Annotated in this window: 39 protein-coding genes and 1 riboswitch (2 of these 40 cut by a window edge); of the genes, 10 read left to right on the top strand and 29 right to left on the bottom strand. The window is 62.9% G+C overall.

What is annotated here, in order from left to right; genetic code table 11:
* From metE to KTAU_RS19830, 8 genes are all read right to left on the bottom strand, one after another.
* Nucleotides 1-1,600: the 5' portion of a 5-methyltetrahydropteroyltriglutamate--homocysteine S-methyltransferase gene (metE, locus tag KTAU_RS19865; RefSeq protein WP_371875124.1), read on the bottom strand. It extends 749 nt beyond the left edge of the window; only the first 1,600 of its 2,349 coding nucleotides appear in the window; the start codon lies at nucleotides 1,598-1,600; the stop codon falls past the left edge of the window.
* A gap of 71 nt (nucleotides 1,601-1,671) precedes the next feature.
* Nucleotides 1,672-2,706: a ribonucleotide-diphosphate reductase subunit beta gene (locus KTAU_RS19860; RefSeq protein WP_151730003.1), complete on the bottom strand. Its 1,035-nt coding sequence runs from the start codon at nucleotides 2,704-2,706 to the stop codon at nucleotides 1,672-1,674.
* Between the two features lie 267 nt (nucleotides 2,707-2,973).
* Nucleotides 2,974-5,505 (bottom strand): ribonucleoside-diphosphate reductase subunit alpha, encoded by a 2,532-nt coding sequence (locus KTAU_RS19855; protein ID WP_151730002.1) that lies wholly within the window; start codon nucleotides 5,503-5,505, stop codon nucleotides 2,974-2,976.
* Between the two features lie 115 nt (nucleotides 5,506-5,620).
* A riboswitch (cobalamin riboswitch) is annotated at nucleotides 5,621-5,853 on the bottom strand.
* A gap of 120 nt (nucleotides 5,854-5,973) precedes the next feature.
* Nucleotides 5,974-6,762, bottom strand: a complete 789-nt coding sequence (locus KTAU_RS19850) for an ABC transporter permease (RefSeq protein WP_151730001.1) — start codon at nucleotides 6,760-6,762, stop codon at nucleotides 5,974-5,976.
* Nucleotides 6,763-6,769: 7 nt separating this feature from the next.
* Nucleotides 6,770-7,573: an ABC transporter permease gene (locus KTAU_RS19845; protein WP_151730000.1), complete on the bottom strand. Its 804-nt coding sequence runs from the start codon at nucleotides 7,571-7,573 to the stop codon at nucleotides 6,770-6,772.
* Between the two features lie 4 nt (nucleotides 7,574-7,577).
* Entirely contained in the window at nucleotides 7,578-8,561 is a 984-nt protein-coding gene (locus tag KTAU_RS19840) for an ABC transporter ATP-binding protein (protein WP_151729999.1), read from the bottom strand.
* 90 nt (nucleotides 8,562-8,651) lie between these two features.
* Nucleotides 8,652-10,163, bottom strand: coding sequence for a pyridoxal phosphate-dependent decarboxylase family protein (locus KTAU_RS19835; RefSeq protein ID WP_151729998.1), 1,512 nt, complete (start codon nucleotides 10,161-10,163; stop codon nucleotides 8,652-8,654).
* Between the two features lie 161 nt (nucleotides 10,164-10,324).
* Entirely contained in the window at nucleotides 10,325-11,689 is a 1,365-nt protein-coding gene (locus KTAU_RS19830; RefSeq protein WP_151729997.1) for an MFS transporter, read from the bottom strand.
* Nucleotides 11,690-12,182: 493 nt separating this feature from the next.
* On the opposite strand from KTAU_RS19830, the gene KTAU_RS19825 reads away from it, so the two are divergent.
* Together KTAU_RS19825 and KTAU_RS19820 are read left to right on the top strand one after the other, a co-directional pair.
* Complete coding sequence (locus KTAU_RS19825; RefSeq protein WP_151729996.1) at nucleotides 12,183-13,214, top strand: DNA methyltransferase; 1,032 nt, start codon at nucleotides 12,183-12,185, stop codon at nucleotides 13,212-13,214.
* 180 nt (nucleotides 13,215-13,394) lie between these two features.
* Nucleotides 13,395-13,901, top strand: a complete 507-nt coding sequence (locus tag KTAU_RS19820) for a hypothetical protein (RefSeq protein ID WP_151729995.1) — start codon at nucleotides 13,395-13,397, stop codon at nucleotides 13,899-13,901.
* 52 nt (nucleotides 13,902-13,953) lie between these two features.
* On the opposite strand, the gene KTAU_RS21725 is transcribed toward KTAU_RS19820, so the two are convergent.
* The 7 genes from KTAU_RS21725 to KTAU_RS19775 all read right to left on the bottom strand — a co-directional run bounded on the left by KTAU_RS21725 (nucleotide 13,954) and on the right by KTAU_RS19775 (nucleotide 25,728).
* Complete coding sequence (locus tag KTAU_RS21725; protein WP_170293453.1) at nucleotides 13,954-14,388, bottom strand: thiol-disulfide oxidoreductase DCC family protein; 435 nt, start codon at nucleotides 14,386-14,388, stop codon at nucleotides 13,954-13,956.
* A gap of 250 nt (nucleotides 14,389-14,638) precedes the next feature.
* On the bottom strand, nucleotides 14,639-15,550 hold the full coding sequence (locus tag KTAU_RS19810; RefSeq protein WP_151729993.1) for a R2-like ligand-binding oxidase: 912 nt from the start codon (nucleotides 15,548-15,550) through the stop codon (nucleotides 14,639-14,641).
* 154 nt (nucleotides 15,551-15,704) lie between these two features.
* Nucleotides 15,705-18,188, bottom strand: a complete 2,484-nt coding sequence (locus tag KTAU_RS19805; protein ID WP_151729992.1) for a serine/threonine-protein kinase — start codon at nucleotides 18,186-18,188, stop codon at nucleotides 15,705-15,707.
* Between the two features lie 253 nt (nucleotides 18,189-18,441).
* Complete coding sequence (locus KTAU_RS19800; protein ID WP_151729991.1) at nucleotides 18,442-20,913, bottom strand: serine/threonine-protein kinase; 2,472 nt, start codon at nucleotides 20,911-20,913, stop codon at nucleotides 18,442-18,444.
* A gap of 155 nt (nucleotides 20,914-21,068) precedes the next feature.
* Nucleotides 21,069-23,636: a baseplate J/gp47 family protein gene (locus tag KTAU_RS21720; RefSeq protein WP_170293452.1), complete on the bottom strand. Its 2,568-nt coding sequence runs from the start codon at nucleotides 23,634-23,636 to the stop codon at nucleotides 21,069-21,071.
* A 254-nt stretch (nucleotides 23,637-23,890) separates the two neighbouring features.
* Nucleotides 23,891-24,466: a hypothetical protein gene (locus KTAU_RS19780; RefSeq protein ID WP_151729988.1), complete on the bottom strand. Its 576-nt coding sequence runs from the start codon at nucleotides 24,464-24,466 to the stop codon at nucleotides 23,891-23,893.
* Nucleotides 24,467-25,041: 575 nt separating this feature from the next.
* Nucleotides 25,042-25,728: a hypothetical protein gene (locus tag KTAU_RS19775; RefSeq protein ID WP_151729987.1), complete on the bottom strand. Its 687-nt coding sequence runs from the start codon at nucleotides 25,726-25,728 to the stop codon at nucleotides 25,042-25,044.
* A 145-nt stretch (nucleotides 25,729-25,873) separates the two neighbouring features.
* Here KTAU_RS19775 and KTAU_RS19770 point away from each other — a divergent pair, with 145 nt between their 5' ends.
* The 5 genes from KTAU_RS19770 (at nucleotide 25,874) to KTAU_RS19755 (ending at nucleotide 28,435) form a co-directional block, all read left to right on the top strand.
* Nucleotides 25,874-26,107 carry a helix-turn-helix domain-containing protein gene (locus KTAU_RS19770; protein WP_151729986.1) on the top strand — a complete coding sequence of 78 codons (234 nt, stop codon included), beginning with the start codon at nucleotides 25,874-25,876 and terminating at the stop codon, nucleotides 26,105-26,107.
* A 553-nt stretch (nucleotides 26,108-26,660) separates the two neighbouring features.
* Nucleotides 26,661-26,903, top strand: coding sequence for a hypothetical protein (locus KTAU_RS21715; RefSeq protein ID WP_170293451.1), 243 nt, complete (start codon nucleotides 26,661-26,663; stop codon nucleotides 26,901-26,903).
* The gene (locus tag KTAU_RS19765; RefSeq protein WP_170293450.1) at nucleotides 26,872-27,162 is read left to right on the top strand and encodes a helix-turn-helix domain-containing protein; all 291 of its coding nucleotides are present in this window, start codon (nucleotides 26,872-26,874) and stop codon (nucleotides 27,160-27,162) included. Before KTAU_RS21715 ends, KTAU_RS19765 begins: the two co-directional genes overlap by 32 nt.
* A 293-nt stretch (nucleotides 27,163-27,455) precedes the next feature.
* Nucleotides 27,456-27,692 (top strand): helix-turn-helix domain-containing protein, encoded by a 237-nt coding sequence (locus KTAU_RS21710; RefSeq protein ID WP_170293449.1) that lies wholly within the window; start codon nucleotides 27,456-27,458, stop codon nucleotides 27,690-27,692.
* Nucleotides 27,693-27,901: 209 nt separating this feature from the next.
* Nucleotides 27,902-28,435: a hypothetical protein gene (locus KTAU_RS19755; protein ID WP_151729983.1), complete on the top strand. Its 534-nt coding sequence runs from the start codon at nucleotides 27,902-27,904 to the stop codon at nucleotides 28,433-28,435.
* A 147-nt stretch (nucleotides 28,436-28,582) separates the two neighbouring features.
* Here KTAU_RS19755 and KTAU_RS19750 read toward each other — a convergent pair whose 3' ends face one another.
* Entirely contained in the window at nucleotides 28,583-31,246 is a 2,664-nt protein-coding gene (locus KTAU_RS19750) for a protein kinase domain-containing protein (protein ID WP_170293448.1), read from the bottom strand.
* Between the two features lie 1,469 nt (nucleotides 31,247-32,715).
* Here KTAU_RS19750 and KTAU_RS19745 point away from each other — a divergent pair.
* Together KTAU_RS19745 and KTAU_RS19740 are read left to right on the top strand one after the other, a co-directional pair.
* Nucleotides 32,716-33,027, top strand: coding sequence for a bifunctional DNA primase/polymerase (locus KTAU_RS19745; RefSeq protein WP_151729981.1), 312 nt, complete (start codon nucleotides 32,716-32,718; stop codon nucleotides 33,025-33,027).
* Nucleotides 33,028-33,512: 485 nt separating this feature from the next.
* Entirely contained in the window at nucleotides 33,513-35,453 is a 1,941-nt protein-coding gene (locus KTAU_RS19740) for a MutS family DNA mismatch repair protein (RefSeq protein WP_151729980.1), read from the top strand.
* Nucleotides 35,454-35,497: 44 nt separating this feature from the next.
* On the opposite strand, the gene KTAU_RS19735 is transcribed toward KTAU_RS19740, so the two are convergent.
* The 10 genes from KTAU_RS19735 to KTAU_RS19690 all read right to left on the bottom strand — a co-directional run bounded on the left by KTAU_RS19735 (nucleotide 35,498) and on the right by KTAU_RS19690 (nucleotide 51,828).
* On the bottom strand, nucleotides 35,498-37,909 hold the full coding sequence (locus KTAU_RS19735; protein ID WP_151729979.1) for a tetratricopeptide repeat protein: 2,412 nt from the start codon (nucleotides 37,907-37,909) through the stop codon (nucleotides 35,498-35,500).
* A gap of 123 nt (nucleotides 37,910-38,032) precedes the next feature.
* A complete protein-coding gene (locus KTAU_RS19730; RefSeq protein WP_228026555.1) occupies nucleotides 38,033-38,854 on the bottom strand; it encodes an endonuclease III domain-containing protein in 822 nt (273 codons plus the stop codon).
* Between the two features lie 163 nt (nucleotides 38,855-39,017).
* Nucleotides 39,018-41,072: a 3'-5' exonuclease gene (locus tag KTAU_RS19725; protein WP_228026554.1), complete on the bottom strand. Its 2,055-nt coding sequence runs from the start codon at nucleotides 41,070-41,072 to the stop codon at nucleotides 39,018-39,020.
* A gap of 501 nt (nucleotides 41,073-41,573) precedes the next feature.
* On the bottom strand, nucleotides 41,574-42,974 hold the full coding sequence (locus tag KTAU_RS19720) for a GH1 family beta-glucosidase (protein ID WP_151729977.1): 1,401 nt from the start codon (nucleotides 42,972-42,974) through the stop codon (nucleotides 41,574-41,576).
* Between the two features lie 160 nt (nucleotides 42,975-43,134).
* Nucleotides 43,135-44,217, bottom strand: coding sequence for an ABC transporter permease (locus KTAU_RS19715; protein WP_228026553.1), 1,083 nt, complete (start codon nucleotides 44,215-44,217; stop codon nucleotides 43,135-43,137).
* Nucleotides 44,218-44,368: 151 nt separating this feature from the next.
* A complete protein-coding gene (locus tag KTAU_RS19710; RefSeq protein WP_151729976.1) occupies nucleotides 44,369-45,340 on the bottom strand; it encodes an ABC transporter permease in 972 nt (323 codons plus the stop codon).
* A gap of 478 nt (nucleotides 45,341-45,818) precedes the next feature.
* Nucleotides 45,819-47,528 (bottom strand): ABC transporter substrate-binding protein, encoded by a 1,710-nt coding sequence (locus KTAU_RS19705; protein ID WP_151729975.1) that lies wholly within the window; start codon nucleotides 47,526-47,528, stop codon nucleotides 45,819-45,821.
* 301 nt (nucleotides 47,529-47,829) lie between these two features.
* Nucleotides 47,830-49,443 (bottom strand): glycoside hydrolase family 16 protein, encoded by a 1,614-nt coding sequence (locus KTAU_RS19700; protein WP_151729974.1) that lies wholly within the window; start codon nucleotides 49,441-49,443, stop codon nucleotides 47,830-47,832.
* A 550-nt stretch (nucleotides 49,444-49,993) separates the two neighbouring features.
* Nucleotides 49,994-51,196 carry a LacI family DNA-binding transcriptional regulator gene (locus KTAU_RS19695; RefSeq protein WP_170293447.1) on the bottom strand — a complete coding sequence of 401 codons (1,203 nt, stop codon included), beginning with the start codon at nucleotides 51,194-51,196 and terminating at the stop codon, nucleotides 49,994-49,996.
* Between the two features lie 335 nt (nucleotides 51,197-51,531).
* Nucleotides 51,532-51,828, bottom strand: a complete 297-nt coding sequence (locus tag KTAU_RS19690) for a cellulose binding domain-containing protein (RefSeq protein ID WP_228026552.1) — start codon at nucleotides 51,826-51,828, stop codon at nucleotides 51,532-51,534.
* 282 nt (nucleotides 51,829-52,110) lie between these two features.
* Between KTAU_RS19690 and KTAU_RS19685 the strand changes: the two genes are divergently transcribed.
* Nucleotides 52,111-54,462 (top strand): xanthine dehydrogenase family protein molybdopterin-binding subunit, encoded by a 2,352-nt coding sequence (locus KTAU_RS19685; protein WP_151729972.1) that lies wholly within the window; start codon nucleotides 52,111-52,113, stop codon nucleotides 54,460-54,462.
* An 86-nt stretch (nucleotides 54,463-54,548) separates the two neighbouring features.
* On the opposite strand, the gene KTAU_RS19680 is transcribed toward KTAU_RS19685, so the two are convergent.
* The 3 genes from KTAU_RS19680 to iolG all read right to left on the bottom strand — a co-directional run.
* Nucleotides 54,549-55,475, bottom strand: a complete 927-nt coding sequence (locus KTAU_RS19680) for a DUF929 family protein (protein WP_170293446.1) — start codon at nucleotides 55,473-55,475, stop codon at nucleotides 54,549-54,551.
* 683 nt (nucleotides 55,476-56,158) lie between these two features.
* Nucleotides 56,159-57,193: a tagatose 1,6-diphosphate aldolase gene (locus KTAU_RS19675; protein ID WP_228026551.1), complete on the bottom strand. Its 1,035-nt coding sequence runs from the start codon at nucleotides 57,191-57,193 to the stop codon at nucleotides 56,159-56,161.
* Between the two features lie 81 nt (nucleotides 57,194-57,274).
* Nucleotides 57,275-57,671: the 3' end of an inositol 2-dehydrogenase gene (iolG, locus tag KTAU_RS19670; protein WP_151729970.1), read on the bottom strand. It continues 623 nt past the right edge of the window; the window shows 397 of its 1,020 coding nt (coding positions 624-1,020); its start codon lies beyond the right edge, outside the window; it ends in the stop codon at nucleotides 57,275-57,277.

Here is a 57,671-nt window from a genome sequence, read left to right as displayed (position 1 = left end):
GGCGCACGCAGCGCGAGCCATAGCTCTGGACCCAGCCATTGCGCGTGAAGAGGAAGCCATCAAGCTGCTCAGCGAAGTACTCGACCATGTCGCTGCGCTCGAATTCGCCATGCACCAGCACGTCGAGGCCGATCTCCTCCTGGAAACGAATAGTGCGCTCGATCTCGCCCCGGATAAAGGCCTCGTACCCGGCGGCGTCCAGGCGCCCATTCTTGAAAGCGGCCCGCGCGGCGCGCACCTCCGCGGTCTGTGGGAAGGAGCCAATGGTCGTGGTTGGCAAGAGCGGGAGTTGCAGCTGGGCACGCTGTCGCTGGCGGCGCACAGCGTAAGGACTCTGTCGACGTGCATGTTGGGCCCGCACCTGGCGCACGCGCTGATCGATCTCCTCGTTGTGGATGCGCGGCGAGGTGCGGCGGCGCTCGACGGCCTGCCGATTGCGCTCCAGCTCATCGGCAATCGCCTGCCGTCCCTCGTTGGCCGCCCGTGTCAAGAGGACGATTTCCTGCAGTTTCTGGTTGGCGAAGGCCAGCCATTGCTTCAGTTCGGCATCCAGCTCGCTTTCCAGCTCCAGATCGACGGGCACGTGCAAGAGCGAGCAAGAGGGAGCCAGGAGAATGCGCTCGGAGCCGAGGCGTTCAACAGCTCGTTCGACGAGGGCAAGGGCCTGCTCGAAATCGGTGCGCCAGACATTGCGCCCGTCGACAATCCCCAAAGAGAGCAGCAGAGAAGAGGGAGCTGCGGCCAGCGCGCGCTCCAGCTGCTGGGGGGCTCGCACCAGGTCGAGATGCACGGCGGCAACCGGGAGGTGCAAGACCGTTGAGAGGGCTGGGCCCAGGTCGCCAAAGTAGGTCGCCAGCAACAGGCGCAGCGAGGGCGCAGCCTGGCTGAGCCGGATGTAGCTCTGCTCGATAGCCCGCAGAGCAGCAGGCTCAAGGTCCAGCACCAGGCATGGCTCATCGAGCTGCACCCAGTCGGCGCCCGCCGCGGCCAGGCGCTGGAGCAGCTCCTCGTAGACTGGCAGCAACTGCTCTAGCAGCCCCAGCGGCGAGAGGCCCTCTCGGTGCGCCTTGCCGAGGAGCAGAAACGAGACCGGCCCCAGCAGGACCGGGCGGGTGTGGATACCCAGGCTCCTGGCTTCGTTGAACTCATCCAGTGGTTTCGTTGAGGTGAGGTGAAAAGAGAGATCTTCCTCAAACTCGGGCACGATATAATGATAATTCGTGTCGAACCATTTGGTCATCTCCATCGGCGGCACTGCCTCACCCGCAGGGCCGGCTTCAACGCCGCGGGCCATTGCGAAATAGGTTGACAGGTCCAGCTCCAGCGCCCCATTGTCGCCGGCGCGGCGATAGCGCCGCGGAACCGCCCCCACTACCAGCGCCATATCCAGCACGTGGTCGTAGAGTGAAAAGTCGTTGGCCGGGATCTGGTTCAGCCCCAGGCGCTGCTGGAGCTGCCAGTGTTCCCGACGCAGTGCAGCGGCCTGCTCGCGCAGTCCTTGCTCGTCCAGCTTCCCTGCCCAGAACTGCTCAAGCGCCCGCTTTAGCTCGCGCTTCGCGCCAATACGCGGGTAGCCGAGATTGGTAGCCTGCACCATAATCCTCCCTCTTCCTTTCCTCGCGTCTGGTCCGGTCCGACTCAGCAGCGATCAGCAGAGCACGCTCGTCGCCACTAATCCCATTCGAGCGTCGCCGCCGACCGATACTCCGTGACCCGCGTCTCAAAGAAATTCTTCTCCTTGCTCAGGTCAATGGTCTCGCTCAGCCAGGGGAAGGGATGCGGCTCGTGATAGACCGCCGGCAGGCCGATGCGCTCCAGGCGTCGATCGGCGATATGACGTACATAGCGCGCAAAGGCCGGGGCGTGCAGGCCCGCGATCCCCTCAGGCAGGCAGTCGTAAGCGTAGGCGATCTCTAGCTCCACCGCCTCCTCAATCAATTCCATAATATGCCGCTCAAACTCGGGTGTCCAGAGGCCAGGGTTCTCAACTTTGATCCCGTTGATCAGGTCAATGCCAAAGTTCAGATGGATGGTCTCGTCGCGCAGAATATACTGGAACTGCTGGCCAATGCCCGTCATGAGATTACGGCGGTGGAAGGAGAGGATCATGGCGAAGCCGCTGTAGAAGAAGATGCCCTCCATGATCACGTAGTAGCCAATGAGGTTGTCCAGGAACTGCTGGGCCTGTTCTGGCTCGGCAGTCGAGAAAGCGGGATCGAGGAGCGCATAGGTCAGCTTCATCTCAAAGGCATCCTTGCGCTGGATGGCGGGGATGCGGTGGTACATGGTGAAGACCTCGCGCTCGTCCAGGCCCAGGCTCTCGACGATATAGAGGAAGGCGTGGGTATGGACCGCTTCCTCAAAGGCTTGCCGGAGCAGGTACTGGCGACATTCGGCGTTGGTGATGTGCTTGAAGATGGCCAGGACCAGGTTGTTGCCAACCAGGCTCTCAGCGGTGGCAAAGAAGCCCAGGTTGCGCATGATGACCAGGCGCTCGGCCTCGGAGAGGCGATTGCTCCGCCAGAGTTCGATGTCGCCGGCCATCGGGACCTCATTGGGCATCCAGTGGTTGGCACAGCCGTTGAGATAGTGCTCCCAGGCCCAGCGATATTTGAGCGGCATGAGCTGGTTAACGCTGACAGCTGGCCCATTGATGAGGCGTTTCTCTTCAAGAATGTCCTTCTGACTGAAGGCGTTTGTCGCCATGAGTCTTGGTTCTCCTTCTAGGGTGCCCGTGTGTTGCGCGGTGTGGCCTGGCACCAGGGCCAACAGGGAGCGATTGGTTCACCCTCCCCCAGAGCGGCCCGACGGTGGGGCGAAGGATCAGCAAAGGATCAGCAGGTGAGTCAGTTCGGCATCTGCGCCCACCGCCTTCTCGGCAGCCGCGGGGGGGACGGGCCGGCCTTCCTCATCCCTCATCTGCTCTGTCTGCCGGGTGACTCGTCTCCTGCGGCTGCAGTGCAGGCAGTCCCATTACTGGCAAGCTTCGCAGTCGTCGTCGAGCGAGCAAACTGCAGCGGGACTGGCAGGGGACGGCAGGGTCAGCGGAGCCGGCTCCGTTTGGCTCTCGTGGCTGCCAGCGAGCGGGGCCCGGCTGGCCTCTTTGAAGGCTCCGCGCCTGATCTGGACAGCACTGGAAGGGCTGACATTCTTCATCCAGCGTGGCTGGATTCCCCAACGGTTGATGTCGACCGTCGACTTCTCAACCTGGGTTGCGGCCAGCGTGCGCAGGTAGTAAGTCGTTTTGAGTCCCTTTTTCCAGGCGCGCATATAGATCTCGTGCAGTTGCTTGCCGCTGGGTGAGGCCAGGTAGAGGTTGAGCGACTGCCCCATGTCGATCCACTTCTGACGCCGGCTGGCACACTCGATCAGCCAGCGAGGGTCGATCTCGAAGGCCGTCAGGTAGCGCTGCTTCAGCTCCTCAGGCACCATCGGTAGCTCTTGCAAGGAGCCATCGTAGTACTTGAGGGCCTCCAACATGTCGGCATTCCAGAGACCGGCAGCCTTCAGGTCGTTGACCAGGAAGGTGTTGACCGTGGTGAACTCGCCCGACAGGGTGCTCTTGACATAGAGGTTCTTGTAGATTGGCTCGATCGATGGGCTGACGCCGATGATCAGCGAGATGGTGGCCGTGGGAGCAATGGCCAGGACATTGCTATTACGCATGCCATGCTGGCGGATGTGAGTACGCACTGCTTCCCAGTCGAGGGTGGTGCGGCGGTCCATCTCCAGGGGTTCGCCGCGCTCCTGCTCCAGTAAGGCGATGGTATCGATAGGCAGCAGGCCACGGTCCCACTTGGAGCCGCGGTAGCTGGGATAGGGGCCGCGTTCGGCAGCCAGCTCACTGGAGGCCAGAATGGCATAGTAGGAGATCGCCTCCATGCTGCGATCGGCGAACTCGACCGCTTCCTGGGAGGCGTAGCTGAGGCCGAGCAGGAAGAGGGCGTCCTGGAAGCCCATGACGCCAAGCCCGACAGGGCGATGGCGCAGGTTGGCCGTGCGCGCCTCCGGGGTGGGATAGTAGTTGATGTCGATGACGTTGTCGAGCATACGCATGGCCGTTTGAATGGTTGACCGTAACTTTTTGTGGTCGAGCTGACCATTGACAATGTGGGCCACCAGGTTGAGCGAGCCGAGGTTACAGACCGCCGTCTCCTCTTCAGAGGTATTGAGCAAGATCTCCGTGCAGAGATTGCTGCTGTGGATGACGCCGGCGTGGTCCTGGGGCGAACGCACATTGGCTGGATCTTTCCAGGTCAGCCAGGGGTGGCCGGTCTCGAAGAGGCGGGTGAGCATCTTGCGCCAGAGTTCGACCGCTGGCAGGCGCTTGAAGAGGCGGATCTTGCCCTCATCGGCCAGGCGCTCGTACTCGCGGTAGCGCTCGGCGAAGGCGTGGCCGTAGAGTTCATGCAGGTCGGGTACCTCATCCGGGCTGAAGAGGGTCCACTGCTCTCCGCGCTCGACGCGGCGCATAAACTCGTCGGAGATCCAGCAGGCCGTATGCAGATCGTGAGTACGGCGGCGTTCATCGCCGGTGTTGCGCCGCAGGTCCAGAAAGTCCTCGATGTCCAGATGCCAGTTTTCCAGATAGGCGCAGACGGCGCCCTTGCGCTTGCCGCCCTGGTTGACGGCCACAGCGGTATCGTTGACGACCTTAAGGAAGGGAATGACCCCCTGGCTACGGCCATTGGTGCCCCGAATGTGCGCGCCCAGGGCCCGGACACGGGTCCAGTCGTTGCCCAGGCCGCCGGCCCACTTGGAGAGCAGGGCATTGTCCTGAATGGACTTGAAGATGTGCCAGAGGTCGTCTTTGACAGTGGTCAGGTAGCACGACGAGAGTTGCGGGTGGGAGGTGCCAGCATTGAAGAGCGTGGGTGTGGCCGGGGTGAAATAGAACTGCGAGAGCACTGCGTAGAATTCGGCGACGCGCTCCTCCTTGTGTACTTCGTTGAGAGCCAGGCCCATAGCCACGCGTAGCCAGAGCAGCTGCGGCAATTCGAAGCGCTGCCCCTCGTACTGGAGCAGATAGCGATCGTAGAGCGTCTGCAGACCGGGATAGGTAAAGAGCAGGTCGCGCTCGGGATGAATCAGGGCCGCGATGCGTTCCAGGTCGAAGGTGGCCAGGCGGGGATCAAGCAGCCCGGTGTCGATGCCACGCTGGATGTAGCGCAGCAGATAGCGCCGATAGGCGTTTTCCATTTCGGCGAAGCTGCAGGGGAGGTGCTCGTCTGGGCTGAGCGCCTCTCGATAGAGCGACAGGAGCAGGATGCGAGCAGTGATGGAGCTGAAGGCCGGTTCTTGCTCGATATGGGCACGCGCTACCAGCAGCAGGGCTTGCCACAGCTCTGCTTCGGAGAGGCCAGCACTGAGGGTGGCCTGGACCTCCTCCAGGAGCTGGGCGCGGTCGACACGATCCTCAAAGCCGTGGCAGACCTCGGCAAGGACCTGCTCGGGGTCGATGGCCGCAGGGGTGGCCGGGCGCGTCTGGTTCGCTGGGAATGACATGCCGTTTTCCCTCCTTGAGATGAAAAAAGCCTGTTCCCTCGACGGAAACAGGCTGACACGCACAGACAGCCTCGTGAATGAGCTGTCGGCTGGTCTACCCTTTCACGCGAAGGGATCGAGCCAGATCCCACAGGTGGGCATTCGGGCTTAGCGCCTCCGTCCGCTGGCTGGCTTTCTCATGCCAGCGAGTACTGGTGATCTCTCCTCCGCACTTCGGATCTTTGTCGGCGGCGGGGATCGATCGGGACGGGGCAGCTTACCGCTGCGCGACAGCGCCGGATTCTCACCGGACTTCCCCCATGTTTCAGCGATGCCACGACAGCATCGCCCTGTGGGTGTCTTTCTCTCTTCGGTTGCCAATGAGCACAAGATATAGGCAGGTACGGGCGGTAAGATACCATATGTTGTAGTGGAAGTCAAGGAGGAGAGACTGGCTCTCCCCTGGTACTTCTTTCCTGTTTTTGGGACTCAGGCCGAGGCGCCGCTGTAATAGCGAATGGCAAAGCGCCAGAAGAGGCGCGAGGCCAGCAGCGCCAGGGCAGCCAGTAGCAGGGTGCCCGCCAGGACCAGCCAGGTCAGGCGGGCGGTCAGGGCTTCGGCGGGTACGGTCACAGCGAAGGCGACCGGGACAACGAAGGTCAGGATGGCGCGTAGCCAGCCGGGATAGATGTCGACCGGCCAGCGCCCGGCCTCGTACATGCTCTCGAAGATGACCAGGATATTCTCCATGCGCACATACCAGAAGGAGAGGGTGGCCAGGAAGAGCACAAAGCTATAGATGATGACAGCGCCAGCCAGCAAGGTCAGAGCGAAGGCCAGCAGCTGGAAGGGTCCGGGCAGGCCGCCGTGCCAGAGCATGGCCCCTACGAGCAAGGCCATCCCCAGCACGACGTCGAGGAGCTTCCACACGTCGATCTGCTGGATGCTGACGAGCAGCTGGGCGTCCGCGGGTCTGGTGAGTACGTAGTCGAGGGTGCCCTGGCGCACCTGCTCAATGAGGCGGTTCATGCCGGGCATGATGATCATGTTGATGGTGCCCCCGATGAGGAAGTAGACGCCGATGAGGGTGAGCAGTTCGTCAGCACTCCAGCCATTGAGGGCCCGGGTAGAGGAGAAGACAACGCTGACGAAGGCCAGGGCCGTTCCCAAGTCAATCAGTGACTCGGCGATCTGCAGCCAGAAGCTGGCCCGATAGGCCAGCTCGCCCAGGATACTGATGCGGAAGAAGGTCCACAGGAGACGCAGATAGGTACGCATAGCAGACTTACCCTCCAACTGCCGTGTAGCGTTTGAGGCCGCGTCGCCAGGTGAGGTTGAGCAGGCCGAGGCCGAGAAGCAGCCAGAGGAGCTGAGCGAGGAAGCCAGTGACCACGGCCTGGGAGCTGAGACCAGTGCTGAGCAACTGGGCCGGGAAGGCGACCATCCATTGAAAGGGGAGCCAGGCGGTGATCGCCTGCAGCGGGGCCGGCAAGAAGGATAGGGGGAGCAGTTGCCCCGAGAGGAAGAGGACGACGACCACATAGAGCTGGTTGATAACGTTGACCTGAGTCAGCCAGAAGGCCAGGAGGGCCAGGGTCCACTCCAGGGTGAAGCGCAGGGCGAAGGCCAGGAGCAGCGCCGGTAGAAAGGTAGCCAGGCTGGCAGGGCTGGGAGTGAAGCCAGCATGGAAGGCCAGCCAGAGGAGCAGCGTGACCAGTCCGATGACTGGTAGCATGAGGATCTTGTAGGCCAGGTGCTGAGCAATGTCGGCGTGGATGGGGTGGACAGGTCGCAGCAGCAAAGGCGAGAATTCACCTTCGCGCACACGCCGGCTGAATTCCCAGAAGACCCAGGTCTGGGTGGCGTAGTTCACCAGCATGGTGGCGATGAAGTAGGCGGCGAAGCCAGAGGGGTTGTAGCCATTCACTTCCCCGCCTTCGTTGCGGGCCACGGTCGACCAGACGCTGATAGAGACCGCTGGTCCCAGCGCCACCTCGATGAGCCAGATGACAAGGGCAGCGCGGTATTGGAGCTGTTCGGCAATGGCCGTCTTGAGCTGCTGGCGATAGACGGCGATGAGGTGAGTCATGCGCTTAGACGACCTCCTCCTGGGTAAAGATTTGTTCGATAACGGCCTCAATGGGCGGGTCCTCGACGCTCAGGTCGAGGACTGGCAGGTCCGTCAGCAGGCGAGCGGTGATGCGGGCGACCGCGCTTTTGGGCACACGCAGGCTGACCTGATCCTCGTTCTGGCTGAGGACTTCGCCGTAGGGACGCAGGTCAGCTGGCTCTTGCAGACGCACAATGATGGTCTTGTAAGGTGAGAAGCGCTCGACCAGGCGGGTGAGATCGCCGTCGAAGAGCATGGTGCCGTGGTGGATGAGGATGACGCGCCGACAGAGGGCTTCGACGTCGGCCATATAGTGACTTGTCAGCAGCACAGTCGCTCCTGTGCGATGGTTATATTCGCGGATAAAGTCGCGAATGCGGCGCTGCATGACGATGTCCAGGCCGATGGTTGGCTCGTCGAGGAAGAGGACCTGGGGGCGATGGAGCAGAGAGCCAGCGATCTCGCATTTCATGCGCTCTCCCAGGGAGAGGTTGCGCACAGGCTTGTGCAGTAGGGGCGCCAGGTCCAGGAGATCGGCCAGTTCATCCAGCATGTGACGGTACTGAGCCGGGGGAATGCGATAGATGGCCCGGTTCAGCTCAAAGGAGTCGATGACGGGGATGTCCCAGATGAGTTGCTGGCGCTGGCCCATGACCAGGGCGATCTGGCGCAGGAAGGCACGCTCGCGTCGCCAGGGGACGTAGCCCAGGACGCGTACATCGCCGGCGCTGGGGTAGAGGAGTCCAGCCAGCATCTTGAGGGTGGTGGTTTTGCCGGCCCCGTTGGGGCCGAGGAAGCCAATGATTTCGCCCGCTTCTATGGTAAAGGTCAGATTGTCGACGCCAACGATTTCCTGCATCTGGCGTCGAAAGAGAGCGCGTAAGGCGGCGCCCAGGCCGGCCTCGCGCTCATAGACGCGGTAGACTTTGCGCAGGTGCGTAACGTTGACAGCCGTAGCGGCAGTCATGATGTTCGATGGCTCCTTCGTGTGGGGAGGTTTCTCCCCTCTGGCGTTTTTCTTTCTTGCTTGAGTATAGCGGGTCCTGGTGGGAGGGCGTCAATGCGGGTCGGCGTCGGGGTCAGGTTGACGAGCCTGCTGCGGTCTGGCTTGCCGGCGCTCCTGGGTGATGAGGCGCTCCAGCCCTGTGCGTAGCCGTTCGATGAGGGCCTCATTGGTGGCGGGATGAAGCAGGACGGCGCGCAGCCAGCGCTGGCCCTGGTAGAGGGGCAGGGAGAGAAAGATGCGCTCCTGCTCCAGCAGTGCAGCCTGCACCCGGGCGTTCAGGGCGTCGTGAGCTGCGGGGGGCAGCCAGGCTGGCTCGAGGCGGAAGCAGAGGAGATTGGTCTCGGGAGCGTGGGCGAAGCGCAGCTCAGGCAGGGTGCGCAGGCGCTCGTAGGCCAGGTTGGTCAGGCGACAGGCTTCCTCGACCAGCTGAGCGTAGCCGCGCCGCCCCAGGTGCTGGAGCGAGAGCCAGAGCTTGAGGATGTCGCTGTGGCGTGTGCCTTGCAGGCCGATCTCGCCCAGATTGGGCGGGGCATCGGGGTCATCCTCCTCCGGGTGCTGGCCCATGTAGGGCGCCGGGATGTGGAAGGCGCGCGTGAACAGTTCCTTGTCGCGCAATAGAAGCATGGCGCAGGTTTTGGCCACGTAGAGCCATTTCTGCGGGTTGAAGGTCAGGGAATCGGCCTGCTCGATGCCAGCGAGCCGTTGACGCAGCTGTCTGGAGAAGATGAGGGCGCCACCGTAGGCCGCGTCGACGTGGAACCAGAGGCCATAGCGCTGGGCCACGTCGGCAATGGCGGCCAGGGGGTCGATCAGTCCAGCCACGGTGGTGCCGGCGGTTGCGACGACGCAGAAGGGGCGTTCGCCGCGTGCCTGGGCCTGCTCGATCAGTGTGGGGAGCCGATGGACGTCGAGATGGCCGGTCTCATCGATTGGCACAGGGATGACGGCCTGACTGCCCAGCCCGAGGAGCATGGCGGCCTTCTGGAGTGAGGTATGGGCGGCCTCGGAGGCGAAGAGCACGGGGCGGGTCCCGAGCGAGGTGAGTGCGCCGTCGCGCACTCCGAGGACGTGGTTACGGGCAATGGCCAGGGCCTCCAGGTTGGCCAGGCTGCCGCCGCTGAGCAGGAGGCCGCCGGCCCGCGCTCCCAGCCCGAAGAGCCGGGCCAGTTCGCGCAGGGTGGCCCATTCGAGGCGCGAGAAGGCGGGCGACATCTCGACGCTGAGCATATTGTTATTGAGTGCGGCGCTCAACAGGTCTCCCACCAGCGACATTGTCGTCGGCAGCGAATCCATGTGACCGATGTAGCCGGGGTGGGCTGCGTGCATGGAGGCAGTGACAAGCGTGCGCAGATGCACCAGCAGCTCTGGCGCGGGCAGACCCTGCTCCGGCAGTGAGGGTGCCGGCAGAGGGGGCGGCCCGTCTGGCAACGGCGGAAGGTCGCTGGCGTGGCTCGTGTAGTCCAGGGCCAGCTGCAGGGCCTCCTCCAGCAGCGGTGCCACGGCCTGGCGATTGCTGCCGTCGGGGGCGATGAAGGCTGAGATCGGGAGGTTCCTGAGATCCATAGTGGGTAGTGGATTCACTCCTCTCCTAGAGAAAAGAGTATGGCCAGCAGAGAAGGCTGAGGGAGGGAGGTACGATGACCGTTCCCTCAGCCTTCTATTTTGCCCCTGGCCAGTCCGAGTGGCAAGGTCCAATGATGGGCAGGCAGGGCGGGTGGGCCAGGCTAGCGAGCGATGATCTCCAGGGTGCGCCCGGTGCTGCGGGGGCCGAGCAGGGCGACATCCAGGCAGAGAAGGACGAGCAAGACGGCCTCTCCGGCGAAGACCGCGACTGGCCCCAGCGATTTGAGCACGGGCAGGGCGGCAAAGGGCAGGATGGCGCTGACCAGGCGGCTCAGGCTGTAGGCAATGCCGACCGCGGTGCCGCGCATGCGGGTGGGGAAGATCTCAGCCTGGTAGATGTGGAAGGCGTTGGAGAAGATGTTACTGACGGTGGTGAGGAGGAAGCCCGAGATGACCAGGACGATGGCGGAGGTGGCGAAGCCGAAGCTGAGGCCGAAGAGGGCAATCAGGAGGGCCGAGACGACGATCAGCCATTTGCGCTCGACGCGCTCGACGAGGAAGATGGAGATGAAGGAGCCGAGGGGATAGCCCAGGAAGCTGAGGGCTGTGTAGCCTAGTGAGGTGACGACGCTGAAGCCCTTGGCGGTGAGGACGACGGGGGCCAGGGAGCCGAAGCCGTAGTAGCCAACAGTCTGGAGGATCTGGAAGATCCAGAGCATGATGGTGCGTTTGGCATAGACGCCGCTGAAGATTTCAGCGATGGTGGCCCGTGTCTGCGGCTCGACGACGACCGGCTGCGGCTCTGGTAGCTCTTTGAGACCATGCTCGCGCATGATTTGCTCTTCCATACTGGCGAGGGCGGCATTGGCGGCCGCTTCGTCCTGACGGATTTCGTGCCAGCGCGGCGATTCGGGCAGGTTGCGGCGCAGGAGCCAGACGATCAAGGCACCGAGCGAGCCGACGATGAGGAGCCAGCGCCAGCCGTCCAGGCCGAGGAAGCTGCCTTTGACGACGAAGCGCCCGACGAAGCCGGCCAGGGGGACGCCAAAGAAGCCCAGGGTGTAGCACCAGGCGGTGTAGCGTCCGCGGGCATGGCGCGGAATCATTTCGCCCATGTAGATGTCGGTGAGGGGTGGCTCGGCTCCCAGGCCGATGCCGGCCAGGAAGCGAAAGATGACGACCCAGATGAAGTTTGGGGCGAAGGCGGCGATGAGCGAGAAGAGGGAGTAGATCAGCAGGTCAATCATGTACATGCTGCGCCGCCCGATGTAGTCGGAGACGACGCCCAGGACGATGGCACCAACGAACATGCCGAAGAAGCCGGAGCCGATGATGAGGGCGGTCTCGAAGGTGGAGAGGTGGAAGAGGGGAGTGAGCACAGCTCCCAGCAGGCCGCCTAGAAAAATATCGTAGAGGTCAAAGAAGGTGCCGATGCCTAGCACGAAGCTGAGCCAGCGGTGCAGCGAGGAGAGGGGCAGGCGATCGATGCGTGAGGCCACGGTGATGCGACGTTCTGCTGCTTCCATGAGCGCTTTGCCTCCATTGCAGTGATGGTGAAAGTGCGCGTACTCAGCGCACTGCAGGCTACTCGGGGCGCTCGCGGCCAGGAGTAGCGCCGGGTTCCGCCCGCCAGTGGGCGCAGGCACAATGGCGATACACTCTTTGCTTGATACGATGTGGCGTTCTTAGAGCCGTGACGCTTGAAAGGGGTTCACCTCCTTCTGCTTCGTTGCTTGGGCTTCCGCCATTCCTCACGCTCCCACACTTTTTCATTGTACCTTCTCCGATCTCATATGTCCATATGGAGATAGGTCTCTGGGGAGGAGAGTGCTGTGACCATCGCGTTTTGGCGGGCACGCCTGTACTTGCGGTAGAGCTTTCCTGTGCTATAGTAATGGGTTGTGCTCACTGGGAGGGTATGGGCACACAGCTACCATCGGTCAGGCCTGGCACGTCTGCCCGGCTGGCGCTGTGGGGCTGGAGGAGACTTCCCCGGAGGGAGGAATCAGTTCAGCAGTGGTGGCAGAGCTGATCTGGCAGCAGAAGCACAATCCCTACGCGGCGGGGCTGCCGCCGGCACCGCGTCTGCAGATCTGTGAGCGCGTTCCGGCGCTGGCAGGCCCTGACTCTGGCTGTGAGGCTGAGGGCGAGGCTGCGGCAGGCTGGGAGAATCGCTTGATCCACGGAGATAAGAGCCTGGTGTTGCCGGCCTTGCTGGCGGAATTTGCCGGGACCGTCGATCTGATCTATATCGATCCTCCGTTTATGAGCGAGCGAACCTATCGTAGTGGCCGCGGTCTCGCCTATCACGATCGCTGGCAGGGCAATCTCGATGGATACCTGCAGTGGCTCTATGAGACGTTTTTGCTGCTCTATCGTCTGTTGGCCCCTCGTGGGAGCCTCTACGTCCATCTGGACTGGCGTGCCGTCCACTTCGCTCGCCTGCTGCTGGATGAGGTGTTTCGGGAGGCGGCGCCGGCGGGTGGCGGTTTCCAGAACGAGATTATCTGGCATTATCATTCCGGCGGGCGTCCGCGACGTTCCCGCGGCTTTGCGCGCAAGCACGATACGCTGCTCCTCTATACCCGCTCGCGCCAGTATTGTTTTCATGGGGAGCGCATTGGTCCACTGCGTGGGCGGGAGCGGCGCAATCATATGCGGCGCCAGGTGGAAGCCGATGGGCGGGTCTGCTGGACGATCCGCGCGGGGGGCCGTCTCTATCGCTACTACGAGGATGAGCCGATGACGCCCGCTGATGTCTGGTGCGATATCAGCCATCTGCATCAGCGTGATCCCGAGCGCAACGGCTATGCGACCCAGAAGCCAGCGGCGCTGCTGGAGCGTATTCTGCTGGCTTCCAGTGAGGAGAATGATCTGGTGCTCGACTGCTTCTGTGGGAGCGGTGTGACGCCGGCGGTGGCCGAGCGTCTGGGCCGGCGCTGGATCGCCTGCGATGGCAGCCCGCTGGCGATCGAGGTGACGCGCGAGCGCCTGCTGCGCTTGGCTCCCCGTCGTCCTTTCTGTGTGCAGCGTCCCCTTTCCCAGCCGTAGGCAGATTGGCTGCCGCTGATGGTCGAGGCTTGCCGCGCGTGTGCAGCTGTGCTATCCTGTAAATGAGCTGCCGTATGAATTAGTTCCTTCTCTCTTTTGTGAAATATTCTCGTTTTGTATGGGAATGTGGTAATTGGCTTCAGTGATTGTGGAGGTCAAGTGGAAAGAGGTGTGTGGCGTATGCAGATGAAGAAGACAGCAATTCCTTCGACTCCCCGTTATGAGAAAAGCCTCGTGGGGCGCCCGCTGCGCTTGCCGACGCATAACTATGGCTGGACGGGGACCTACCTGGTGACGTTGCAGGCGGAGCCGTATGCGCCGAGCTTTGAGGACCCGGCACTGCGCCGGATTCTAGAGGAGACCTGGCAGGCTCTGCCTCGCCCTTTCCCTGGGCTGGCGCTGGATACGTTTGTGATCGGGCCGCAGCAGGTGCGGTTTATTCTTTCCTTTGAGGGCAATACCAATCGGACGATGACGCTGGGGCGGGTGGTGGAGTCCTTTAAGTCACTGGTGGCGGTGGCCTGGCTGGCTCATCTGGAGCAGGTGCGCGCGCCTGGTCCAACGCCGCCGTTGCGCATCTGGCAGCGCTCCTATAGCGAGCGCTATCTTCACGACGAGCGTGAGGTGGAAGAGGTGCGCCAGGCGCTGCGCAGCGGTACCCTGCCGGCGGAGCCGGAGGAGTCCTGAAGATTCTGGCCGGTGGCTGGGACGGTGGGACGACAGACAGGGCGGGCCTGGCTTAGCGCTGCGGCGGCTCAGGGTGGCTGGCACCGCAGGGGGCGCCGGGGCGCTGGCAGAAGGGTCTGATGCCCGGCAGATACTGGCGGTGGGCGGCCACCCAACGGTAGAGGTGCTCAGTGAGCGGCCCCAGGCCGGGCAGGCGGTAGAGGCGCTGCCAGAGGGGGAAGCCGATCAGCAGGTCCAGGGTACAGGCAAGGGCCTGGGCACCGCGGTAGCGCCGTCCGTCCGGGAGAATGGTCCAGACGCTCTCTTCGCAGGCTCTGACGCTGAGTCCGTAGCGCTCGGGCAGGCCAGGGATCTGGAAGGGAAGACAGGTCACTCTCCGGCCCCGGTCCAGGCGGCGCAGGAGTTCGGCGGTGGCGGTGCAGAAGTCGCAACTGCCGTCGAAGATGACGATGGCTTTGACGGGATGGCGATAGGCTTGATCGGACATGGCGAGACTGGCCCCGGCCCTCGCTGTTGTCTCTGGTGGTGGGGCGAGCTGGGACCGTTTGGGCTTGCCCTCCTTTCTTTTCTTTTGCTGGCTGTTTTTACTATAGCATATTGCGGTTCCGGTCGAGGGCGGGATCATCCGCCAGGGGGGAGTGGTTGTCAGCCCTGGCCCCCTGAGCCTTTGCTGACTCAGGGGGCCAGGTGAGTGGTGACCATACATAGTGATAAGAAGGAGACGCTGCAACAGAAGGCTATGCCGGTTCGTCTGTCTCGCTTGATTGGTAGATTTCTTCCAGGCTTTGCCGACGCGCGCGTCCGATGCGGTCGAGGCGTTTCTGGAATTGGGCAGTCGCGTAGGAGAGGTATTCGTCGATCTGAAGGTCGAAGGCGGGCGATTCCTGCGTTTCACGAGCTTCGAATAGCTCGTTGATGACGCCCAGGGCGTAGGTGAGTAGCTCGCTCATGTAGGTCTGGATGACGTCCCAGAGACGCGGTTCCTGGGCGACCAGGCGCGAGAGGAGGAAGACGCCGTAGGCCAGATGGCGCGATTCGTCGCGCTTGAGGTAGCCGATGCCTTGACGCAGGCCAGGCAGGATGTTGAGGCGTTCGAGCATGTTGAAATAGGCGTGATAGCCGGTCTCGGCCAGGACGCCTTCGACGATCATGTTGTAGACGACGCTGGCGCGGGCCTGGGCTTCGGGCGAGGGGTCGCTGAGGAGGGCATGCATGCGCAGGGGCAGCTCTTCGTAGAAGATTTTGCGGTAGCTGGGGGTGTGGTAGCGGTGCAGGTCGCTGTGTTCGTGGGCTACTTCGTCGAGGAAGCGGCGGAAGAATTCGGTGTGCTTGGCTTCTTCCCAGAGGAAGGTGGTGAGGTACATCTCTTCTTCGAGCCGGCCCTCGTGGGCAATGGTCAGGATGAGCGGGAGCAGGTCGAGGGTGACGCTCTCTTCTCCGGCCTGGAAGAGCGAGCTGAGGTAGAGCAGGGTTTCGCGTTCGCCCTCGTTGAGGCGCTGCCAGTCCTGGATGTCCTGGGAGAAGTCGATGGCGCGCGGGTCCCAGATGCCGAGTTTCTTGGCTTTGTGGTAGAGGCGCATCGGGAGGATGTCGTGGCGTAGGCCGCGCTCGCTGGTGGTGATGAAGGCGGCGTGTGTGCTCTGTGTCATGCTTGCCTGCTTTCTGTCTGGGCAGTCTTTGTTTTGGGCTGGCGCTCTTGCCGGTCGTTTCATTTGACTGACTGAATACCAGTCAGTCATCATGTTCAATGATACCTGTGATGCCGGCTGGCTGTCAAGGGGAGTGGGCAGGCTTCACCCGGTCTCATTGGCTGTTGACGACGATCTGGATCTGGTCGGCGCGCTGCGGGAGGGCCTGGCTGCCAAAGGGCAGGCGGAGCTGGACGGAGGCGACGCCAGGCTGGGAACGCAGATAGGTCTGGGCGACTTCGCTGCTGGTACCGCGCAGGTCCTGCTGCCAGCGGGCAATGGTCTGGGCGCTGATCCGGTAGCTCCAGGTGCCGTGGACGCTGACGCTCAGATAGGTGATGCCGTGGTTGCCGCGATCGGTGACGGTGGGCGTTGAGGCGCTGAGGCTGCGAGGCTGCAGCTGGTAGGCCGATCCAAGGGTGCGCTGGGCCTGGCGGCTCAGGAGGTTGCAGGCGAGCTGGCGGGCTTGGGTGGGATAGTAGGCGGTGGCGCTGCCTGTGACCTGGAGCTGGACACGTACCTGGTCAGCCTGGCTGCCGAGCGGCGGGTCTGCTTTGAGGCTCACCTGGTAGTTTGGTGGGCCAGCCAGGGTTTCCCCATCCTTGAGAGCGGCTCGTAGCTGGTCTGCAAGCTGGTGCTCTAGCTGAGGAAGGAGCATCTGGCGTGCGTGATCGAGGTCATCCTGGGCGACGATGTGGATGGTCTGGCCATTGCTGCCGCCGCTAAAGGCCGCGGGGTTGGTGACCTGGATCTGGGTCGGGCGCCCGCAACAGGGCTGGGCAATGTCGCCGGCGGGAATGTTGCCCTGGGCACCGGGGTTGACGGCCTGGGCGGCAGCGAGGGCGGTTCCATCCTGCTCGTTCTGGCGTGGCGGCACGACGACCGTGGCCAGCAGGCGGACGCTGATGCCCGAGCTGCCGCTGAAGGTGCTGCCCGCTGGGACGGTGACCGGCTGCTGGCCATGGTTGCTGAAGAGGAGGAGGCCGTGGGCGTTGCTACCCTGGGTGGTGCGAGTGCCGGTGGTGGTGACGGTTTGGGCGAGGCTGCGGCTAGCGCTGAGAAGACGCGCGGGAATGGTGCGCGTGTTGAGATCGATGGCCTGGACCTGGGGCGAGGCCGTCAGCAGGTAGGTGTCCTGCAGGGTGCGGCTCTGGGCGTTGATGGTGATGACGACGGTAGGATCAGCGCCAAGCAGGGGGACCCCGGGAGGGAAGAGTCCCACGTTGAGGACGCGAGCGGCGAAGAGGAGTAGCAGCAGGATGGCGATGACGATGAGGGCAATGGCCACGAAGAGTGAGAGGGGGCGCTTGCTGCTGGTTCGGGGGCGGATTCGCCTTCTCTGCAGAGGTTGTGGCTCTTCGGTGATGCGCTGGATGGCCGGGCGGCCCTGGGCTGGTAGGGCAGGCGGACGACCCCGGCGTGGGATGGTAAGCGGCTCGGGCATGGGAAGGGCCACGGTGCGCGGCTCCTGGCGCGAGCGATAATCAGGTATGGGCCTGGGCCGCGAGAGGGTTTCGGCGGTGACGTCGGGCAGGGTGGTGGCGGCGGCGATGTCTTCCTCGGGAGGCAGTTCTTCGATCTGCGGCTCCTCGGGACTGTCATAGGCATAGTCGTAGTCCTGGAGTGGCTGCGGGCGTGAGCGGCGTGGCGCTGGCTCGGATGCGGGGGCAGGCTCCGGCCAGGCTTCTGACGGTTCCTGGGCCGCGGGTATGGTCTGGCTTTCTTCGAGGGCCAGGATGACGGCCTCGCGCAGGACGGCAACGCTCTGGAAGCGCTCTTCGTCGCGCTTGGCCATTGCTTTGCGGACGACGCGGTCGAAGGCTGCTGGCACGCGCGGGTTGCGCCGCGAGGGGCGAGGGATGGGGGCGCGCAGCTGCATCTGGATGACTTTGATGTCGTCGGGGTCGTCGTAGGGCAGTTCGCCGGTGAGCATCTGGAAGAGGAGGACACCGAGGGCGTAGATGTCGGTGAGGGGGGTGACGATGCCGCGCGTCTGCTCGGGAGCCATGTATTGCGGGGTGCCGGGTACCTGGTCCAGGGGGATGGGCCGACCAATCTGGCTTTCGGCCTGGCGGGCCGGGCGAACGAGGCCGAAGTCGGCCAGGTAGACGTGGGGGACGCCGCTGCGCGGCAGTTCCAGCAGGACGTTGGAGGATTTGATGTCGCGGTGGACAAGACCTTCGCTGTGGGCGTGCTCGACGGCTTCGAGGAGCTGCAGGTACATGTCGATGAGTTCGTGCAGGTTGAAAGGGATAGGCTCGCGTCCGGTGACGTGGGGACGGTAGACGCGCCGCAGGTAGCTGGTGAGGGTGCCGCCGTCGATGAAGGGCATGACAAGGTAGAGCAGCCCCTGCTCTTCGCCAAATTCGATGAGTGGCAGGATGTGCGGGTGCTGCAGGCGGGCAATGGTGCGCGCCTCGCGGGCGAAGCGCCGCCGCATGTCGGGATCGCTGGCGTAGTCGCCAAGGATGACTTTGATGGCGACGCGCCTGCCAAAGGCGGTGCGCTGGCGCCCTTCGTAGACGGCGCCCATGCCGCCGACGCGAATGCGCCGGATGACGTCGTAGTTGCCAAGCTGCCTGCCTTCCAACGCGAGCATGCCTGCCTCTCTATCCTTTCCTCTCTGGTCTGGCAATTCGGGTTAGAAGGGACCGGCCTCGCCTCTGGCCTTCTGGGTTGAGGCGGCGACAGGCCGGCTTTCCCTGTCGCTTGCCTTTCTGCTCTGCTCTAGCTGTCGTTTTATTGTACCACAGCCGTCGGCTGGTGACCTACTAGTATAGACGTTTTCCTCAGTGGCGGTTTTTCCCGCGCGATGACTTCTGCGAGTGTCGCTGATGTTACCTCTCGGGTCGCTAGGTGCTGTTTTCGATGATGATGGCGATTTGGCCCGGGTTTGTGGGCAACTGGCCCGGATCAGTGCGAGCGATGCTGATGCTGACCCTGCTGACTCCTGGTTGCCGCTGCAGGAGCTGGAGTGCGACGCTCTTCGGCTTGCCGGCGATGAGCTGGCTGAGTCGCTGCTTGGCCGCCTCATTGAATTGATACGTCCAGCGTCCCTGCGCTTTCACGGTGATGATGAGGCGCCCGCTCTGGGGATCGCTGAGGCTGGCGTCGACGATGGTGCTGCTGGCCTGGCCGGCGAGGGCGTAGGCTGGCCCTGGGTCGCGGGCGCCTTCCTGGCGCAGGAGGGCTGTGGCCATGTCGAGGGCGGCCTGTTGGTTATAGGCGGCGCCGCTGCAGGTGACCACCAGGCTGACGGTGACGCTGGTGGCGTGGTCGCCAACCTGATGGTTGCTCCTAGTGCTGGTGCTGCAGTCGGGCCCGACGACGCGCTCTCCGCTGTGCGCTTGCTGCAGGAGCTGCTGCTGGGCTTGCTGCTGCAACCCGGCTTTGAGCGGGTTGACGACGTTGTCGAGGTCGCTCTGCTGGATGTAGGTGTAGGGCTGCGGGTCTTGCCCTCCAGTGAAGGGGCCATTGACGACCTTCACTGACAAATCAGAGCTGCAGCAGAAAGTGTCAATGAACCCAGCAGGTAAGTTCCCTGCGGTGCCCGGCTGCACTACATGGGCTGGCACCGTCACTATAGAGGGTTGGAAGTTCAGGCTTGCGGCAAGGAAGGCATCCTCATCCGTCTCGATGGTCAGGCCACGTTGTACCACGCTCAGGGTGGTGCCTTTAGCCACAGTGAATGATGTTCCGGCCCGTCTGGAAAACGTAATTGTCCCATGTGCCTGGGTTCCGGCTGTCATACCGTGGCCCGTCGCCTGAACCGTCTTCGCCGCTGAGCTGATCGTGGCACTCAGGCGGCGCGCCTGAATCTGACGCTGGGCGGCGTTGGGCGTTCCCGTCACGCCGGTGATCAGGTATTGCTGGCTGAGGAGCACACTGGCCGCGGTGATGCGTACCGTGGCCAGCGGGGCCCCGACCGGTAGGATCTCCCCGAGCGGTCCCAGCGCCGCCGGGTCGCTGTAGGCCATAGCCAGGCTCCCCACCAGGAGCAGGAGCAGCAGGGCTATTGGCGGGGCCAGCCAGCGCCAGTGGCCTTTTCGATCCCTGGGATGCGCCACTTGGGCTTGGGTGATCCGTCTTGGGCCGATGCGAACCGTCTTGTGAGGAGGGGCTGCTGGTGGCATTGGGGACGCGGGGCTGACAACCTTCCCGAGCCTCTGGTGCTGGGGAGTCATTACCGCTTTCGTCTGGCTGTCTCTCCCTCTCTCTCCTCGCTGCGCCTGCAGACGGCGCAGCTGTGGGAAGCGTTGCCATGAGGCTGGTTGCTCTGGTCTGGGCATAGGTATGGCGGGCGTTGCCAGCTCTCCCTGGGCCAGCAGCCGGCGAGTGGGAAGCTGGAGCAGAGGATCGGCTGGGTAACCGCCTTCTCGCTTATGCTCGCTTGCTCTGGTCTCTTCCTCTTCTTCGCCCCAGATGGTGCTTTTCCTGGGCTGGCTGCTTCCTCCTGGCCACCCTGGTCTATCTTCCGCGCTGGCCGCCAGGGCCGTCGCGAAGGCGCTTGCGCTGGGATAGCGTTCGTGGCGCTCTTTGGCCAGACCACGCAGGATGACGGCCTCTACCGCCGGCGGTAGCTGCGGGTTGAGGCGCCGTGGCGGCTCCGGCTCCCGCTGTGTATGGCAGTACATGAGAACGAGCGGGTCCTGCTCGGCAAAGACGTGCCGCCCCGTGCACAGCTCGTAGGCAATACAGGCCAGGGCGTACTGGTCGCTTTCGCGTCCTACCTGCCCACGGAATTGCTCAGGGGCCATGTAGGCTGGGGTGCCGCTCAGGCTGGCGGCCTCCAGGCTGCGCGAGCCGAGTTGCAGGGCGATGCCGAAGTCAGCCAGCAGGGCACGGCCATCGGCGGCGAAGAGGATGTTCTCCGGCTTGAGGTCCCGGTGGATGATGCTGCGCTCGTGAGCATACTGCAGGGCTGCCCCGACCTGGCTCAGAATCGCTACCGCTTCAGCCAGCGGGAGGGGTTGTCCGTCAGCCTGACGTAGCCGCTGGCGCAGCGAGCCACCTGCGGCGTATTGGGTCACCAGGTAGGGGCAACCTTCCTGGTCCAGGCCGGCGTCGAGCAGGGGAAGGATGTGGGGATGGCTCAGTCCCTCCAGGAGGCGGACCTCGGCCTTGAATTGGGCCTGTCCCTCGGCTGAGTCGAGCGGGGTCTGGAGGCGTTTGAGGGCGACCAGCGACCAGCGGCTCAGGAAGCGGTGCCGGGCCAGGTAGACGGTGCTGGAGCCGCCACGCCCTAGCCGGCGGATGAGTTCATAGTCGCCCAGGAGGGAGAGGCCAGTCTCCTGATGCTTCCCCGGCTCCTTGCTGTGTCCCATAGACGAAGCCCTCCCCGGTTCGTCTCGCTGCCACGTTTCTTGCTCTCAGGCAATTGGATTGAGAATAGTATGCCTTTCTACTGCGAACTTTTCCTACGATGATGGCCCAGTGCTGACACTGCAGCGGGCTGCCCGAGTCGCCTGGGCCGATTCGATTAGCCTTTGCCAGAGGTTGGGGTGTTGCCGGGACTGGGCGCGGTCGGTGCCGCTGTGGGCGAACTGGTCGGCCCCGGCCCGATGCTGGCGCTGGGGGCCGGCGATAGCCCGCTCACGTTGCCGATGGTCACGGCAATCTGGTTGGCATCGCTCGGCAGCCGATCGCTTCCGTGGAAGATGGCGATGTCGGCCTCTTTGACGCCGCTTTGCCGCTGCAAGAGCTGCAGGGCCTCGCTCTTCGACTTGCCGGCGATGAGCTGGGCCAGGCGCTTTTTGGCGGCATCGTCGAACTGGTAGGCCCAACGCCCTTCGGCGGTCACTGTGATCGAGATGCTGCCTTTGCTGATGGGTGTAGCCCCGTCAATGGTGGTGATGATCTGACCCACCAGGGCATAGCCCGCTGCCAGTCTCTTGCCGGCCTCCTGGCTGAGGAGGCTGGCGCCGAGGCGCAAGGCTCCCTGTTTGTCGAAGGCTTCTCCGCTGCAGCTGGCCGAGACGGTGACGGTGACACTATTGGCGTGGTCGCCGGCCTGGTGGTCGCTCTTGACGCTGGTGCTGCAGTTGGGCTGGCTGATGAGCTGCTCGCCGGGCCGGATCTGGCGCTGGAACTGCTGCTGGGCCTGCTGGGCCAGGCTGGCCTTGAGCGGGTTGGCGGCGTTGTCAATGTCGCTCTGCTGGACAAAGGTGAAGCTCTGTGGGTCCTGCCCACCGGTGAAGGCACTGCTGGTGGCATAGATGTCGGTAGCGCCGCAGCACGGTTGATTACTGATCACCCCAGCAGGCAGGTTGCCGACGCTTCCGGCTTGGACGATATGGGCCGGTACGGATTTGGAGACAGGCTGGGATGGACTGGGTTGAGGAGGAAGATCAGCGCGGGCGTCGGTGACGATTTTGAGCCCGTTCTGCAATGTAAATGTCGTCCCGCTGACGACGGTCTCCCAGGTACTGCCTGTATGGATGAATGTAATCGTTCCCCTGGCCTGCACGCCGGGCGTTTGACCGTGCCCCGTCGCTGGCACTGTCTTCGTCTGCGCCACTGGAGTCGCCGTCAGCACCCGCGCCTGGATCTCGCGCTGGGCCGCATCTGGCTGGCCCGTCACCCCGGTGATCAGGTACTGGTTCTTCAGGTCGACGCTGGCCGGCGTGATCGTCACCGTCGCCCCTGGCGTCCCAAAGGGCATCATGGCCGCCACCGGCCCCAGCAGCTTCGGATTCACCGCTGCCAGCGCTCCACAACCGATCAGTAGCAGTACTAACAGAATCGCCACCAGTGCCAGCCAGAATGGCCCCCGTCGTCGCTGCCTCGTCCCCCGCTGGCGCAGCGGTGTCAGCGGCGGGGGCAGTGTCGAAACACCGCTCGGCGGCACCACGCTGCCTGCACCTGCTCCTGCTCCCGCAGCGCCGCCGGTGCCACTTCCTCCCCCGCTGGCTCCCGCTCCCACTCCGGCGAAGGCCGCACCTGCAGCTGCACCGGCCAGAGCCCCGGCCCCTAAGGCTGCTCCTCTGTCTGACGGTGATGAGCTGCCCCGGCGCGCTGGCTCGGCTTCGGGTGTGTAGGCATTGCTCGCCACTGGCAGCTTGGCCGTGATCCGCCGTGAATGGGGGAATTGAATGATGCCCGGTCCCGCTCCGCTTGCTGGCGAGCGCGGCGGCACAGCTCTCGCCCTTGTCCCCTCTTGTTGCTGCTGTTGGGCCTCTTCATCGGCCTGAGCGGCAGCCGCTCCAGCAACTCCTGCGGCCCCGGCTTCGACAACAGCGCCAGGCGTCGCCCCCTGCTGCTGGTTCTTGCCCTCCGGCAATGGTGGGACCGCAGAAGATGGCGCGCCCGCTCCTGCTTTCTCAACGGGCGGCAGCTCTTCCTCGTCGTCCAGCGTCCCTAGCTCAGCGGGGCTGCGCTCCTCGTTTGCTTTGCTGGCCGCTTGCTCCCGCTCTGACTGCAGCACGGCCCAGCCTAAGCCCGCCGCGGCTCCTGCCAGCGCACCCGCCGCTGCTGCACTCCCCGCTGATCGGCCTCTGGAACTTGATTCCACTGGTTCAGGTGGGGCAGAACCTGCCCCAGGCTCCGCCTTCCTGGTTGGAGTCTCTCCCTCCAAGTGTGGCCGCTGGCGCACCGGCTCGGCGGCGGTTCCAATCGGCTTGCTCTCTCCCCCGCGCAGCCGCAGGAGACGACGCAGGCGCTGCGACCAGGCCGGCCCCTGACCTTCTTCCGCCTTGCCCTCTTCCCACATATCTTGCAATGAGCGCACGTAGTTGTCGAGAGATGAGTAGACCGGAAAGCGCCGCTGGCGCGCGTACTCCGCTGGCTCTGAACGCGGTGGGGCGATAAAGATGAGGCGAGCTTGCGGGTTGCGCCGCATCTTGAGCACCTCGAAATCAACGCGGCGCTGGAAGGCGCGATTCTGCTCCGGCAGTACAATGGCAATCTGCTTGCGTCCAAGCTTCTCTTGGGTCAGAATCGCCGTTAGTACATCTTTTCGCTCATCAGTAGGCGCAACGTAGATAACGCCGATCTCTTCTGCACGTGGATCGCCTGCACCGAGCAGCTCTGAGCCATCTGCCTGTCTCATCAGCCTTACCCTCGCATGTCCCAAGAAATGGCCTTTTCGCCTGAACCTGATACATTGTACACTACCTTCGCGGTGCGCGCAATCGCCGGCGTCCACATTTTGTAAAGCAGACGTCCGCTTTCCGGCTGCAAAGGCAGGGACGGCCCCCCGTGCCGCTGACTCCTTCGCTTCGCTTCACTCCACGCCGCTCCACTTTCTTCTCCCGACACCGGCGGTGGCTTGCTTCGACCAGATAAGACAGCCCCGGCCACGGGCTAGGCTGGCCCCCCTGCGCTATCGAGAAGGGCAAGGAGTTCGCTGCGCCACAGCTCCCACTCCAGTAGACCCCCCACGGCTAGCTCGCCTCCTTTGCCCTTGAGGTCATCCTCCGCCGCCTTGCGATTGAGTACTGCCCTGCCAACCGCCGTCTCGACCAGGATGTAGCGCTGTTGCTCCCATTCCCAGTCAGGATCAACAATGCGCCCCGAGACGGGATGGTGTTGCAGTATGATCCGCTCGCCTGAAACCCCCCGGGCATCGCGTGCAATCTGCCGCAGAGCCAGAGCCGCTAGCCCGGGCTTACCAGCATCAGCCCTGGCACTCTCTGCCGGCCCGCGGTATTTGAGCTGCCGCGGTCGGATGAGCAGCAGGAGATGGTAGTTCTTCCCTACCTGCAGCTGGCTCCCCAGCTTGCTCTGTGAGCCTCCTAGCCTGGAGGCACTGCTGAAGACGGGCAGCAGGACGCTGCTGCGCAGCAGAAAGGTAAGGTGATAAAAGGCGTCATAGTCACACTGCTTCTCGATGAGGAGTCCCTGGATAAAGGCGCCTACCTGTCGCTCTCGTTCGCTCACTGTCGCTTTCTCCTGTCCTCTGTTCGGCTCAAACTCGACTCGCTTGCTGGATAGCTGGCTCTGGGCAGTGGTTCAGTGGTTCAGTGGTTCCTGCTCTTCCAGGTTCGCTTCGGCGACGACAGCGGCACCATCGGGATGGCGTGCTTGCTCGGGGAACGTCCCCCCGCTTCTCACTCAGGCACGCTGCTCGGGGTGAGAATGCACTCGGCACGATGCTCGTTTAGAGGTATATATACCCCATCCTGACCGCCGACGGCAATGGTTGGGTTGAGCAACTATCACGAGAATCCAGTCGGGAAGCGGGCCGGTACGGAGAAGCACGTGGGGGGGTTCCGCTCCGGGCAGGCGGATGGTCTGGCCTGCTTGGTCTGAAGGACTGGTTGCTGCTTGAGGTCTGTAGTTTCCTTAGACCCTATGGCTATAAGAAGGATGGCCGGAGAGAGAGCGAGCGGGCAGCACCCTCCCCTCCGGCCATCCTGCGCTCAAAAAGGCAGAAAGGCAAGCGGACCACTCGGTAGTTAGATGAAGAGAGAAGTATCTGGCATTTGTGCGCTCCCTTCCGGCTCCGGATGCGCTCAGTCCTGGGCCGTGGTCCGCATCTTGAGATAGTCACCTTCGATAATGCTGCCGTCCGAGCGAACGTGGATGCAGCCACGATAGCGCCCATAGGGGACGCCAAAGCCCGCCGGCAGCTTGCGGAGCATAAGGAGACAGCAGTGACGCCCGCCCTGCTCCATCTTCAGCTCGGCAATGATCTTGGCCTCCTCGTCGCTGACCGCATAGAAAAGGTAGATCATGTCAGCTTCTTCTTCGCTGTGCCGATAGGCCAGGAGCCAGAGGGTTTTCTTGATGATCGGCTCACGCTCCCCGTCGTCGAGAGCGGTCGGCTCTTCCACAGGCGGCTGCCCGGCACCAGCACCACCGTCATTGAGACCATTTCCATTCAGCCGCGCCTTCTCCTCAATCCCTACTTCGCCCTCTCTCTCCTCCAGCGCCACTTTCTCACTCGCCGCCTGGCCAGGCGCCTGCTGCTCTCGATCCCTGTCACGTACGTCGTCAATAACTTCACAGACGATGGCCGCGGCCCGCTCCGGCCCAACAAGCTGAGCCAGCTTGCTCTGGTACTCCTCCATGTTGCGCAGCCGCCGCTGAATATACTCGTGCTTGGCCCAGCCACACGCTAACCCATACAAGGCCCAGCGCCCGGCCAGATACTCGGCCTCTAGCTGACGCCGCAGGCGGGCAATCTCACTGCCACTCATGCTGGTCTCCTCTCTCCTGTGTTTGTTCACCACCTCTAGAATGGTGGTGTATTAGAATCTACCATTACGGACGCAGTTTTGTCAACCCTGGTACTCTGATACAATCACCTTACTGACTACGGGTCTAGTAAGGCAGGTCAAGCGTATGATTCGTCTCCGCGTTAAGGAGGTCGCTCAGGCAAAAGGCGTCAGCATGTCGCGGCTCTCGCGCATCTCAGACGTGAACTACAAGACGATCCAGCAGATCTGGCGCGATCCCTTCCGCGAGGTCTCGATCAAGACCATCGAGAAGCTGGCCAAGGCCCTCGGCGTCCCTTCCCATGAGCTGATCGAAGATGTACCCGACGAGGATCAGCCGCCAGCATCACCCCAGGTATAGCTGGGTGTGGCGACACGCCTGACGCACAGGAAGCCGGGTTGAAAGGACAGAGATGGCCAATGGTACGGTTAAAAGTCAGAGAGGTTGCCGAGGCTCGGGGCTTTCACATGTCGTCGCTCTCCCGAGCTGCCGATGGCAACTTGCGCACGATCAAGGACATCCTTTGCAATTCATACAAAGAAGCAAATCTCTCGACGCGGGCGAAAGTCGCGCGGGCCTTCGGCATCTCTACCGCTGCCCTGATCCCTTCGACGATGCGCCCGACGAGGCGAACGCAGCTGAGACCTGGCTGGCCGGCTCCCGGAGATACTCACCCATCTAATCCATGCTTGAATTTTTCCCTCACTCCTCGTCCATAGAGATAGGAGGGTTCTCTCTATCCGAATGCGCCAGAGTCGCACAAGCATGCACTCTGCCTTTGCGATGGGAAGACCCGACGCAGGGCGCTGGCACGCTGAGCGCGTTTTGCCACACTCTGCCATCTACCGCGCAGTCAACGGATCGATTGTCTGCTAGTTTTGTTCTGCTTTGCTCTGAAAGGAGCCAGTCCGAGGTGTCGCGGATGTTTGTAGGGAGAAAAGTCCGCTTGCTGATCGTGAAAATCCTCTTTAGACCTGCCGAAGATATTCTTGAAATGGCACAGCTCAACCTGTCGATGGTGCGCCCTCACAAGACGCCCGTTCGCACTGGTCATATGCACACCTGTACCTATCGTGGCCGTCCCGGAACAGTGGCCGACCTTGCTGCCCAGGAAGGAGCTGATCGTGTTCAGACTGCGCGTCAGAGAAATTGCTGAGGCGAAGGGCTTCACGCCGTCCGCTCTCTGCAAGGCCGCCAATCTTAATGATCGCACCGTGCGCCGGATCTTCCGCGATCCTTACGCTCAGGTGAACCTGCGTACGCTGGTCAAGATCGCCACGGCGCTGGGGGTGCAGGCTCATACGCTGATCGAGTTTCTGCCCGATGAGGAGACGCCCCCAGGGGCACCTCCCAAACGCGCCCGCCCCCCTCGCCGCTATCAGCCACGCAGCAGATTCTCTTTCCCATCTTCCTAACTGTTCCTCCCCCAATCTGGAGGGCCTGACCGCCTCTCACTCCCTCGTTTCCCTCCCTCGCGGAGGACGCGGCAGAGCGGCAGGCCCTTTCTCTCCTCCCGCTTATTCTGGTATTTGTCATTTTAAAATCGCCATTCAAATGTCGCTGTTCTAACAGTACCATTACAAACACTCTAGTCATTAACAATAAATTGTTGTATCTTTCATCACGTAGCTCTACTGTATCCCAACGAACAAAAGAAGGCGGCTTGGTTTTAGAGGTTCAGGTGTATGACCTGGAAAGGGGAATCAGTGTGTTGCGCTTAAAGCTGAAAGAGATCGCCGAGAAGCATGGCTTTTCTCCACAATCGCTGGCCAGAGCTTCAGGAGTAAGCTACAGCACGATTTTGCGGGTATATCGCAACCCATACCGCTACGTGACGACACTGACCCTCGGCAAGCTGGCGTCGACGCTTGGCATTGCCTCCCCAGAGCTTATAGAAGAGCTACCAGAGGAGGCAGAGGGGTCCCAGCCGCAAGAAAGCTGCTAAGCGAAGCAGTCTGTTTCATGGAGAGCCGCCTGACTTTTGGGTAGGGGCAGTAAAGGAGGTGTAAGTGGAGCGTGGTTGACAGTAGCCGACGGTGAGGCCAGGTGGCGCGCCGTCCGGCTGGCTGGCTTTCTGATTCTGGTTCTGGCGATGGCGGATTGTCGATTGTGGATTGTAGAGTGCAGTGTCAGAAAAAAGGAGTGTGTGCTTCGATGCGTGGAAGACGTTTCCCCCGCAAGGCTGCTCTACTGTTGATGGTTGGCCTCTCTCTGCTCCTGCTGGCTGCCTGTGGCAGTAGCAAGCAAGTGGCGACCACGACCTCGGCCTGCTCGCTGATCACGGCGGATGAAGCCCGTCAGGTACTGGGTGCCGCAGTACGGTCGCAGCCGCAGGAGGTGGTGAGCAAGCCGAAGAACGCCACGGTGAGCGAGTGCCTCTACACCTCGTCCTCGGACAGCCACGTGGCGCGGGCCTCGCTGGCGCTGACTATTGCCGCCGATACTGCCAGCGCCCAGCAGTTCTACAATCAGGCCAAGAGCGCGGCCCTCGACTTGAGCCGGCAGACGGCGACGGTCAGCCTGGGCGACGCGGCTTTTCAGACGCAGCGCAGTTCCTCTTTCGGGCAGGAGACGCTGCTGACGGTGCTCAAGGACAACACGGTGCTGGTAGTCGAGGCGCTCAGCCCGGGTCATCGCCAGCTTGATCTTGAGCAGAGCCTGGCGCAGATCGCCCTGAATCGTCTCTAGAGGCGAGCGACGCCGGGAGTGGGCCGGCGCGCGGGAGAGCACGTCTGGATTGCGGGCGGCGTCGGTGTGCCTGCTATGAGGCAGGGCATGCCGGGCGCCGCTTGTCTTGTTGGTGGCGAGGACGTGGGCAGGCGAGGCAGGCGGCGCTCAGGGAGTGGCTTTGACTGTGATACGTGTGGGATCGGTGGGCAGGGTCTTCTGCCCGAGGGCCAGGCTGAGGGTGACGTCGGCGACGCCCGGCTGACGGCGCAGGAGGGCGCGAGCCTGCTCGGGATCGCGGCCCGCGATGAGTGCTTTGAGGGTGTCGAGCTGGCTCGGGCTGAACTGATAGCGCCAGGTGCCGCGCGCCTGGACGGTGAGGACGGCGCTCTGGTCGCCGGCGCGGGTGGCGCTGATCTGTGTCTGAACGGGCTGCGTCAGATGGTAGCCGCTGCCGTAGCTGCGGGCGATGTCGGCGTTGAGGAGGGCGGTGACGAGGGTGATGACACTGTTGCGGTCGTAGACAAGGCCGCTGCAGCTGACAGTGACGGTAACGGTGACGCTGGTCGCCCGATCGCCGGCGCGGTGGTCGCTGTTGACCTGGGGAGGGCACTGCGGAGCAGCGACGCTCTCTTCGCCGCTGCTCTTGAGGCTGGCGAAGGCGGTGCGGGCGCTCTGGACGAGGGAGGGAGTGAGCGCCGCCGCGGCGTTATCGATGTCGCTCTGCTGAACAAAGGTGTAGCTCTGCGGATCTTGCCCGCCGGTGAAAGGCTGGAGATTCTTCACAGTGATAGTTTCATCAGAAGTGCAGCAGAACTGATTAATCGCAAGAGCCTTGATATTACCAGCAGAACCAGCATTGACTGCGTGTGCGCTAACACTTATCTGTCCGAAATTTGGAGGATTTCCAGCAGGTATCGAAATATCAGCATCGATAGAGACCTTTACTCCATTGGAAGCAGTAACAGTAGTACCCTTGGGGACGGACTGCGGAATAAATTTTCCATTATAGAACGTCAGCACACCCTGGGCGCGGGTACCGGGAGTTGAAGCCTGACCGGAGGCGGTCACCGTCCGCGACTGAGCCTGTGGGGGTGTTGAGAGCAGGCGGGCGGGGACGACCAGGCGGGCGGGATCGGCCTGGGCGCCGACGCGGGCGCTCAGCGTATAGGTGCGTTGCAGCGTATGGGTGGCCGGTACCAGCGTCACGGTGGCCGAGGGATGCAGCAGGCCCAGGCCGAGCGGCAGCAGCGTCAGCGACAGGACTGCCACCAGCAGCAGGGCCAGCGCTGTCAGGCCCAGGCGCGAGAAGGCCCGGGCCGCGAGCCACGGCAGCCAGGTAGCCGATCCCGCCACAGCGCGAACGGGTGCGGAGGCTGCCGGCGCGGAGGCCGCCAGGGCCGTCGGAGCGCTCCCCGTGCCCGGTCCCGAGCGCGAGACCGAGGGGCTGCGCGACGGACGGTTGCGCTGTGCAGGCGCAGCGGACGCCTGGCGCGCGCGGCGCGGCAGGGCAATAATAGCAGGGCCGTCAGCCGGAGCGGACGACGAGGCAAGCGCAGAACCGGTCTGCCGTTCAAACTGGCCGGGTCCTGGAGCCGGGGGAAGCACCGTCGCCCCGTAGCCCGGGTCGGGAGGAGTCCAGCGCGGCTCGGCCTCCCACTCGTCCGAGCCGGGGCCAGTAGCAGCAGGGGCGGCCCAGGCCCAATCGGGAGTCAGTGAGCGCGTCGCCAGCTCTCCGCTACCAGTCATCTCCGCCTGTGGAGGAGGCTCCTCCTGCCTGGCCGCCGGCCACAGTGACGCCCGGCGAGTGCCCTCGCGCCAGACCGTCCCCGGCACATCCTCAGCCGCATCCCACAGCGAGCCATTGCCGCCGGGATCGTCCCCCAGGCCCGCGGCGGGATCGTTCCCCTCTTCATCGTCAACGCCGGTCATCAGCGCGGTTGCTCCGAGATCGGGGCCGGGGCCGCCGAAGGGGTGGAAAGCATGCAAGGCCCGCACAAAGCTCAGCACATCGGGATAGCGCTCGGAGCGCTCCTTAGCCAGGCCGCGCAGAATCGCCGCCTCGATCGGAGCGGGCAGATGCGGATTATAGGCCCGCGGAGGGCGTGGCTCCTCCTGCGTATGGCGATACATCAGCACCAGAGCATCGTGATCTTCAAAGACGCGGTGGCCGGTCGTCAGCTCATAGGTCAGGCAGGCCAGGGCGTACTGATCGCTCTGGCGGGAGACCTGGCCGCGGAACTGCTCGGGCGCCATATAGGCGGGGGTGCCGCTCACGCTGGCCTGTTCCAGGCTGCGCGAGCCGAGCAAGAAGGCAATACCGAAATCGGCCAGCAGGGCCTCGCCGTGATCCGTGAAGAGCACATTTTCCGGCTTCAGATCGCGATGGATCACGCCGCGCTCGTGGGCGTAGTGGAGGGCCGAGCCGACCTGAGCGACGATCGCCAGGGCCTCCTCCAGGGGCAGGGGGCGCCCGTTGGCGCGTTGCAAGCGAGCGCGCAGGGAGCCGCCGGCGGCGTAGAGCGTCACCAGATAGGGGAAGCCCTCGTCATCGATGCCAGCGTCGATGAGCGGAAGAATATGGGGATGGCGCAGTTGCTCCAGCAAGCGGGCCTCATCGATAAAGAGGGAGCGCGCGCGTGGAGAATCGAGGGGTGTCAGCAAGCGCTTGAGGGCCACGGGGGGGCGCGACTGCAGAATCAGATGGCGAGCCAGATAGACGGTACTGAAGCCGCCGCGTCCGAGGCGGCGCAGCAAGCGATAATTGCCGATGCGGCTGCCTGTTCCCTCCTGTTGCCGCCCATCCTCGCCAGGCCCCTGATCGCGTGTCATAGACGAAAGCCCTCCCCGGCCTCGCATACGAGCACAGCCAGATAGATAGACAGAGATAGATAGAGAGACAGAGAGGCAGGCAGACAGAGGCGGCTGGCTGGCGCTGCCCGAGGCAGTTAGCCGGCGAACGAGAGGGGCAGAGCCTGGTTCGCCATCGTCTCCTCTCCTGGTGGCTGCTGGCTGAGCTGCTCAGCTGTCGTTTCAGTTGCGCGAGTGTGTAGGATGGAGCAGCCGGGAGCCTGGGCTATTGGCCAGAGCAAGGCAGGGCAGTGTAGCGTCGTCTGGCCCAGTCCTGGTTATGGCCACGGGAGCGGCCAGGCGGTCAGGAGCGGACAACGATCCGCGCGTGTGCCAGTCAAATCAGTATTGCCTCTCACTTCTCACTATCTTGTAGTATACCACGTATCGCGTTTCAGTATCCTCCTTCGGATCGTCCCCTCTGCAACTTGCCGAATTATCGTTGGTAGATAATCCGGCCTGCCCCTTTCAGTATCCTCGCGCGGATCGTCCCCTCTGCAACAACCCACGCCCCTCCTTTGCGGCACTCTTCCTTCAACTTTCAGTATCCTCTCCCGGATCGTCCCCCCTGCAACCATACAGATAGTCTCTTCATACATGAAATAGATCAAGCTTTCAGTATCCTCTCCCGGATCGTCCCCTCTGCAACTCGTCAAAAAGCGGCAAAGTGATAGCAAAAGTGCAGATAGGTCTTTCAGTATCCTCTCCCGGATCGTCCCCTCTGCAACCGCGGGCGGCAGAAAGAGGTCAGGGATAGTGCTTCACCATCCACGAACGATTGAGGCCCCATTTTTGGCGTCTGAGAGGCTCGTTTCCCTCCTTCCCCCGCGCGCAGAACATATCGTCCCACGACCTTTCTCGAAACTCGTCCTCTGCAAACCGCAAGGGGCGAGTTTCGAAGAGGCAGCATCGCATTTTCGAGTATACCACAGGCAGAAGCTCCACGTCCAGAGGTCAATGCGGTCAGAATCTGACCGCATTTCCCGGGAGCACTCGCCGGGTTTCGAAGCGGCCCCGCACAAGGGCCACATGAGCCGAAGATTGCCCCAGTGCACCCTTCCACAACCAGTGCCTCCCAGGTTGTCAGCCAGCGAGCAGCACTATCAGCAGCGGCCATATATCGACAAACATATATTTGGAGCATCACGTACAATATAAGTAATCCTTCTGGTTACTGGAAGGCTGCACCCACCGGCTCCGGCGGAGTGGGGGCTCCGCCGGAGAGGCCGGTGTGGGACGGGACGGGGAAGCCCGGGCGGGCGGTCAGCGGGGTAGCGAGCGCCACGCCAGCGGGCGGTCTCTCCTCCCGCAGGAAGACAGCCTGAGCGAACCGAAAGGAAGGAGCAGAGAAGAGACAGAGTAACCCACACGTGGGTCTTAATCTGATCATCGTCTCGTATGTTGGTTTGACAGACTGGCTGATTGCCTCGCCCGAGCAAAGGAGCCGGCCAATGGCGACCTACCTGGAACGACACGTCGTCATCGACAGGAGCCGCTTACTGGATTACGCCCTGTCCTACGCGCGGCACGGCTGGCGCGTCGTGCCCCTCTACGAGCGTCTTCCCGACGGGCGCTGTGCCTGCGAGCGCCCGAGCTGCAGCGCGCCACACCCACGTGTCCCCACGCTGGCCTGTGCCACCACCGATGAAGAAGAGATCCGTCACTGGTGGCGCCTGGCTCCGCGGGCGGGCATTGGCGTCGTCATCACAGACCGCGATGGCCGCGAGACCCTTCTTCCTATTCCCGGCACCAGCGGGCCATAGTCAGGCCCGCCCTGCCCTGATACCCGGCCCTAAGCAAACGGGAGGGCCAGCAACCACAGCTCAACAGGTTGGGCAGGGACGCCCGCCCCTTGCAGCGCGTTCCTGGCGAACGAACAACCTCCCGGCCTCCTCTCTTCGTTGCTGAGATCCCTGCCCTTGAGCGAGGACAGGGATCTCTTTCTCAGCCAGCCCGCCCCTCTGGCAACGCACTCCCTCCGCCCGACTCGGCCCGGCCCTCCCCAGCCCTCCCAGGTGGTTTCCCCCTATGCTCCTCTTGCCAGACGCGCTATCATCTGATCAAACGGGAAGCGCGCCCAGGCTGACCCACGGCCGCGGCGCGCCTCCCCTCCCCTGCACCGACCCACGCCCGCCGGTCCCGAGCCAGCCAGCCACCTCTGTCTGACCTGGCCTGGCCCGGCCCACGGCGCGCGTCGAGGTCGAGTCCGCGGCACCACAACCCTGACAGATAGAGAGGAGCATCGCCCATGCATCCCGACAAAGCCGCCCGTCTGCGGGCGCTGCAGCGACACGAGGAGCGCCTGCAGCGGCGCATTACCCACCTGGACGCGCGCAGCAATCGCTACTCATGGCTGCGCGTCTTCGTCTTCGCCGCTGGTCTGATCAGCGGCCTCGCCCTCGGCCTGGCTCTGCGCTGGTGGCTCGGTCTCCTCAGCTTCGCCCTTGGCCTGATCCTCTTCAGCTTCCTTGTCGCCCAGCACCGGCGCCTCGAAAGCCACCTCAGCCGCCTGCGGCTCCTCTCGCGCCTGCTCCACGACCAGCAAGCGCGCCTGCTCGTCGACTGGCAGGCCATCGCTCCTCTCCCCGGCGGGCGCGACCTCTACGACAGCGATGCCACCCATCCCTTCGACCTCGACCTCGACATCAGCGGGCCGCGCTCGCTCCACCGTCTCCTCAACACCGCCATCACCCGCGAGGGAGCCTTGCTACTCAAGAGCTGGCTCCTCGAGGAAGCTCCCGACCTGGCCACCATCCAGCGCCGGCAAGCCCTGGTTGGCGAGCTGACCCCTCTGCGTCTCTTCCGCAACCGGCTCCAGATCGAGGCCCACCTTGCCGGCGGAGCCAGCGGCCTCGCGCGCGGCAGCCAGCTTCTGCGTCAGCTCCGGCAAGAGTCGCCCAAAGAGCGGCTCAGGCAGGACCTCACCCTCATGGGCAGCCTCAACCTGCTCACCCTGCTGCTCCTGGCCGGGCAGCTCACCCTCCACCTGCCGCCCTGGTGGCTGCTCGGCGCCGCCCTGAGCATCCTTTTCTTCCTGCTGCGACGCGGCGATACCGGCGACCTCTTCGACGAAGCCTTTGAGCTGCAGAGAGCCTGCGCCCAGCTCAGCGCCATCTTCGCCTACCTCGAACGGCGTCGCTTCCCACAGCAGCCTCACCTACAGCAGCTTTGCCACCCCTTCAGCCCGAGCGAAAGCCCCCAGTTCAGCCCGGCCCAGGCCCTGCATCGTCTCTCGCTCCTGCTCAGCCTGGCCTCCTTTGGCCAGAACCTGCTCCTGACCCTGCTGCTCCATCTCGTCACCCCCTGGGAATTCATCATTGCCCTGCGTCTGGAAGCCTGGAAAGCCCGCCTGCTGCGGCACCTGCCACGCTGGCTAGAGACCTGGTTTGAGCTAGAGGCGCTCTGCTCCCTGGCCACCTTTGCCGACCTCAACCCCGACTACCATCTGCCTGAGTTCATCCCGCCCGCCGAAGCCGGGACGCCCTTCCTCTACGAAGGCCAGGGCCTGGGCCATCCCCTGCTGCCGCCCGCCAGCAAAGTCGTCAACGACTTCACCCTGCGCCAGATCGGGAGCATCGCCATCATCACCGGCTCCAACATGGCCGGCAAAAGCACCTTCCTACGCACCGTCGGCATTAACCTGGTCCTGGCCAACGCTGGCGCCCCTGTCGACGCCGTCCGTCTGCGCCTGACGCCCCTGCGCCTCTTCGCCTGCAGCCGCATCAGCGACGCCCTGACCGAAGGCTACTCCTACTTCTACGCCGAGGTGCGCCGCCTGCGCGCCCTACTGGACACAGCCGAACGTCCGTCTCCGGCGCCCCTGCTCTTTCTGATCGACGAAATCTTCCGCGGCACCAACAACCGCGAGCGGCGCATTGGCAGCCGGGCCTACCTGCGTGCCCTCGCCACCACGGGCCGGCGCTGCGCTGGCCTGGTGGCCACCCATGATCTCGACCTGACCCAGCTCGCCCAAGAAATAGCGGGGATCAACAACTATCACTTTCGCGAGGAAGTGCGTGATGGAGAGATGATCTTTGACTACCGCCTGCGGCCCGGTCCCTGCCCCACCACCAACGCCCTCAAGATCATGCGCCTGCTTGGGCTGCCAGTGCCAGAGACGGAGAGCGACCAGAACGACGGCGAGCAGGCAGCCACCCAGCGATCCGCCGATAAAACCGAGGCCTCCTGAGCCGGGACGCGCCCCCATACAGGAGCAGGGCAGCGCGCGCTCGCTCAGGCAGATGACGGCCCGGCGGGAGCCTCCTCCTCGCCCGTCGAGCGCGTCTGTGACCTCTCCTCCATCGGCGGCAGCGGCTGCGTGGGAGCCGTATCCAGTCTCTGAGTGACAGTAGCCGAGATAGCAGGCGCCTCTTCCCCGGCCAGCAAGGCCGTCCGGGCCTGGGCCGCCTGTTCCAGCGTCGCATCCAGCGTCAGCGCCCGTTCCAGATCGGTCAGGGCCTCCTGACGACGCCCGAGGGCAGCCAGAACCTGGCCGCGGCAGGCCAACGCCCAGGCATAGTCTGATCGCAGAGCCAGAGCCTGATCAAGGCAGGTCAGCGCTTCCTCGTAGCGGCCCAACAGGCGACAGACCTCACCGCGCTCACCCCAGGCCCGCGCCTCGTGCGGGCTGATCGCTAAGGCTCGCTCCAGATCGGCCAGCGCCTGATCATAAGCGCCACGCAGGCGACAGACCTCAGCCCGATGCACCAGGGCCCAGACATAGCCCTCGTCCAGAGCGAGCGCGCGCTCAAAATCCTGCAGTGCCTCCTCATAGCGTCCCAGGCGGGTATAGACCTGGCCGCGACTGGCCCAGGAACGCGCATCAAACGGATTGAGCGTCACCACCCGCGTCAGATCCTCCAGCGCCTCAGCGTAGCGGCGCAGGCGGCGCAAGACACGCGACCGCTCTACAAAGGCCCACAGATTCGTCTCATCCAGCGCAATGGCCTGGCTGAGATCGGCGAGCGCCTCCGTATAGGCCTGGCGATAGCGCTGCACACGCCCCCGGAAGAAGAAGGCGGCAGCTCGCGCCCGTGGCGGCAGCTCGGCGATCTGGCAGAGCCGATCAAAGAGGCGCAAACCCGTTGCCCAATCGCCTTCCTCCATTGCCCGCAGCCCGGCCTGCAGCAGCTCCAACAGCTCGCGCTGCTCACGCTCCAGCGTGCGGCGGACCTCCTCCAGGGCGGCCAGTTCCACCAAGCGGGTTGCAAAGCGGCGCTCCTGGTAGAGCGCCAGCATAAAGCAGCTCAGCAGCGCGTTCCAGCCGCTGTGGAGGTCGGCCAGCAGCCCATGATAGAGGATGTTGAGCGTCCCCTCCTGCCAGCGAGCCGCCTGCCAGTGCTCCTGGCCAGGGGTGTAGAGCGCATCCAGCTGCTGGCGGTAGAAGGCCGCCAGGCAATCCTGTAGTTCGCGATAGCCGACCGGACTGCGGCGGCGCAGATACTCCAGCATCATGCGTCGAACCACCGAATGGTAGCGCCAACCCTCGCCGCGCTCGCTGGCAAACGGGAGCGCAATCAACCAACTAAAGACTCGCTCTACATGGGGAGCCTGCTCACCCAGGGCGCAGCGCAGCAGGCAGGCCAGCACATCGCGATTGAGCACCCGTGGCAGCGCTCCCAACAGGGCCGCCTCCCGCAGGACTGGATCATGCACCCAGCGCAGAAAACGCTCCACCATATCCCCCGCAGGCAGCACCGCATAGGAAGCCCCCCCACCCTCACGCGGCGCCGCCAGCCAGCTCATCAGGACTGGCAGTCGGCCCGAGACCTCGATGATCTCCTGACGCCGCAGCGGATCGCGCACATGGTAGAGATCCAGAAAAGCGTCGGCCTCCTCCTCTGTGAAGACATCCAGGCGAATCACGCGCGTCACTCCGCGCAAGACGCCCCACTCGTTATCCAGCAGATCACGCCCGGCCAGCACCAGGCGGATACGCCCTGACGGCCTATACTCGGGGAGACGCAGCAGCCACCAGAAGAGGGTCGAGCGCGTCGCCTCCAGATTATCGAGACAGAGCAGCACCGGCCAGCGCTCGGCCACCCGATTGAGATCGGCGAAAAAGAGCTGGCTCAGAACCTCCTCCGGATCGCGCAGCAGCTCGATCTCCTCACGATTGCCCAGCTTACGCAGCAGATAGCGTCCCCACTCGCTGGCCAGCTCCTCGACCTCCTCCAGCGACAGATAGGAAAAGGCGGGGCCAACCACCGGTAGCATCTCGCCGGCCACAAAGGCCAGGCGCAGCAGCATACGCACCGACAGGCCCCCCTGGCCACGCGGCGCCTGGGGATCAGACTCAATCTCATGCAGACGCTGGTAGTAGAGGCGATGGCGCTCCTCAAAAGCCTTGAAGCGCAAACCGCGCTGGTCGAACTGGGCCGCCAGATGACCTAAGACGGCCAACACATCGCGCTGGCGCTCGTCGCACTCGGCGACCAGAAAACCCAGCTCACGGGCCAGAGCCTGGAAGCGCCGCAGCAGCGTCGTCTTGCCAACGCCGGCCTGGCCCGTGAGATAAAAGATGAGCGTGCGCGGCGGCTCGCGACGTAGCTCCTCCAGAAAGAGCGCCAGCTCCTGTTCGCGTCCCACAAAGCGCTCGCTCTCGCTCTGATGAATAATCTGGCTCCAGTCCTGGCCTGACGCCATCAGTTCGCTCCTTGAAATAGAATCCAGCTATCAGCGCGGGCCGGTGTTGCGCTCCCCCGGCTGCGCCCCTCCCTCGACCAGTCGAAGCCCAAGTCGGAGGGCATCGGCAGCCTGAAGCACTCGCTAGCGATCCTCCGCCGAAGAAGGATCGGCAGCGACCTGCTCGGACCCCGTCTCCTCTTCGGCGACCAGGCCGCCTGCATAGCGGCACTCGTTCAGCAAAGGGCAGCCAGGACAGCGCGGGCGCTGGGCCAGGCAGACGCGCCGTCCGTGGCGAATCAGATTGACATGCAGGGGATAGACCCAGGCCGGTGGGGTCATCTGAGCCAGAAGCAGATGGGCCTGCTCGGCGCTTACCTTCGGCCCGAGCAAGCCCAGGCGACGCGCCACCCGATGCACATGCGTATCGACCGGCATCACCGGCCAGCCCAAGGCGAACAACAGCACGCAGGCCGCCGTCTTTGGTCCCACGCCCGGCAGCTGCTGTAAATACTCCCAGGCCTCCAACGGCTGGCGGCGCTGCAGCTCGGCGGCCAGGAAAGCCTCCACCCCCTCCGTCTCAGTCGCCGCCGGCGAGGGTGGGATCTGAGCCTTCTGCCGGCGCATCAGCTCAGCCAGCACCTCCTGAATGCGGCGCGCCTTCAGATTGGCCAAACCGCCACAGCGAATGACCGCCGCCACGTGTTCACTCGGGACAGCAAGCAGCTCCTCCCACGAGGGGAAAGCGGCCCGCAACTGCCTGTAGGCCCGCTCCGAATTAGCATCCGAGGTATGCTGCGACAGAATCGTTGCCACCAGCTCCCCCAACGGTTCACCAGAGGGCCGCCAGCCAGGCTCACCATAGACCTCCAGGAGCCGCTGGTAGACACGCGCCAGGTGCGCCGGTGGCTGCCCCTCGTCATGGGCAGGCTGCGATTCCGGAACAACCGCATCAGGCAACATCATTTTCAGAGAAACCCACTTCCAGGAGACTACCGACAGCCGTCCCTCCACAGCGAGACCAGGCTGTCTTTCGTTGTATTGTAGTACACTGCCCGCCATACAGCAACCGCCGCCCCGGGCCGACTTGTCGTCTTCTCACGGGGCCAGACGCAGGCCCCGTGCAGGCTCAGGCCAGGTTCCACGAGGTGGCATCGAAGCCCTCCAGCAAAGGTGAAGACGCCTCCGAAGGCACCACCACCAGCAAGGCCCGCATCGCTCGTGTCATCCCCACAAAGAGGGTCCGCCGATCGATGGCCTGCAGCTCGCTCTGCTCCTCGGCGTTCAAGGCCGACAGCGAGCTGCGCGGCCAGCTTCCATCAGTGAAGCCTGCCAGGGCCACCACCGGAAACTCCAGGCCCTTCGCCGACTGCAGGGTCAGCACCTTCACCCCCGCCGCCTCCAGGTCCAGCTCATGACTGCGCATAAAACGGGCAGGCAGGCCCTGGGCTTGCAGATCCGCCGCCAGCAGCCGACCGGCCTGCACCGTCGGCGTCAGCACTGCGCAGGCCCCAATCCCCAGCCGCAGCTCGTGGGCCGCCGCCGGCAGGAAGCGCCGCAAGAGATCGACCTCCTCAGCCCGTGAAGCCACGCGTCGCAGGGCCGGCATCGGCCCGCTATGCACATAGCGCCGCTCGCCCGACTCCCTCTCCAACTCGCCAGCCTCCTGGGCCTGCAAATAGGCCCGGGCTGCCTCGGCGATCTCGCGCGTCGAGCGATAATTGATCGTCAAGACCGAGGTACGCCCGCGAAAGCGCAGCAACTCATGGACCTCCGTCCAGGCAAAGCTGCTGCCATAGATCGATTGATTCGCATCCGCTGTAATGAAGAGCAGCCGCGGATCGCGACAGAGCAGCACCAGCAGGCGCAGAGCCGCGGGATCAAGATCCTGAGCCTCATCGATCAGCACCGCATCGTAGCAAGGCGGGAGCCGTCCAGCCGCGGCCCACTCCGCCGCACGGACCCGCACCTGCTGCCAGGTCTCCTTGCCCAGCTGACGCACCAGAGCCTCGAAGGTCTCATAGAGCGCCCACACAGCCCGGCGCTGCAACGGCGAAAGAGCCACCCTCCGGCCCGGGCGCGGCGCCTGCAAGTAGGTCTCCAGCGAAGAGATCCGGCGGGCCAGAATGACCTGCGTCAGCTCGCGTCGCAGGTACTCCGCCCCGAGCTGAGAGAGCGCCTGACGCTGCGCTCGCTGCTGGGTCAGCGACCCCGTGAAGCGCACCGTCTCCAGGGCCTGCGCAAAGAGCTGCCGCTCCTCCTGGAGCGTCAGCGGCCTGGGAGGCTCCCCCAGACTGCTGAGTAGCTGAAAGATCAGACGATCAGCTGTCTGTACTTCCACACAGCGCAGATCCACCCCCGGCAGCTGACGCAGTAGCTGCTCACATGAACGCACCAGAGCATTCGTATAGGTGGTAAACAGCAGGCGCGCCTCCTCTCGTCCCTGACGGCGCAGCTCCTCCTGGACGGCCCGCAGGCGATAGAGCGCGATCATACTCTTCCCTGTGCCCGGTCCCCCCTTGAGCAACGTTGGCCCACCCGAGCGCAGGCCACGCCGCACAAAGGTCTCCTGCTCTGGCGAGAGGTGCAGCAAAAAACCGACCAGCTCCCCCTGGCGATAACGCAGCAGATCCTCGACATCGCTCAGGAGATAGTCAGGCTGCTGGAGCACCGAGACCAGGGGCCGCTCAAACATATGTTGATCAATCAGCAGCAGATACTCATCGGGCACCCCTGGGCAATCCAGCAAGTCCTCCTGAGTTGTCAGGGGCAGCAAGCGAGCATGAAAGGCCGGCGGCACCCCCAGGCGGCTGAGCAGCTCGGGCGTGATCGGCTCGGGCAGTGGGCGCTTGGGTGGCGGCTGAGGAGCCAGCCAGCGCTCCCAGTAGGCCGGGGCCGGCTGCACAGCCGTCTGCCGCTCCTCCTTAGCGGCCCCTTCGGCGGCAGCCACCAGCGCGAGGGCCGCCGTCCCATCCGGGACAGCAGCGTCCAGCTCGCCGTCGTAGGTCGCCTGATCGCGCCGGCGCAGAGCCAGTACATAGATATATGGACGCTTCAGGGCATAGAAAATGCGAAAAACCCCGCAACGTAAGCGATAGACCGGTATTCCCATATGGCGTACCTGACAGCGCGTGTGGCCATCGGGATAGGGGTCCATCAAAAGAAGATTGAGCTTTTCGATCACCAGGCGAATCTCTTTGGGAGAGAGAGCTTGTAATGCACGAAGAAACTCAGGTTTTTGCAAGAGACACCAATCACCAGTGGCCATCAGCGTACCCTCCAACAAACGCACCCAGCGGGGCGACTACCTGGCAGCCAACTTCTTTATATCAATGTATATTACCATTCTTTCCACTGGAAATAAAACGCGCCCAAGTCACAGATTTCGCAGGTAGCCCCGCGGCAGCAAATCCCTGAAAGAGAAGCTACTCATCGCCGGACAGAAGAAGAAGAGGAGGGGGAAGCTCGCCAGGAAGATCCATCAGCAGCGCAGGAAGCGAGCGATCGGGGCGAGGGAGGCCCAGCCCAGGCCCTCACTATGAGGGCAGGACTGGGCCTCTGGGGAGGGAAAGCAAGCACAGGGACAGAATGAACCATCTATCTGGCCTGTCTCTGCCGGTTGCGCCGACCGCGCGTAGCGACAGGAGCAGCAGAGCCAGCAGACGCCCGTCATCCTCCGCTGGACTCAGCAGCAGCGCGAGCGAGCCTGGAAAGTCTGCAGCAGGGCTGCATACCAGTGAGCGCTCTCCTTCATCACGCGCCGCTGCGAGGCATAATCAACATAGACGATGCCGAAGCGCTTGCGGTAGCCCTCGGCCCACTCGAAATTATCGAGCAGCGACCAGACAAAATAGCCACAGAGCGGCGCCCCCTGCTCCAGGGCCTCGGCACAGGCACTGATATACGATGCCAGGTAAGCCACGCGGCGCGGGTCGTGGACCGTCTCGCCGCCATCCCACTCATCGGGGAAAGCCGCCCCATTTTCCGTCACATAGAGCCGCTGCACTGGATACTCGCGGCTCACATCGAGCAGGAGATCGCGCAGGCCCTGGGGGAAGATCTCCCAGGCCATATCAGTATAACAGGCATTGGGAACAGGCGAAACCGTTCGACACTGATCGGCCAGCGGCGGCTCTGGCGAACCGCGCACCAGCATGCGCGAATAGTTATTGACCCCGAGGAAATCGAGGGGGGCCGCCATCAGCTCCAGATCGCCCTCCTCGATAGGCGGCGGATTGAGGCCCAAAGCCGCAAAGAGGCCCTCGGGATAGCATCCGCGGTAGAGCGGATCAAGGAACCAGCGATTTGAGAACGCATGGGCCAGGGCCACATCGCGCTGCGTCTCTGGGCGCTCATCGGCGCCATAGACCTTCACCAGCACCTGAGCGGTGCCGATCTGTGCCTGCGCGGGCAAGACCGCCCGCATGCGGGGCAGGGCCAGCCCGTGCGCCAGCAAGAGATGATGAGCAGCATCGACTGCCGCCTGACGATCGCGCAGGCCCGGGGCGTGCACGCCAATCCCGTAGCCCAGATAGGCGCTACACCACGGCTCATTGAGCGTCATCCAATGCAAGACGCGATCGCCAAGCCGGCGCGCCACCACCTCTGCGTAGTCGGCGAAGGCGTAAGCTGTCGAGCGCACCCTCCAGCCGCCCTCGCGTTCCAGAGCCGAAGGCAGGTCCCAATGATAGAGCGTGACAAACGGTTGAATGCCCGCTTCCAGCAGCGCATCGACCAGGCGATCATAGAAATCCAGGCCCGCTTGATTCACCAGACCACGCCCCTCTGGCAGTACCCGCGGCCAGGCGATGGAAAAGCGGTAAGCATTCAAGCCCAGGCGCGCCATCAGAGCCACATCCTCGCGATAGCGATGGTAATGATCCGCGGCCTGAGCGCCGCTCTGGCCATCGACAACCTTGCCCGGCGTCGCCGAAAAATCATCCCAGATCGAAGGGCCGCGGCCATCCTCAGCGACCGCGCCCTCCACCTGATACGAAGATGTTGCGGCCCCCCAGAAGAAGCCCGCAGGAAAGCGTGCAGCCAGGTCCTCTACCGCCTGGAACGAGACAGTGGGGATACTCGTCATGCGTTCTCCTGTTCTCTATCCTCTCGGGAATGATGGTCTCTCAAGCAAGAGAGTAAGCGACTAGCCGGCGGTGTCGAGAGAGAGGCCCTGGCTTCCCTCGGGCGGAGAGAGCAGGCCCGCCACAGCAGAGGCCAGGGCCGGGCAGTGCGAACATCCACCGCTAGCCGAGACTATGCGAGGCACCGGAAGGGGCCGTGCCCGTCCCGACGGAGCGCGTCAGCATCTGCCGCAGCAGACGCTTACTGGGCCGCGCCTCACTGCGCAGGCGAGGATTGGCCACCTCATCGATGCCGAAATTGATCAAAGCCAGCCCGGCCCCTAGCAGGGCGATACAGAGGCCCGGGGCCGCGAACCACCACCAGGCCCCCAGCAGCAAAGCATCATTATTCTGGGCCCAGTAGAACATCGTGCCCCAGTCGACCACCGTCACATCTCCCAGGCCCAGGAACTCCAGGCCGGCGGCAGCCAGAATCACATAGATCGCCGTGCCCACGAAACCGGCGGCCACAATAGCGATCTCATTTGGGAAAATCTCAAAGAAGATAATGCGCCAGGTCGACTCACCACTGGAGCGGGCCGCCTCCACAAAATCGCGCCGGCGCAGTGACAACGTCTGCGCGCGCAGCACCCGCGCCTGATAGGCCCAGCTTGTCAGGGTGATGACCACCGCCACCGTCAACGGCCCCTTAAAGGGCACGTAAGCGGCCAGCAGCACCGCCAGCGGGAAGCTCGGCAGCACCAGGAAGACATTGATCAGTAGCGAGAGCACATCATCGACGATCCCCCCCAGGTAGCCGGCGCACAAGCCGACCAACACCGAAATGGCTGTCACCACCAGGCCCGTCGCCAGCCCCCAGAGAATCGAGACCCGCGTGCCCACCACCAACTGACTAAAGATGTCCTGACCGGTCTGCGTCGTCCCCAGCCAGTGACTGGGCGATGGCGGCACCAGCACATCGTTCGACAAAGCGCTCGGGTCCGTATGGATAAAAAACGGCCCAAAGATCGCCACCAGGAAGAAGAACCCCACAATGCACATCCCCACCATCGCCTTGCGATTGAGCGTAAAGATGCGCCATAGACTCATCCAGGGCCGCTCGGAGACCGGAGCCGAGGCCGGTCCCGGGCTGGCCTTGCCAGCTCCAGCCGACACGAGGTCCAGCGCCGCGCTCGTACTTGCCCCCAGCTGCAGCTCGCTGGCCGACGTAGCCGCTGACTCTGGCGATTGAGGTCGCATAGCCATGATCGATTACTCCTTCTCTCTGTCTTCGATCTCTCGGCGCTGCTCAGGTCTACGTCAGGGCCGGGCTGCCTGCCGTTCGCCCGCGGCCCAGTGGCAGCCAACCGACCTCAGCGACAGACCACCTATCACAGCCTATCGATCGCCAGCGCCGCTAGCGCACCCGTGGATCAAGTACCAGATAAGCCAGGTCCGCCAGGAAATTGGCGCCCAGCACGGCCAGCGCGATCAGCAGGAAAATGCCCTGCAACAAGGGATAATCGGAATTCTGCGCGGCCTGCAACAAGGCGAAACCCACGCCAGGGTAAGAGAAAACCACCTCGGTCAAGAGGGAGCCAGCCACCACAAAACCGAGCGAGAGGGCGAAGCCGGTTACATTTGGCAGAATAGCATTGCGAGCCGCATAGGAGAACATCACCCGGCGCTCCTTGAGGCCCTTGGCCTCGGCCAGCAAGACATAGTCCTCGGTCAGGGTGGTAATCATGGCGTTGCGCATCCCGAGCATCCAGCCGGCGATCGAGGCCAGGACAATCGTGAAGCCGGGCAGCAGAGCATGGTTGAGCGCGCTCAGCAAGAAATCCGGCGTCAGCGCGACCGTCAAGGACGTATCGTAGCCGCCGTTCACCGGGAACCACCTCAAAGTATAGGCCAAGAGATAGAGCGCAATCAGAGCCAGCCAGAAGTAGGGAATAGCCGAGAAAAACGTCAAGAAAGGTGGCAGAATATTATCCAGAAACGAGCCGCGTCTCCAGGCGATGAAGACGCCGATCAGCGACCCCAGTGCAAAGCTGATCAGCACGGAGGTCCCGACCAGGGCCAGCGTCCAGGGCAGTTCTTGAGCCAGGACAGTGGCCACGGGCGTCGGGAAGTAGGTAAAAGAGGTTCCGAGATCGCCGTGGACCAGATTCCCCAGGTACTGAATATATTGCATCCAGAGCGGATCGTGAGAGATACCAAACTGCAGCTCCAGAGCATGAATGGCCTGGGGCGTCATCCGTCCCTGGAAACGGGCCATCAGCGCGCCAGCCGGATCACCCGGGATCAAGCGCGGAATAATGAAATTCAAGGTAATCGAGGCCCACAGGGCCACCAGGTAGAAGCCAAGGCGGCGCAGTAAATGCCTCATTCTGGGTCCTCTTTCCTCCCAGCCGAGAGAGGCAGCAGTGCCATATGCAGCCAGCAAAGCGACGGTGTAGCGGTGAGCGTTCACCAGCCGCCGAGAGCATTGGCGGGCGCTGCCATGCCGGGTGTTGGCCGAAGTTGTTCCTTACTATTGAGCTAGGAAAGCAAACCCGCTTGCCTATCCGTTACCCATACAAGTCCATTGCCATCGAACGAAATGGAGCACCATCGGAGTCAGCGCCAAGGCCTGTGGTTGGCCCCGGGCCTGGCCGCAGCCTGCTGACGAAGCGAGTCTGGCAAGCGGCACAGGTCGCGCGGGCGCTCCTCGGGAAGTGGAGCGCCGAGTCGTCCTGAACGCGCCACCCGCCTGGCAGAAGGGAGCTGGTATCAGGCGGACCGGGCCGAGCCAAGCCAAGCCGATGCGGAGGGAGGAGAGAGAGCCGCACCCGATCGGCCCCCTCACCTCGCCTACGCATGGGGTTTCAGGCAACGGGCTTCAAATTCAAGGCCACCACTTCGGCATCGGGGAAGTCGAAGGGAGCCGGGGAAGCGTACGCATTTTGCGCATCCGGCCAGCCGGTGAAATTGCGGCTGCTGTACTCGTACCAGGTTGCTCCGTAGACCAGAGGAATGCTCGGCAGCTGCTCTACCATAATCTGCTGCAGACCATAGAGCGCCTGCTGCTGCTGCGCCTGGTCAGTCGTTGTCGCGTACTGGGCCAGCAGCTTATCAGTCGTCGGGTCCATCCAGCGCTCCCAGTTGGAGGCCGCAGGCTTCCCAAGCGGGGCACTGTTGCTGCTATTGAGCAGCGAATTATACAGGTAGAAGGGCGTCGGTCCCGGGTTGGTCCAGGAGATCGCCATATCGTAGCTGCCCATCTGCAGAGCGCTGAAGTAGGCATTGAAGGAAATCGAATTCACCTTCGCATCGATGCCGATCGCCTTCAGGTCGCTGGCGATGATCTGCACCGCTGTCACCCAGTCGGTCCAGCCGGTCACCACATCGATCTGGAACGACAGCTTCTTGCCGCTGCTATCGACATAGATGCCGTCCGACCCTTTATGGAAGCCAGCGCTCTCCAGCAATTGCTGAGACTGATTGGGGTCCTTAGCGAAGGAGACATTAGCGTACTTCGGATTCAGGAAGCTCTGGTTCTCCGGCAGGACCAGGCCGGTGGGGCTGGCCACTGGCTCGTAGCCGCTCTCGGCTACCTTATAAATCTGCTCGCGATCGATCGCCGCGCTAATGGCCTGGCGCACCGCCAGCTGGTTGAACGGAGCCTTCGCCGTATTCAAATACAGCATCACAATGTTGCGGTTGGGGAACCAATAGTGATTATGGGCCGGGTCCTTGGCAACATAGGTCTGCTGGATATTAGGCGTATAGAGGCCCGTCCAATCGACATCACCGCGGCTGAGCAGCAGCTCGGCGCTGGTATTCGAATCGAAAGCCGGATAGCGGATCTCATCGACGGCTGGCTTACCGGGCTGCCAGTAATTCGGGTTCTTTTTGAGCGTAATCAGCTGCGGCGAGAAGGACTTCAACATGAAGGGACCAGTGCCGACAGGATTAGCGTCGACGAACTTGGTCGGATCGCCGGCGCTGGCATACTCATGCTTTGAGACGATCCAGGTCTGACCAGCCAGATACCAGAGGATGGGCGTATAGGGGGCCTTCAAAGTGACGGTTACCGTCTGATCATCGGAGGCCTGGACGCTCTGGATATACTGCCAGAGGCCATTGGTATCCGCTGCCGGGTACTGCTTGAGCATCTGCAGTGTAAAGACCACATCTGCCGACGTGAAAGGCTGGCCATCGGACCACTTCACGCCAGAGCGCAGGTGGAAGGTCAGGGTCTTGGCATCGCTGGAGAAATCATAGCTCTGCGCCAGCCAGGGCGTGATCTGGCTATTCATGCGATTAAAGAAGAGCAGAGTCTCATAGATCATGCCCTGCGAACCGTAGTTCGCAGTAGCCGAGTAAGGGCTAAAGCCGTTGGTGAAGTCACCTTTAGGGCTGGGCACGACCGTCAGCACGTGGGTCTTATTGGACGAGCTGCTAGAGCTACCCTGACCACAGGCAGCCAGCAGGAGCAGCAAGCTCAACGCTAGCAGCGAGAGCACAGTGCGCCCCAGGCCTGCCGCGGAGCCAGGTCGTGGTGAAGAACGAGTGAGGCCGGTCTTATCGCACATGAGCGCACCTCCTTGGAAAGCGAATCGGACGTCGATTGAGCGAACGAAGCATCGTCTCGTCGCGGTCGGCACTGGACCAGCCAGCCCTCCTGATCGGATTGCAAATCCGAGTTGCTCCTGAACTCATCTGATCGCTTCCGGCACCAGCCCCGAGATCAGCCGGATCTGAGGCCGCCGTCGGTCCTTCTCGGCGCTGTCCGTCGGTCTGCTGGCGGCAGCCTGGCGGCAGCGTCGAGAAGGGAAGAAGCGAGGGATCAGCTCGCCTCAATCAAGAGCGAGGGCGAAGAAGGCGCCCCGGCCTTCAGGGATGGGTCCAGGTATAGGTTGACGTATCATACTGCAACCCGTTTTGCTGGTAGGTAAACGAGTAGGTAATCGTCTGTCCTGAACTCATCCCGCCAGCCGTATACTGCCACTGGCCGGCGCTGCTGTTGTAGCTCATCTGCACATTCTGCTGAACCTGGCCCGGGATCGTGTAGTGCAGGATCACGTAGCCCGCCGTCCAGCCGCTCGGCTGGAACCAGAAGAGAGCCTGAGTGGAACTGACGCTGTTGACCCCCTGGCTGAAGCCACTACCGCCCGAGGGAGTCGGTGTCGGCGTGGGGGTTGCCGCCGAGGAGCCTACCGTATAGGTGTAGGTGCCCGTATCGTACTGCAGGCCATTCTGCTGGTAGGTAAACGAATAGGTGATTGTCTGTCCCGAGCTGACGCCACTCACCGTATACTGCCACTGGCCGGCGCTGCTGTTGTAGCTCATCTGCACATTCTGCTGAGCCTGACCCGGGATCGTGTAGTGCAGGATCACGTAGCCCGCCGTCCAGCCGCTCGGCTGGAACCAGAACTGCACCTGATTGCTGCTAATGGCATTGACCCCCTGCGTAAAGCCGCTGCCGCTGCCGCCACTGGCCGTTGGTGTTGGGCTAGGGGTAGGAGTCGCAGTCGGCGTCACCGCCGAGCCATTGGCAGTATAGACACGCACGTAGTCGATCAACATCGGCACGCCGGGCTGGGTGGCTGAGGTCGGGCCGCCGCCAAAGGCTGCGGGGAAGCCACCGCCAATGGCCAGATCGAAGATGATGTAGAAAGCATGATCAACGGCATTGGCCCAGGTTGTGGGGTCCACCTGGTTGGCGCTCACCGTAAAGTAGTTGTTGCCATCCAGGTACCAGCGGATCTGCTCCGGCGAGACACTGCGATCGATAATGACCGTATAGGTATGGAAACCCGTTTGACAGCCGGGGCACGGCCTCTGACCGCTGCCAATGCCATTTGGCTCATTACAAGGGCCGCCGGGATAGGTGCCGCAGTGCATGGTCCCGAAGACCGAGCTGAGGCCGTTGACATCCTCCATAATGTCGACCTCGCCATCCTGGGGCCAGTTATGGTCGGTGCGGTAGGGGGTGCCGAGCATCCAGAAAGCCGGCCAGTAACCCAGGGCGGCATTGCCGGAGACATTGGGTTGCTGCAGGGAGGCCGTCACCTCCAGCTCGCCGCCGGGAGGAGCCGCGAAGCTATCGTTGACTGTCTCAATGCGGCCAGAGGTCCAATTGCCATTGGCATCGCGCAGTGGTGTGATGGCCAGGTGACCATTGCCATCCAGGGAGACATTGGCCGTGCTATTGGTCGTTGTCTCGATCTCCCCGGTGCCGTAGCCGGTGCCGATATCGTAGATCCACTGCGAAGTATCCAGCGGAGAGCCTGCCGGCCCGTTAAACTCATCGCCCCACACCTCCGTCCAGGTAGCAGCATGGGCCTGGGGAGCCGTGCGGGCCATCAGAAACAGCCCGGTAGATAGGCAGACCACCAGGGCACAGACGACGAAGAGGAGCCATCTGAAGGGCAAGCGACGGAAAGCGGTGCCGGAACGAGCAGACTCATCGACATCCCTGTGAACTCTACGCTGAGGTATCCGCATCCAGTACTCCTTTCTCCTGCGGAAAAGTCGTCAGCTGCCTTGCAGCTGAGTTGGCAGCACCCCATTGGCTAGAGAAGAGCCAGCGCCGCCGCAGGCGCTCTGGCGGGCATCCAGCAAGCGGACGCAGTCAACAGCAGTGCTGCAGTGCCGGCAGCAGCTGTGCCGGCGAGAGTGGCCAGCAGCCACAGCGCACTGGCCAGCCTTCCACCTCCCTTCATCCTCGCTGGCGGTACGCTGGATGGCCAGCAGCGTGGTTTGAGCCAGACAGCTGGCCCGCCTGCCGTCTAACTGTCAGCAGAGAGCAGGACCCGGCGAGCCGGGGCAGACAGGACAGGTCCCCAGGCGATGTATGCCGGAGCTGCCGCCAGGCAGCTCAGCTCACCGGTCAGCTTAGAAAGCAGGACAACAGTACGACAGTACATACTGTTCTCCGGTAGAGAGACGCATCCATGCAACATTAAGGCACATCCTATCCTCTGGCAGAGCAAGCAAGCGTTATCTGGATGAAGCGCTCGCTTCGTGCGGTCCAACGCGGAGGAGCGAGCCGGCGTCAGGCAGGCACACTTGACGCTCGTACCACCAGGCTGGTATCGAGTTGTATATGAATGGCCCCGTCCAGGCGATAGGGAGCAGAGCTTTCGCGCATGCGCAGCTGATGGCCAGCGCCATCGGCGGCAGCGGCCAGCGGCCCAGCGGCGGGGATCATCCTTGCCCCGGCCTCAGAGTGCCCCTCGTCCTCAGCGGCCCGCGTGCGCGGCAATACATGATCGGGATCGACCATCTTCAAGAGTAGCTCGATCGCCTTCGCCCCCATCTGAGAGAACGGTTGGCGCACCGTTGTCAGCGGGGGGCGGACATGAGACGAGACCAGGTTATCATCGAAGCCGACCAGAGCGACATCCTGGGGAATCTGGATGCCCTGCTCCTCGGCCACCTCTAGAAAGCCGTAGGCCATCTGATCGTTGGCCACAAAGATCGCCTCGGGCCAGCGCGTTCGCTCGCGGGCGAACAACTCGCGCGCACAGCGGCGACCACTGGCAGGATCAAATTCGCCCTGCAGCAGTAGCTCGGAGTCAGGCTCCAGCCCGACCTCGCGCAGCGCCTGACAATAGCCCTCAAACCGCTCCTGGGCGCAGTAGTAGCGCTTCGGCCCCATGACGTGAGCGATACGCCGATAGCCCAGGTCGAGCAGATGGCGGGTTGCCTGATAGCCCCCCGTGCGATTATCCACGCCCACCCACGGGCAAGGGAAATGCTCTGGCGGCTCCTGGTCATTGATCATGACCATCGGCAATCCGCGCTCAAAGTGCTTGAGCAAATGAGGAGTCAGATCGCAGGGGAGAATGGCCAGCAGGCCCGAGACCATGCGTAGGGACAGAATGCGGTCGACGACGTCGGTGTGGGTAGGATTTTCAAAATTGATGCTATAGAGGACCATCTCGTAGGAGGTACGCTCGATATACTCCGCCACCCCACGCAGCATCTCTGGAATCGCCGGCCAGGTCAGCGGCGGGGTCAATACCCCGACCAGGCGAGTTTTGCCGCCGGCCAGTCCTCTCGCAGTCACATTCGGCACAAAGTTATATTCGCGCACCACCCGCATCACGCGCTCACGTAGCTCCTGGCTAATAGCCGGATAATTATTGAGGACGCGCGAGACGCTCGACTTCGAGACGCCGGCAAGGCGGGCGATATCCTGGATGGTGAGCTTCTCATCCATTGTCGTCTCTCCCACGTCTAAGGCTTGGTGCATCTGGTTCCTGTGCGGGTGGTGCCGCCTGGCGCCGGTGGGTGCCAGCTTCTGGAACCGGTTTCTGGCGAAACTATAACATTGAAACCGGTTTCCGTCAAGCCTTCCAGGACTTTTTTTTCGCAACATTTTCGAGAAAGGCGGGAGGGGTAGGAGAGAAGGCGGGAAAGCAAGGAAGGGTCCGCTTGTGGCGAGGGACCCCTCTGGCCCTGCTAGCAGGGTACTCACTCTGACAGACTGCAGAAAAGGTCTGTGGCCCGCCCGCAGGCTAAGGCAGGCCAGACACGGACTGACCAGATCTGGCGGCTGGCTTCCTATGGGTTACTGAGTGCTACAGGTCACGCCATTGAGCGTGAAGCTCGTCGGAGGTGAGTTGGTACCGTTCCAGGTGCCATTAAAGCCGGGGGGCCACCCAGTGTCGTTCTCACCGGGATGGTGGCATTATAGGACAGATTGGTGATGGTGACAGTGCTCCCCTGTTGACTAAAGCTGCCATTCCAACCCTGAGTGATCGTTTGCCCGTTCGGGAAGGTGAACCTGAGCGTCCAGCCATTGATGGCCGTGCCGCCGGTGTTGGTAATGGAGATACTGGCACCAAAGCCACTGGTATGGCACTCCTTGCTAAGGGAGAGCATAGGGCTGCTTGCTCCGAAAAGCCAGAACAGATAGCGGACATCTGGCAGTCACTGTTGTGGCGGCTGGGGTCCTGGTCACGCTGGCTGCTCTGTTCAGTCTCCAGGGGCCACAGCATCCTTGACGGGGTTTGAGGACTTGACGGGAGCATCGCCGCTGGCATTCAATGAAAAGCGGCGCCGCTCTGCCTGGTCTACGGGCGGGTGAGCTGGCGCCCGGCTGTCGTGAGACAAGCCTGGTTCTCTCTCCTTTTTCTGCAGGAGGCGAAAGGAGGTCTCTATTCGATGTTGCATGAAGCACAGAGGCAGGCGTCATCTGTCCTGATTGGCACGGCACTCCCCCGCCAGGACGGAGAAGCCAAGGTCAGCGGGCGTGCTCGCTATGCGGGTGATCATTTACCGGCGGGAGTGCTGCATGCACGTCTGGTAACCAGTCCGTACGCCCATGCGTTCATCCGGCGCATCAACCCTTCGGCAGCCCTGGCTTTGCCAGGGGTAGTTGCTGTCTTCACTGCGGCCAATCTAGGCTTGCGGTCCTCGGACGGCAGCGTGCGCTCGCTGGAGCCGTTGGCAGGCACCGAGGTCTGTTGGTGTGGCCACCCTGTGGCACTGGTTGTGGCAGAGACGGAGGCACTGGCCGAAGATGGAGCTGCTGCCGTTGAGGTCGATTATGAGCCACTGCCAGCTGTGCTTGATCCCGAGGCTGCCTGTCGCCCGGGTGCTCCACGAGCCTGTTTGCAGCGCGATTTTCGCGAGACACTGCGGCAGAGCCATGCGCTCTTTCTGCCACCAGGTACTTCACTGGAGGAGGAGGGGCTATCGCCCAACGCTGCTGCACTGCCGCCGCTGCGTATGGGGAAGATCGAGGAGGGTTTGCGAGAGGCGGAGGTCATTGTGGAGGAGCACTACAGGACTTCGCCTGTGCATCAATCCTACTTAGAACCGCAGACGGTCCTGGTTGTTCCTGATGCTCACACCCGGCAGCTGACCATTTATTCCAGCACCCAGGGACTGCTTAATGCTCGTCGGGCCGTGGCTCTGGCGCTGGGCCTATCCGAGCGGCAGATCCATGTGGAGCCAGTGCCGGTCGGCGGAGGGTTCGGTGGAAAGGAGGTTTTGCTTGAGCCACTGGTAGCGGCGGCAGCTCTACAGCTGCGTCGACCGGTGCGCCTGGTCTACACACGGCAGGAGGAGCTGCTGGCCGGTAATCCAGCGCCGCAGACCGCGATTACGGTGAAACTGGGGGCGCGGCGCGATGGAACTCTGACGGCCATTCAGGTGCGCTTGATCCTCGATTCGGGTGCCTATCCTTACCCGCTAGCGGGGCTGAGCGGCTTCCACTTCAGCAATCTCTACCGTTGCCCTCACCTTGCCATCCAGTCTTATTTGGTGCAAACCAACAAGCCGGGCAGCGCCGCTTACCGGGCTCCGACCGGTCCCCAGGCTTATTTTGCCCTGGAGTCGACGGTCGACGAGCTTTGTCGCCGTCTTGGGCTTGATCCACTAGCATTCCGTCTACGCCATGCCCTGCGTGAGGGGGATGCGCGTGTTCCGGGGGGTCGCTGGCCCCGTATCGGTCTGGTGGAGTGCCTGGAGGCAGTCGGAAGCCACCCACTCTGGAGCGAGCGCGAGCGGGTTCGGAGTGAGTTACCAGCGGAGCTAAGCGGCTGGCGAGTTGGCATCGGCCTGGCGGCTGGTGGCTGGCCAGGAGCTACCGAGCCTGCAGCGGCTCTCTGCCGCCTGGAAAGCGATGGCAGCTGCACAGTGATCGTCGGCAGCGTCGATATGTCAGGTTCCGACAGCTCCCTGGCCCTGATCGCCGCGGAGGTTCTGGGCCTGCCGCCGCGCGCGGTCACAGTGGTTCACGAGGGTACCGACACCATGCCCTACAGTGGCTTGACAGCTGGCAGCAAGACAACCTACGCCCTCGGCTCCGCTGTTCTGGCGGCGGCGCAGGATGCCCGCGAGCAAATTTTGACGATTGCCTCGGAGTTGCTGGAAGCGGCCCGTGAGGATCTCGAACTGCGGGATGGGCGAGTTACCGTGCGTGGCGTCCCCGACAAGTATGTGACGTTCCAGCAGGTGGCTGCTAATTCGACCAATTTCGGCGCTCGCTATGCCCCTGTCTTTGGCCGTGGTCGATCGGCAAACGCTACGTCCGGCCCAATGTTCGCTGTGCACCTGGCGAAGGTGGCAGTTGATCCAGAGACAGGCGAGGTACGGGTCCTGGACTATGTTGCCGCTCAGGATGTGGGACGCGCATTGAACCGCGGAGAGGTTGAAGGCCAGATCTACGGGGGTGTAGCGCAGGGCATTGGCTGGGCCTTGCAGGAACGGCTGGTCTATGGCGAGGAGGGCCAACTGCTCACAGGGACTTTGATGGACTATGCCCTGCCCCATAGCCAGGATGTGCCTTCGATTACGCCGCTGATTGTCGAGGTACCGTGTGAGCTTGGTCCTTTCGGAGCACGTGGGGCCGGCGAGCCGCCAGTCGTCCCGGTGGCCGCTGCGATTGGCAACGCCCTGCGCGATGCACTTGGACTACGCTTGACGGAGCTGCCTATGACCCCGGAGGGCATCGTACGAGCCTGGCAAGAGAGTGAGAGTGGCAATCGCACCCCGTCAGCAGGCTCTTAGCCAGCGGTGAGAGCAGAGCAAGAAAAAAACAACCAGCCGTGGATGGAGATTATTCCCTCACGGGCCACGGCTGGTTGTGTCTTTTCTCAGCGCTTTTTCTGCGCCTGGTGTTGACTTGTACGGCGTCTCACCTCGCCTTGAGGCCGGCGGACCGCGGGCAGCAGCATTATCAGCCCGAGTGCCGTTGTCGGGAGAGCTGACGGCAGGCTGGCAGATGGCGTGGGGGTAGGAGTAGGAGCATAGGGTGAGCGCGGCAGCTGCCTTTGAATAAACTGGATATAGGAAGTGTTACAGACGCTCGCCGGCTGATCCGCTGTCGCTACGCAGATAGCGGCGGTCAAATAGTTAGCGACGCCCAGAATATTCTTGGCTACGGGAGTGCCGGGATCAGTCAGTTGCAAGGCAATGTCGCGCTGAGACAGCCCTGTGAGGATGCCGGGATCAAAGCTCTGGCCGCGCACCAGGTAGAGGTTGGCAATGTCCAGGAATGGGATACTGCCATCGGGATTGAGCGAGCCAATGATCTGCTGTTCCTCCACCGTTGGTCCTTCCAAAGGATGACCCTCGCGGTCCTCTAGCTCAACCGGGGCGAAATCGAGGTAGTTGCTCTGGTAGACGCTGCCATGAAAGGTAAACGTTGCAGTATTGGGGTAGGCATCTGTGTCAGAGGAGGTTGTCTCTGGCAACTTGCTGAAGGTGCCAAAGCGGCTGAGGGCTACAACAACCGGCCAGCGCTCCGCGGCGCAGTAGGGGCAGAATTCGGCGCCCCAGTAGAAGAACTCAGGCTTGCCAGTGGGTCCGCGCAGCATTGGGCGATCAGCGATGACGCGCAGGGGACTCGACAGGTTACCAGTACCTACTTTGGAGAACTGGCTGTCGCTGATGAGGGCCAGATCGTTCAAGACCTGCGGGTCTGTCGCAGAGCGGCTGCTGGTGGAATTTGCCGTGCTCTGGTGGCCAAGGAGGAGGAAGAGGCCAACGATGGCCCCAATCACAACGAGAGTGAGGCCCACCAGCCACCAGCGGTAGGCGCGCCAGACTGAGACACCTCGTCGTCGGCCTGCCCGCTGCGTCTGTCTAGGAGCTGTTCCTCTCAGCCTACTCTCAGTCTGCGGACGTTTGCTAAGGGAGTTGGTGGAGGATTGGGACGTCTGCCCTTGCGAGCGCGCCTGTGAGACGGGAGGATTGGCTTGCTTCCTGGATGTGGATGAAGACATAGTTCTCTCTTCCCTGAATGCAGATTGTAGACTGTCCTTCCTTGAACAACACTCGCTTTTGCCTGAGTGGTTGGCGCCAGCGAGATGATTAGCGATATTCACATTATAGCATGAAGGCCCTGCCGAGGGGGTGCGTTTGCCAGCCGGTTCGGTTGCCGCTGATAGTCAATAGCGAGCGAGAATCTCCAACGCTTTTTCAGGCGAGATCCAGAGAATCAGTGCGCAAGCCAGGATAGGAATTGGCCAGCAAGATACAGGAGAAATGGTCACCCTCTCCCCTTTGATTTCTTCAGTCAAGCTCCTATCAAAAGGAGGGCCTGGCCTGAAGTACGTAGAACGCTGGAGGTTCATCAGTCCAGGTTCAACGATCCAGGCCCTGATTTGCGTCCATCTGGTCCTGTCCGGCTTGCCTGATTCCCAATAGGCGTTCAGTCTGTTACTGATTGAACCGAGAGATTGGCCTTGGGAGAGAGCTGGCATTAGCCGGATGCCAGCAGCTCCCACCAGGGTGTGGCGCAGCGACGCAGAACACAGGCGATCGCTTGCAGGGCGGCAACGCCCTCTTGTGCCAGCCAGCGCTCCAGGGCAGCGGTTCCCCCTCTGGCATAGAGAGCGATCCCTCCCTGCCAGAAGGCGCGGCCACAGACCACGCCACAGAAAGGTACGCCGGCCTCAGCGGTCAGCTCCAGCAGCTCACAGACAGTGGCTGAGCTGTAGCCCGCGCTCAGATAGACAAGGGGTTTCGAAGCCGCCATTCCCACGACGCGTAGCTGTTCAATGGCCTCTTCGCGCGAGTAAGCTGGCGTTGGTGCCTCGCAGCTCTGCAGTCCAGAGGTGTAGGTCGGTACGATGGGCCATTCCACTTTCAGGATATCGACACCGTAGCGTGGCTGTCCAAACTCAGCCACAGTGAGGGCGACATAGGTTGGCTTGGCTTGTGCAAAGTTCAGCGCGGCGTTCTCCCCAGCCAGTTCCTCGCCGGCATAGACAAGTGGCTCCAGGAAGAAAGGCACTTCCAGGGCCTGGCACTCGGCTCCTATGCGCTCGATATAGGCCTGCTTGACACGATTGATGTGCGGGCTATCGAAGGGGTTATAGTACAGCAAGACCTTCACGGCCTGGGCTCCAACCTCCACCAGGCGCCGTACACTATAGTCAGGGATCACCTCGGGAGGTTCATAGCGGCCATTGGCGCTATAGCCCGAGCGCTCGTATGCGAGCATCACGCCCGTACTGGGATGGCGTACCGCCAGGGCGTCCAGACCATACTCGGGATCAAGCAGGACAGCGCTCGCGTAGGGAGACAGAATCTGCGTGACCAGGCGCTTGAAGGTACGCAGGTCAGAGGCGCTGGCTTGCCCTTGCAAGCCCTGGGCCATGGCCAGAGCCTGAGCCAGATTTGTCCGGTGATCAACGGCCAGGGCAGTAATGATGCCGTGCTCATCGGCACAGGCTTGGAGCCGGCTCAGCTTATTCTGCCTGGAGTGGATGCACATCTCTTCTCTTCCATACACAGTGCTCTCTCCTCCTCTTCTTTGCTACCGAAGACCGCTCCTTCATCACTTTGCCGCCTTCTATTGGCAGGCGTCTGTCGTTCAGGCTACTTCACGCAGGGAGACTGGGCGATGTTCCCGCAAAGAGCGCTGGGCTGCCAGAGCAATGGCTACCGGGGCCCGGCCATCATGGCCACTGACAGGTACGGGCCTGTCGTCAAGGACAGCCTCGACAAAGGCTTGCAGCTCGGCAGCAAAGCTTTCGGCGTAGCGCTCTATAAAGAAATGCAGGGGAAGATCACGCCGCACGCTATGGCGGTCGCTGACCACCGCTGTATTGGGATAGGCATTGTCGATGGCAATGCAGCCCTCACTACCGAACAGCTCGACACGCTGATCATAACCGTAGCTGGCGCGGCGGCTATTGCTGATCGTAGCGATTGCTCCATTGGCGAAACGCAGCATTACAGCGGCGTGGGCCACGTCCCCAGCCAGGGCA

It is taken from the genome of Thermogemmatispora aurantia, assembly GCF_008974285.1.
Taxonomy (GTDB): Bacteria; Chloroflexota; Ktedonobacteria; order Ktedonobacterales; family Ktedonobacteraceae; genus Thermogemmatispora; species Thermogemmatispora aurantia.
This window is presented reverse-complemented; position numbering and strand designations above follow the sequence as displayed.

Bases quoted from the DNA above. Each gene is read 5' to 3' on its own strand.
- KTAU_RS19710 (WP_151729976.1), bottom strand. From the start codon at position 45,340: ATGAGGCATTTACTGCGCCGCCTTGGCTTCTACCTGGTGGCCCTGTGG.
- KTAU_RS19770 (WP_151729986.1), top strand. From the start codon at position 25,874: ATGATTCGTCTCCGCGTTAAGGAGGTCGCTCAGGCAAAAGGCGTCAGC.
- KTAU_RS19830 (WP_151729997.1), bottom strand. From the start codon at position 11,689: ATGGAAGCAGCAGAACGTCGCATCACCGTGGCCTCACGCATCGATCGC.
- KTAU_RS19820 (WP_151729995.1), top strand. From the start codon at position 13,395: ATGCAGATGAAGAAGACAGCAATTCCTTCGACTCCCCGTTATGAGAAA.
- KTAU_RS19740 (WP_151729980.1), top strand. From the start codon at position 33,513: ATGCATCCCGACAAAGCCGCCCGTCTGCGGGCGCTGCAGCGACACGAG.
- KTAU_RS19835 (WP_151729998.1), bottom strand. From the start codon at position 10,163: ATGGATCTCAGGAACCTCCCGATCTCAGCCTTCATCGCCCCCGACGGC.
- KTAU_RS19715 (WP_228026553.1), bottom strand. From the start codon at position 44,217: ATGGCTATGCGACCTCAATCGCCAGAGTCAGCGGCTACGTCGGCCAGC.
- KTAU_RS19750 (WP_170293448.1), bottom strand. From the start codon at position 31,246: ATGACACGCGATCAGGGGCCTGGCGAGGATGGGCGGCAACAGGAGGGA.
- KTAU_RS19845 (WP_151730000.1), bottom strand. From the start codon at position 7,573: ATGACTCACCTCATCGCCGTCTATCGCCAGCAGCTCAAGACGGCCATT.
- KTAU_RS19730 (WP_228026555.1), bottom strand. From the start codon at position 38,854: ATGATGTTGCCTGATGCGGTTGTTCCGGAATCGCAGCCTGCCCATGAC.
- KTAU_RS19720 (WP_151729977.1), bottom strand. From the start codon at position 42,974: ATGACGAGTATCCCCACTGTCTCGTTCCAGGCGGTAGAGGACCTGGCT.
- KTAU_RS19860 (WP_151730003.1), bottom strand. From the start codon at position 2,706: ATGGCGACAAACGCCTTCAGTCAGAAGGACATTCTTGAAGAGAAACGC.
- KTAU_RS19695 (WP_170293447.1), bottom strand. From the start codon at position 51,196: ATGCACCAAGCCTTAGACGTGGGAGAGACGACAATGGATGAGAAGCTC.
- KTAU_RS19810 (WP_151729993.1), bottom strand. From the start codon at position 15,550: ATGACACAGAGCACACACGCCGCCTTCATCACCACCAGCGAGCGCGGC.
- KTAU_RS19840 (WP_151729999.1), bottom strand. From the start codon at position 8,561: ATGACTGCCGCTACGGCTGTCAACGTTACGCACCTGCGCAAAGTCTAC.
- KTAU_RS21720 (WP_170293452.1), bottom strand. From the start codon at position 23,636: ATGAGACAGGCAGATGGCTCAGAGCTGCTCGGTGCAGGCGATCCACGT.
- KTAU_RS21725 (WP_170293453.1), bottom strand. From the start codon at position 14,388: ATGTCCGATCAAGCCTATCGCCATCCCGTCAAAGCCATCGTCATCTTC.
- KTAU_RS19705 (WP_151729975.1), bottom strand. From the start codon at position 47,528: ATGTGCGATAAGACCGGCCTCACTCGTTCTTCACCACGACCTGGCTCC.
- KTAU_RS19775 (WP_151729987.1), bottom strand. From the start codon at position 25,728: ATGAGTGGCAGTGAGATTGCCCGCCTGCGGCGTCAGCTAGAGGCCGAG.
- KTAU_RS19855 (WP_151730002.1), bottom strand. From the start codon at position 5,505: ATGTCATTCCCAGCGAACCAGACGCGCCCGGCCACCCCTGCGGCCATC.
- KTAU_RS19735 (WP_151729979.1), bottom strand. From the start codon at position 37,909: ATGGCGTCAGGCCAGGACTGGAGCCAGATTATTCATCAGAGCGAGAGC.
- KTAU_RS19800 (WP_151729991.1), bottom strand. From the start codon at position 20,913: ATGGGACACAGCAAGGAGCCGGGGAAGCATCAGGAGACTGGCCTCTCC.
- KTAU_RS19850 (WP_151730001.1), bottom strand. From the start codon at position 6,762: ATGCGTACCTATCTGCGTCTCCTGTGGACCTTCTTCCGCATCAGTATC.
- KTAU_RS19755 (WP_151729983.1), top strand. From the start codon at position 27,902: ATGCGTGGAAGACGTTTCCCCCGCAAGGCTGCTCTACTGTTGATGGTT.
- KTAU_RS19700 (WP_151729974.1), bottom strand. From the start codon at position 49,443: ATGCGGATACCTCAGCGTAGAGTTCACAGGGATGTCGATGAGTCTGCT.
- KTAU_RS19685 (WP_151729972.1), top strand. From the start codon at position 52,111: ATGTTGCATGAAGCACAGAGGCAGGCGTCATCTGTCCTGATTGGCACG.
- KTAU_RS19805 (WP_151729992.1), bottom strand. From the start codon at position 18,188: ATGCTCGCGTTGGAAGGCAGGCAGCTTGGCAACTACGACGTCATCCGG.
- KTAU_RS19745 (WP_151729981.1), top strand. From the start codon at position 32,716: ATGGCGACCTACCTGGAACGACACGTCGTCATCGACAGGAGCCGCTTA.
- KTAU_RS19690 (WP_228026552.1), bottom strand. From the start codon at position 51,828: ATGCTCTCCCTTAGCAAGGAGTGCCATACCAGTGGCTTTGGTGCCAGT.